We start from the raw sequence: 57,671 nt of genomic DNA, 5'->3' as shown, positions 1-57,671 counted from the left end.
AAGAATGCCCAAGCATCATTTATTGCTTGTTTAAAACGAGATCCTGTTTTATTAGCAAAAAAACCGTCTCCTTTAACATTAACTCCTTTATAGCTTTCTGCTAAATTCATTTTTGAAAATACTAAACCTGTTAAAATACTAAAAATTGCTAGTACTACAAAATAAACAACAGCTACTTTCCAGCCTAATAAAGCCCATAACATAAAAAGCATTAACGGATTCATCAATGGTGAAGCAATTAAGAAACTCATTGATGGACCAAAAGGTACTTTAGAATTTAGTAGTCCCGCAAGTATTGGAATGGTAGAACAAGAACAGAAAGGTGTAATAGCACCAAATACCATTCCTAGAATATAATTAATAGCTTGATTAGGTTTACTTAAAAATCTTTTTATTTTCTCTTCTGAAATAACTTGTTGTATTAGACTGACGATGAAACTCACGATTATGAATAGTAATAACAATTCAAAAAACAACATTAAAAACGTTTTTATAAATTCCATGATTGAATCTACCATTAGTATAATGCCTCCAAATTTAATTTATCAACATTTCTTGATTTATAAATCAAGAAAAATTGATTTAAACATTATAAAAAGAAGACACTTAAAGTATTTTACAACAAGTATCTTCATTTAAAACTACCTGTATTTGTTGTTCATTAATTCGATAATAATTCCATGTTCCATACTTTTTAGCAATAAGTATATTTGCATCGACTAATTTTTTTAAATGATAGGACAGTTTAGACTGTTTCACATCTAATAATTCTTCTAAATCACAAACGCATAAAGTCTTTGAGCCACTTTGACGAATTGACCGTAAGATTTTAAGCCTAATTTTATCAGCCAGTGCATTAAACATCTGTTCATAAAAGTCTAATCGTTCTTCTTCATTTACATTTGGATTAGCTTTGATTATTTCCATTTAATCACTTCCATTCTAACCATTAGGTAGTTACTTGAGTTTTTGAACTGCTTGTTTAAAGTTATTTGCTGTTATTTCTCCAAATGATTCAATATTGTCATTAAAGAAAGAACACTTCATATATGTTATAGCTTCATTTAAACACATGTCTTTTGAAGTCATAACTAATTTTTAATACGAAATAAAATAATCTACAGATAAATTGCCTGCATGATTTACTATCAAAATTTCTCCCTCCTCAATACACAAAATAATACATCAACTTTTTTTGATATATTAAAATTAACAATTTTTGATAATAATTTCAAATCTAAACGATTAAAAATTCTTGTCACAATAGAACTTATGTTCTATTATGCAGTTGAGGTGTTTTTATGCTAATCAATACTAATGTTCCAGATAAATATAAATATGAAACAGATTATAGAAAAATCCCAAGAGAATATTTGAATCCCAAAATCCCACAAGGACGTGGAAACATCAAATGGAGAGCTTTTGCTACTTTGCCTGAACAATTCGAAATATTAAATAAAATGATTCAAGACCAAAGCACAGTTGCAAGTCCATTATTATCTGACGATGCTTTAAGCCAACTAGATTATATAGTTAATCAAAAACTCGAGTTCAATGAAATTTGTACAGTAGAATATTGGCATAACGGTTATATAATAACTTATACTGGATTCATTTTAAAATTCAATGTATCAGAAAACGCCTTTACCTTTTTCAACACTTCCAACAATAAATATTATACTTTGTATAAGGAATATATTAGCAACATAATTTAAAATAATCTTAAAAATAATAACTAACTAAAATAAGAATGGGATAATCATAATATTTTATGTCCGACTTTTTTAATTTCAAAAACAATAGCATATATTGGACTTTTCAAAAGTTTTCATATATTTTATTATATAAAACGTTAACTTCGTCCTTTAATGATTTATTCTCTTTTTCTAATTTTTTTATTTTTCTTTTCAAGGATTCGATAATTGCACTTTTTCCATCATTTTTGACTTGAATTACATTTGTTTGAGTGTTTTGTTTACGTAATTCTTCAATTTTATTTCGAATTTCTTTATGATTATACAAAGTAGCTTTCGAAACATTTGCATATTTAGAAACAACATTAAAATTAATCTCTATATTTTCTTTTAGGAGTCTTTCTATTGTAGAGTTTACTTTTATTTCTGTGTTAGCTTTTTTTCTTCTATGTATTTCTTTCATCTGATTTTTTCTATCATAATTTTCCATAAATCCTCCTATTTTTTCATCCTGTTATTTCTACCAAAAATAAAGTTTCCATCTTTTATATTTTTTAATATGTCTTCATATTTTTCTAATAGATTGACATGCTTTTCTACATCTAGATTTGAAAATCCTATTGCTAAATCTTTACAAGGTTTCCCTGAATTACAAGTTAAACAGGGTGGCGCTTCCATATATGGACAATCACCTTTTAGTCTTGCATGACACGTACCATATGGATTGTCCATAGCATTTAATTTATGCTCTTGCCATAAAGAGTTCAACGCATTCTCAGATAGCTCACTACTATGTTTAATATTTTTTACTTTACCATCAATATCAAAGGAAAATGCGCCTTGATCTATAACTGATTCAAATGCTTTTTTTTAGTATCATCAAGAAGTTTCGCATATCTAAGTGTCATTTCAGGAGAGGCATGATCTAGTAATTCTTGAATAGTTAGAATATCAACTCTACCATTAAGTAATTTAACAGCATATGTATATCTAAATTGATGTGTTTTAAAGTGAAAAATTTCTCCCTTTTCGTCAACTATATTTTTAGTTTTAGCTAAATAATTTAAATGAGAACGAACTAAATGCTGAGTATATGGCATTCCTTTTCTCTTACCTTTGTATATAACAAATATATAATCATTAGGGTTATTGTCCTTAGTACTTTGTCTTTTAGAATTTGCAATTAAAACGGCTAATATATCGGCTAATTGCTCATCAATAGGTATTCTATGGCCTTTTACAAAAGTTTTTGCTATATCAGTAACTATAGAATATTTACCATTAATTTTAGTAAGGCAGTTATCTTTTAAAGTTAATACATCTGATATACGTAAACCCGTTTTAAATGCTATCCAAATGATAGGTATAATTTCTTCAGGTAAAGAATTTATATTTTCAAATAGTTGATCTAATACAAAATCTGGGATATAATCAATTTGATTTTTTTCGAGTTTTTCATGTTTAGGCAGATCTTGTGGCAAAAATAGAAATCTTACATCTTCTGTAGGTGCTATACTATATTTTTGCATAATTATATCATTCAAAAATCTTCTAACTAATTTAAGTTCTTCACGTACAAAATTCTTTACACTTCGTACGTTTTTACTTTTTGCATATTTAAAAATGAAATCAATATATTTCCATATGCTTTCTTTCTAGCTTATTTAAATCATTCCAATTAGGTTCTTGATTATGTATACTATTTAAAAACCTAGTCAAAACTCTTACATACATTCTGCCTGTAGCAAAATTCATATTTCCGGTCAATAACCGTTGTTTTAAATATTTTTTTACAGAAGTTCTTATATTAAGTGAAGCTATCTTTTTAAAATTTAGATAATTTCCTGTAAGTGTTTTATTATAAGTCAATCCATACATTTCTAAATTTCTTATATCCCATAAATCTTTATCCCACTCTTCTCTACTATCAATCATTTTTGAGAACAGTCTATATAATTTTTTTAAGCTTGAAGCTATAGGCGTTTTTGCTTCATAATTTCCAAAAACGATACTTTTCGATCTTTTTATAGTGGTTACATTTTGATTTTTTAACCATTTAATCCATTCAGTCTCTATACTATTAAATTCGTAATCTAATAATGAGTTTATATTTGGAAACTTTTCATTGAAGAAAGTAGCTAATTTATTAATATGTACTGCACCACCATTAAATAAAGAATTTAAAGACCAATATTCAGTAGTAATTAATTTCAGGCAGATATACTTGAATTCTAAATTTAAATACTCGTTTTGAAATCTAAAAAATATATTTTTTCTTTTACCATTATATCTATTCAAATCATCTTGAAATTGATTAAAAATCTTAAAATTAGAAATGTGCCATACATCATTTTTGTAGAAATAATCACTATAGATATCGGTATAAACAACATCCCCTCAAGATTTATACTCTTACTTTTCAAAAAGCAAAGTTCTTTTTTCAATTTGTTTTGCAAAAAATCATCTGTATTTTGGACGCTATTATTCATGTGAATCTCCTATTCAAATATTTGGAATAAATCTTTTACTTTTTCCCAATTTTCACGGATAATCTGATCATTATTATGAATATACAAATCCATAGTGGTTTGTATATTACTGTGTCCAAGTCGTTCTTGAACTTGTTTTATATTTTTACTTTTATTGTAAAAAATAGTAGCATGAGTGTGCCTTAACAAGTGAGGATGAACCATAATTCCAGTTTTCTTTCTTAAACGTTTAAATATTGAATTTACGTCATTATAATCTAAAGGTTCTCCAACATTTTTACCTTTAACTTTAATAAACAAAAATTCAGAATCAGTTGAAACTTCATATAAATAATCATCATATAAATCAATCAAAGATTGTGAAATGTATATTTTACGTTCTCCACTTTTTAATCTGGCTCCATTTTTATTTTTTCTATTTTTCAAAATAATTTAATGTCCATTAGTCAAATCATATTTAATATCATCTATGTAAAGTGACAACAATTCCCCAATACGCAATCCCGTTTCATATAATAATTGAATCATAAATTTATCCCTAATGTTATTTGACGCTTTTATTAACTCTTTTATTTCACTGGTACTCAATATTTTCCTTTTTTCTTTTGGCACTTTTACTTTTAGTGTATTTGTATATAATAAATCATTTATATTTACATGATCTAAAAATCTTTTATAAGAAGAACGATGACCTCTTTCTATTAAAATTGATTTAGCAACGTCAATTTTAGATTTTTTAGTTCTAAATAAATAATCATAAAAGTTAGTAACTACAGTGATAGTTAAATTAATAGTTTTAGCACTTTTTCCATATAATGATTTATCTTTAAATATAACTTTTTCATATTTATTTGGTGACTTTAACCACAAAACAAAATCAACTAAATCATCAAAAGTTACCTCTTTATGACCTTTATTTTTAAATTCGAGGTACACAAAATATCTTTTTAAACAATATGCATAAGTCTTTAAAGTATTCTCACTTTTATTAACACTCTCTAAATACTTTAAATAATAGGTAACATCTTCGACTGGATTTAAATTACTATCAATTATCATAAAGTTCTTTCCACTGTTAGAATACACATTTACTATTTTCATATTATACATATAATACGTAATAAAATTAGTTAAGATAACAATTTTTTCTGTTGAATATCTCGCAATATTTTTATACATATTATACAAATTAAACTCTAAAATTATTAATACATATAACCATTTGCTACCTTACCTGAACAATTTGAAACGATTCATCAATATATCATAGATCAAAATAAGGTTGATCGCCCTGTACTTTCTGATGATCAATTATCTGATTTGAATTTTCGTTTACATCAGTCCTTGCAGTTAAATCAGCCAGTAGTTGTACAGTATTATGATGACGGATACTTTAAATCTATCGAACTTAATATTGAACGTATTGATGCTATAACTTTTGAAGTTGAAGGCTATCCATCTCATTCTTCTGATAAATTCAAACTTTCTTTATTAGACATCGTGCGTATTTCCCCTACTTAATTTCTTTTCAAACTCAAGCAAATAAAAAAGCCACTGATGACAATTTCATCAGTGACGCTTTCATTAATTTAATCTTTAAATTAATTATTATTTTCGATATCTGAAACGATTTCTTTAGTTTTTCTTTCGATATCTTCAAAGTCTTTTTTGAAAATATAAGCAAATGCAACTACACCTACACCTACAACAACTATAGTGATAGCTACTAAACTAAATACAAATTTAAATAAACCTTTAATAAAGTTCCACATTAAAATTCACCTCTATATTTTATATGCATATCTACAATACATTATGATAGCATATTTATCGTTATCAATAAATACATACCCTTTTTACTATTTTTATAAGCTCTCTTTATAAAAATTTTTATGATAAGATATACCTATAAAAAAAGACGACTGATTTATTCATCAGCCGTCAGTGCAATATTATAATTATTTATGCCACCAATTATAAATTGCGCCTTTTATATAATCATATTTGCTACGCATGATATCACCCCAAAATAAATTATTTCTCAATGCTATCAGTAACTAATTACAATTTTATTATATATATAATTACATAAAATAACAATTAATGTAACATTAACATTATATTACAAAGTGTGAATTTTGATTAAGGAGTACTTTCATATGCAAAACGTTCAATCTGAAATTATGAGCTATAGAGGTTCACATTATGATTTAGGCGTACAAACCGCCAAATGGTTAAAACAAACTGACCTCTTGAAAAACAGAGAAAAAGAATGGAAAAAGCGAATTCCTAGATTTGATATAGATATTAACGAAACACATTCTATTTTTCAAACATATGCACCTAAAATTTGGGAAGAACTCATGGGTATGCAGGATGTATTAAAGTTACCAACACGTCAAATGATTTTAAACTTTGCACATTATCGTTTTACTGATTTAAAAGAGAGTGGTTGTACCGTATTTAACGGGGCGGATTATTTAGTAAGAAATTATGATTATCATCCTGCTACTTATGATGGCAGATATTTATTATACCAACCAAATGATGGCGGATTAGCACAAATTGGTCCAACATCAAGAGTAACTGGACGTATGGACGGTATGAATGAAGCTGGTTTAGTAATGGCATATAATTTTATGCATCGTAAAAAACCAGCAAATGGATTCGTTTGTTATATGGTAGGTAGATTAATATTAGAACTCTGTAAAAATGTCGACGAAGCGATTCAACTGTTAAAAGAGATACCACACCGTAGTTCTTTTAGTTATATTTTAATGGACCAATCTTTAAATCATGCCATCGTAGAAATTACACCACGAGATATCAATGTTAGATATGATACTATTTGTACAAATCATTTTGAATTACTAACGCATGAAAATAGAAATTATACTAAAGAATCTAAAGAACGATTAGCACGCGTCATTAATCAAACACATACACAACTTGATAAGCATCAAGCATTCAAATTATTTAATGATCCACAATACGACATATATAGCAAACTTTTCAACAGTTGGTCTGGTACCATTCATACATCGATGTACGAACCACAATCACTTACGGCATGGATGTCTTTAGGTGAGAATCAGATACCTTCAAGTATAGATTTTAATGCTTGGCTTAAAGTCGAAGAGCTCACGCAAAGAACATTTGAAGGCGTCATTGATACAGATTTAACTTTTGCCACACATTAAAAAAGTACAAAACGAGAACAATTAAACTTGTCTCGTTTTGTACTTTATCTTCCTTTATTTTATAACTATATCCCCATCAACTGTATAGAATTCAAGAATATTGTCACTCTTACCTACTTTACTTTCATGAAAGTGTTTATTCTCAATTAAAGCCTTTCCTTTACCTGGTTGTAATTTCAACAAAGTATTTTCTGGTTTATCTTTATAAGAATAATGAATATCACCTTTTTTAGTAGAAGCCTTGATATCGCTTCTTGGTGACATGCTATTAAAATAAATATCTCCTTCTCCTAATAGAAAAATAGAATCGCAAATATTACTATCATAAACATTTATAAACCCACTATTTAGATTTACATTATTATTTTTAAAAGTAGATTTTTTAATTAAAAATTGTGCGCTATTAGCCTTAATATCTGAATCATTAACATTTAGATTTTTTAATTTCACATAACAATTGGTACTCAGTAAATTTAAATGATTAGTAGTAATATTATCTACGTTCAAATGACCACCTTTAGATACATAAGAAAAAGCATTTAATTTTCCATTTGGCACTTCGATAACAATCTGATTGTCATCTTTTCTAAACGGATTTAAATTAATAGCGTAGCCTCTATCAACATTTTTCACTTCTGAAATTTTCAGTGTTTTATTCTTGTTAACTAAGTTTACTTTATTATCCCCATTATATTTCACTTTAAATTTAGAGCCTTTAACCACCTTAACATTAGTATATTCTGTGTTTATTGATATATTTTTAAAATTAGAGTTAGGATAGGATTTATTAATTTTCGTTTCTTCATAATTCTGTTTTTCAAAGGTGAACCAGCAAACTGTAGCACCTATAAAGAAAACAAGAAAAATGATAAGACCTGAAAACATTATCTTTCTCATCTTCGAACGCTTCCTTTAACTGTTTTAATATACCATCTCAAATATTTTAGAATGAGTCTATATATCGTTTCTAATACTTTAAATGTTATAACAATCAACATTAATCCGAGTCCTGTATATGCTATTGAAAAAAGAATATTACTTACTGAATCATGTATACCTTTATATAAAGACGATAAGACTAAAATTAAAGGTGCACAAATTAATAACACGGAAACAATAAACAAAATAACGAATATCATACATATGAAAAACACTGGAATTAATACTAAAAATACTGATAGCAAACCTAAACTTAATGAAGCCGTAACAGCTCGTAACGTATTATGAAATGTTGGTTTATATTCAGCATATTCAATCGCGCTATGCGCTTTGACCTGTTTAGCTATATCATTAGGCTCTTTTAACGCTTTAACTATTTCCGCTTCAGATTTACCTTTCAGTTCCTCTTCATAAAAGTAATGTTCATAATCATACATTTTTTTATCTTTTTCTTTACGAGGTAGTTCGTCTAATGAGACTTCTAATTCATTCAAAAATGTAATTTTATCCATAGTATTGTCACTCTTTCTATCTATTTTTTCAATTAGTTGCAATACTAATGTTCAACTATTTAGTTACTTACTAAAGAATTCAATCCGCTTCACGATATCATCTTTATATAAAATACTTAATTTCATATGATGTTCACGATCTCGATAAGTTATTGATTGATAGTTCTTACCTATTTTACTTTTTTGATAATTACTACCTAAATCATTAATAACTTCATCAATATGACTCCCAATTCTAACACCAAAATTTGTATGTATCTCTTTATCTTTAACAAGTACAATGCCTTTAACAACGTGTTTCTTTTTATGTACTTTAACTGTTAAATCATCATACTTTTTATGATTATAAAATGTGTAACGATCTACTTTAATATTTTTATTTACATTAAAATCCTTTTTATGAAATTGTTCATTTAAATGTATCCCATTTATTGATGCACTTGATAAATCAACGGTTTTTATATTTTTATAAAATGAAAGACCTATCAGAAGTAAAATGGCTAATATTAAGAATAGCGTACTAATTATCCATCGATTCTGTATGCGCAAAGATGTTCACCACTTTCAACTTATTATAATAAATATAGCATAAGGTGTATTTAGTTTCATCTCACGGTAGGTATTTGCTAAAATGAGAGAATTTTTAAAATATTTTAATTTATTTACATTATGAAAATTGGTATAATATATAAAATGATTAAAGGAGGTTTTTTCGATGACCAATTTAGAAACATATTTTAAAAACAGTCAAGACATCGGACCTTATATTGAGCAGATGCAAGACAATAAAGACAATCTCGTTTCAATTTATGATTCCTTTAAGTTACCTGAAGATGATGAAAGATTACAGAAATTAAAATCATCTAACTATTCTAAAGTATTGGTAATTACCGAAGACTGGTGTGGCGATGCCATGATGAATCTTCCAATACTTAAACATATTGCTGAAGCCCTAGAATTAGAAGTCAAAGTGTTCCATAGAGATGATGATACACATCTTATAGACCAATATTTAACAAATGGAAAATCACGTTCAATTCCTATTTTTGTATTTTTAAATGATAATTATGAACAAGAAACAGTTTGGGGTCCACGTGCTAAAGAAGTTCAATCATTTGTTACGAATTTATGTGAAGATACTTTACCAAGTAAAGATCACCCGGATTATGAAGATAAAGTTAAAGAAACACATTTAATTATTTCAAATCGATATAAAACAGATTCCACATTCTGGAAAGCAGTTTACAATTCAATTATTGATCAAATGCTTTATAAATAACACCTATATATAACGAAGCTATTTGAGTAAGATAGCTTCGTTTTCTTTTGAAATCTCCCGTTTTAACGCCTTATTCTCTCTTAAATTAAAATATTAAAAACCGGGACTATCAAGCCCCGGTAATCACTTATTCTAAATATCTCTTTTAGCTGCATATAATACATTAACAATAAATAGCACTACGATTGATGCTATAGAAATAAACCATTGCCAATGTGTAAATGAAACATCGGACTCAGTCATTTTTTGAGTTAAATATGTGAATGGAATGTATTTAAATGACTTATGAATGTCATCACCGATGTTTGGAATTAAACCTACTAGCGGTTGGATAAATGGCACAATTAATAATAAGAAAATGCCTAACGTAAATATAACAGCTGGTTTTTCAACTGCTAATGTAATTAAAAATAAAAATAATCCAAAGAATAGGAAAAAGATAAGATAGAACCAAATGTTAGTTAAAAAGTTATCTCCGTCAATACTTTTACCTTTAGTTGTAGATTCAATTACAATAATCACTATATATTGAACAAGTGTAAATAAAAATGAAATTAGAATCATTGAAATTGTTTTAGCAACAATATAGCCAATTCTACTACTCATTTTGTTCATATATAATTGAATTGTTCCTTGTGAGTAATCTCGAGTAATTGTTTTGATAATAAATAATAAACCTGCAAATAAGAATAACCAATTCGCCATGATAAATACCATTGTATAGTCCACTTTGTGTCCAGGACTATAATTTGCCATCATGACAGCTTGAAAGACAGTTAAACCAATGACAAGTATAAACGCAATGTACGTGAGCGGACTTTTAAAAATACTAATTAAATCATGTTTTACTAATTGTAAAGATCTCATTATTTATCACCTCTTTGATTAATATTAAAGTAAGTATCACGTAATGAACTTTTACGTGTTTCAATATATTTAGGATAAATATTGAGTTTTGCTAATGCTTCAAGTACATCTTTATAATTTTTTTGCGCTTTGATTATGATTTCTCCATTTTCTTTATTAGACTGTTGAACATGGAATTTTTCTGTTAACATTTCTAATGCATTTTGATAGTCTTCTGTATCGATTGAAATAATCGTACTATCTTTTGGTCCACCATCTTTCATATTGACATCTTGTACGAATGTACCATCTCTTAAGAATACAGCTCTATCACAAATGAGTTCAATGTCCTCTAATTTATGACTAGAAATCAATATTTTCATTTCTAACTGTTTAATCAATGATTGAATCGTCTTCAATACGTCAATCGAACCATCTGGATCCATACCATTTGTAGGTTCATCTAAAATAAGGTATTTTGGTTTATTCATTAATGAAACTGCTATAGCTAATTTTTGCTTCATACCCATTGAATATTTTTTCACTTTTTTCTTGATATAAGGTCTCATACCGAATGCATCAATGATGTGATCCGCATATTCTTTATCGAATCCTTTACCTAATACTTGTGCAAATAATTTTAAATTATATAAACCTGTTTTATTATCATATAGTTTAGGATGCTCAATTAAATAACCAACATTTTCATTATTAGGTAAATTAACTTTCCCCTCATAATTAATAATATTCCCATTCATTACTTTCATTAGTGTTGTTTTACCTACACCATTTTTACCGATTAATCCTACGATTTGACTGTTTCCAAAATCAAAATCAATATGATCTATAACAGTATTTTGGCCATATTTTTTTGTTATTTGTTCTAACTTCATTGTAGACCTCCTTTAAAGTGTATGTTTCTTAATTTTATTTAGTTGTAAAACGTAATTAATGATTAAAACTATAATACTTAATAGTACAAATCCATAATTTAAAAAATAAGAGTAAAATTGTGGAATTTGACTATGATTTAAAAATATATAATTAATTAAAATCAAGGTGACGGATAATAGAAATGGTAATGCGAACATAATCAAAATGATATAAGCAATATATGATACTCCCTCAGTTTTATACTCAGTACTTTTTCTAAAAGCTACTGGTATCGATAAGAAGTTCGCTACAATATAGGCATATGTAGTTGAGAAATATATTGCATTGGTTTGAATAGAATCTGATTCATAACCGTATAAAGTAATCACAATTGCACCAAATAAAGTAAAGAAGATACATGTTAAATAATTGGCGTTTAACATATCCTTCTTGGATACTGGTAAACTTCCAAAAAATAAGTTTGATCGATTCCCACCTAATCGTCGATGAAATCTAAACAAATGACCAGCATCGAGTATAGACATTATCATTAAAATTAATCCAAGCGGTATTGCCATAACAGAATTCATGAGCGGATTAGGTTTCATTATGAAGCTATATATTGGATAAAATACAATCAATGCTATATACAAAATAAGAGTCCAGTATCTTAATTTAATATTTCTAATTAATAATTGCTTCATTTTTTATCCTCACTTTCTAAAGTAAGGGGCTCATATGATTTACTCTTAAATTTTTCTAAATAAATCATTAATTCTTCTATACTCGGATTTTGAACTTCAATATCATTTCCGAATATTTCTTTAAATGTTTGTGCATGTCGTGTTAAAGCTGTATATCCAGTTTTCCTAGTTTCTCTGTAGATTAATAATTCTTCCAATTCTTCATCTAAATCATTATGATTACCTTTAATAATTTGAAATTTACTCATTAACGATTCAATTGAATCATTTAATATCATTTCACCGTCTCTGATATATACTAAATAATCAGCAATCTTTTCCAAATCTGAAATAATATGTGTAGAAATGAAAACTGTCTTATCTTCATCAATTAGTTCTTGTTGAATAATTTCTAATACTTCATTTCTTACAATTGGGTCCAAACCCGAAGTAGGCTCATCCAAAATAAATAACTCAGCATGATGGCTAAATGCAATAGCCAGTGACAATTTCATCTTCATACCATTAGAAAATTGATTGATTTTCTGATTATACGGTAAATCAAATCTTCTTAAATAATCATTAAACAAATCACTATCCCAATCTTGATAAAAAGGAGAAATGATATTTTCTAACTTTTTTATAGTCCATTTTTCATTAAAGTATGTTTCTGAATAAACAAAGCCTATTTTATTTTTTATCTTAATAGGATTCGTTAACATACTGTCACCTAAAATTGAAATGCTTCCACTATCGTATTGTAATAAATCCATAATTAATCGTATGACTGTCGTTTTCCCTGCACCATTAGCACCAATAAATCCTGTAACAAATCCTTGAGGCACATTGAATGATACGTCCTTCAATTTAAAGTTCCGTCTAGAATAATTAACATGGTTCAATTCTATAGCATTCATTATTCTTCCTCCTCATAAATTAAGGAAAGAATTTCTTGTAGTTCTTCTAAAGACATCCCAATTGTCTTTGCTTCTTTCGTCATTGATTTTGCTAAATTTTCAATCACAAAGAACTGCTTTTCCTTTAGAATTGAGTTATCCTGTTCTTTCACAAACGTTCCCTTGCCTCTAATCGTAGTAACAAAACCATCTTTTTCCAAATCTTCATATGCGCGTTTGGTTGTAATTAAACTAACTTGTAAGTCTTTTGCTAATTCACGCATAGATGGTAAATGTTCACCAGAAGAAACGTATCCTTTCAAAATGTTCTCTTTAATTTGTTGTTTGATTTGTTCATAAATGGGATATTCACTGGTGTTCTTCAAAATAATTTTCATTGATGTCCCCCTTTTTTCTGTATATAATCAATATACACACTATATACAAATTTGTAAAGTATATATATGATTCTCCTTTATACATATGGTTGGACGATAACAAATTATATATAAACAATATATACAGATTAAAAAAACAGCATGTAAACTACACACTGTTTCCAACAATTCATTTCTATATTGATTACTTTTTATGATTATTTTTACGTCGATCATTATTTCTACTTATAAATGCGCATATTATGAACATAATAGCAGCAAGCAGTAATTTTATTCCTGAAGATTCATTTCCTGTAGCTTGCAAATAATAACCTATAATGAATAATATGATTGCTAACACTACAAATATTTTAGTCATATGCTTCATTGAATTCACCTCATTATTTTAAATTATATCAAACTATCAGTTTTTACTAAAATTCATTCAAACGTTATATTGATTGCGATATATATATCGCGATGTTACTATATAATTGTATCCACAAATTATACTACACAACCCCAAGTCTGGTACCAGCAGGCTTGGGGTATTTTGTGTATGGTCATCTATTTATCTTTCCAATTAATTTCTAACCAAACTCGAAAGATAACAAGTAGGCCACCTGTTAATAAAGTTATAATTCCATCTTGCCACCACGTCATTATACTACACCTCCCAAATGCAAAGTGTCATAAATGTCGATGACCTATACTTATCTTAACATAAAACAGAACACATGTTCGTATATTTTGCTGAATAATTAATATTAATTAAATCTTTAATAACAATACTTTATCTTTGGACAATTTCAAGATACTATAAGGATAATGACTTTAATTTAAAAAAGAGAGGTTATTCAATATGAACCCATTAGCCCAAAATTTAAACGAACAACTAAAACAGTCAAATCCTGAAATCTTTTCTATGCTTTCAGATTTAGGGCAAAATATGTTTTATCCAAAAGGTATTCTTTCTCAATCTGCTGAAGCAAAGAGCACAAAGTATAATGCAACAATTGGTATGGCAACCAATGACAACGGTAAAATGTATGCCAATGCTCTAAATCAAATGTTTAATGAACTGTCACCAGATGAAATCTTCCCATATGCACCACCTCAAGGTATTGAAGAATTGCGTGATTTATGGCAAGAAAAAATGTTAAAAGATAATCCTGATTTAACTAAAGAGGTCATGACAAGACCCATTGTTACCAATGCACTTACGCATGGACTTTCACTTGTAGCCGACCTATTCATCAATTCAGGTGATACTATTTTATTACCAGAGCATAACTGGGGAAACTATAAATTAGTATTTAACACACGACACAATGCAAACATCGACACATATCCAATCTTTGATGAAAATGGTCACTATACTACGAAATCTTTAGTTAAATCTTTAGAAGCTTATAATAAAGATAAAGTCGTAATGATTCTTAATTATCCGAATAACCCTACTGGTTACACACCTAATAATGAAGAGGTACAAACCATTGTCAATGCAATTAAATCATTAGCAGAAAAAGGAACACAGGTGGTAGCTGTGATTGACGATGCGTACTATGGATTGTTTTACGAAGATGTCTATACTCAATCTTTATTCACTGCATTAACAAATATTCAATCTAAAAATGTACTTCCAGTGAGATTAGATGGTGCAACTAAAGAATTCTTTGCATGGGGATTCCGTGTAGGATTTATTACATTTGGTGTAGAAGACGCATCTACTAAAGATGTATTAGAAGCCAAAACTAAAGGATTAATACGTAGCAATATTTCAAGTGGCCCACTACCATCTCAAAGTGCTGTTAAACATGTACTTAAAAATAATGTTCAATTTAATAAAGAAATTGAACAAAATATAACGACATTACGAGAACGATATGAAGTAACAAAAACAGTCGTATATGCGGATCAATATCAATCTTATTGGCAAGCATATGATTTTAATTCTGGTTACTTTATGGCAATTAAAGTTAAAGATGTAAATCCTGAAACATTACGTCAACATTTAATTGAGAAATATTCAATTGGTGTCATCGCATTAAATGAAACTGATATTAGAATCGCATTTAGTTGTGTAGAAAAAGATGATATTCCACATGTATTTGATTCAATCGCAAAAGCAATTGATGATTTGAGATAATATAACAAAAAGGTTAGACCACAAATTGAGTTGGTCTAACCTTTTTTCATCTTATTCAATAAATATATCTAGATAAAAAACAATAAAATAAATCCTACAATTGCTAATGAAAATGGTCCATAAGCTTTTAAGTTATCTTTAATTTTTAATCCTATAAAACCATCTATTAATTGGACTAAAGCCATTAAAAATGTCATAGCAAATAAAAATAGATGATTTATAAAGAATAGTGTTGCGACGCACAATAATGCAATTGAAAAACTTCTAGCAAACGCATAAAGTGCATTCACTTGTTTAGTTTTAATGCATGCATCGACAGCATAAAATAAACTTACTAACGAACTAATACATGTAAATATTGCGATAACAAAATACATAATAACTCCTCAAATTCTCTATTTTATAGTCAACATGTTATTAATATAATTTATTATATACTCTTTTAAGCTATAAGTCTTTTCTTTTCAATTTTAATTTACAAAGTATGAATCCCAATAGCAGTAAAACAATACTAGTGTTTCCTTTTTCATTCGTTTGTTTCTTTCCTGTATTTGGTAATTCTATTTTGTCTTTTTGTATCTCTTTCTTAATTACATAATGTGTTTTTACATTTTCAATTTCACTTTCATTAAGTAATTTTTCTTGTTTATTATTATACAAATCATACACTGTTCCTTTAAATTTCGGAATTATAAAATGAATACTTTCACTTTCATCACTATTACTAAATGTACTACTTACTAACAATTCTTTATAATTTTGGACTATTTGATAATCAATGGTAACTATACCAGTTTCACTATCTATTTGAATCCCACTTATTTTGTGATTAAGGTTCCATTGATCATCAGCTTTTGTCGCAATAATTTCAATATTACTATTATGGGATGAACTTATAAATTGTATTCTCATTTTATCTGTTTTCCCATTTGGTTTAATAGAAATTGAACCTTTCTCTTTATCCCATATAATTATAGGTGGCATAGGTTTACTTTGTTTCACAGGAACATTAGCAACAATTTTTTCACTCGGATCACTGTTACCGAGGGTTTCACTTGCTACGACTTCACTGCCATTTTGAACACCTTGATAGCCCACTGTTAATGCGCCGTTTGCGGTGTCTATACTAATACCTACAGGCTTTTCATTTAACGCCCACTGATTGCCTATTTTTGTAGCTATGACAACTTTCGGATCGCCATTAGGATCTACATAATGGACTATCATCTTATCCGCATTACCTTGTGGTGTTACTGTTACACTAGCGTTCGCTTCATTTGATGTATTGACTGGCGCCATCGGTGTTGCTTCTTTTACAGGGACATTCGCTCTAGTTTCGGTACTTACATCACTATTACCGTGACTCTCATTTGCTGTGACTTCGCTACCATTTTGAACACCTTGATAGCCTACTGTCACTGCTCCACTTGTATTGTCTATACTGATGCCTGTTGGTGTTTCATTTAATGTCCATTGATTGCCTACTTTTGTGGCAATCACTTCTTTCGCATCTCCGTTTGGCGCGACATAGTGTACTGTCATCTTATCTGAACCACCTTGTGGTGTTACCGTTACACTCGCATTTGCTTCATCTGATATAATGACTGGCGCCATCGGCGTCGCTTCTTTCACAGGGACATTCACTCTAGACTCTGTACTTGCGTCACTATTTCCATGCGTTTCACTCGCACTGACTTCACTACCATTTTGAATACCATGGTAACTGACTGTCACTGCTCCACTTGTATTATCTATACTGATGCCTGTTGGTGTTTCATTTAATGTCCATTGCGTTCCAACTTTAGTTGCAATAACCTCTTTTGGATCTCCGTTTGGCGCGACATAGTGTATCGTCATCTTATCTGCATCACCTTGTGGTGTTACTGTTACGCTCGCATTTGTTTCATCTGATGTAATGATTGGCGCCGTTGGCGTCGCTTCTTTCACAGGGACATTCGCTCGTGATTCTAAACTTGTATCACTATTCCCATGTTTCTCACTTGCGCTGACTTCACTTCCATTTTGAACACCTTGGTAATTCACTGTCACCGCTCCATTTGTATTATCTATACTGATACCTACTGGTGTTTCATTTAATGTCCACTGATTGCCTACTTTTGTCGCAATTACTTCTTTCGCATCGCCATTCGGTGCTACATAGTGCACTGTCATTTTATCTACATCACCTTGCGGTGTTACTGTTACACTCGCATTTGTTTCATCTGATGTAATGATTGGCGCCGTTGGCGTTGCTTCTTTCACAGGGACATTTGCTCTCGCTTCTGCACTTGCATCACTATTACCGTGACTTTCATTTGCTGTGACTTCGCTACCATTTTGAACACCTTGATAGCCTACTGTCACTGCACCACTTGTATTGTCTATACTGATGCCTGTTGGTGTTTCATTTAATGTCCATTGCGTTCCAACTTTAGTTGCAATAACCTCTTTTGGATCTCCGTTTGGCGCGACATAGTGTACTGTCATCTTATCTGAACCACCTTGCGGTGTTACTGTTACACTTGCATTTGTTTCATCTGATGTAATGACTGGCGCCGTTGGCGTTGCTTCTTTCACAGGGACATTCGCTCTAGACTCTGTACTTGCGTCACTATTTCCATGCGTTTCACTTGCACTGACTTCGCTACCATTTTGAACACCTTGGTGATTGATTGTTACCGCACCATTTGTATTATCTATACTAATACCTGTTGGCGTTTCATTTAATGCCCATTGACCTCCTGTTTTTGTCGCAATCACTTCTTTTGGATCGCCATAGTGCACTATCATTTTATCTGCATCACCTTGCGGTGTTACTGTTACACTTGCATTTGCTTCATCTGATGTAATGGTTGGTGCCATCGGTGTCGCTTCTTTTACAGGGACATTCGCTCTCGACTCTGTACTTGCGTCACTATTTCCATGTGTCTCACTCGCACTGACTTCGCTACCATTTTGAACACCTTGATAGCCCACTGTCACCGCACCATTTGTATTATCTATACTAATACCTGTTGGCGTTTCATTTAATGCCCATTGACCTCCTGTTTTTGTCGCAATTACTTCTTTCGCATCTCCGTTTGGCGCGACATAGTGTACTGTCATCTTATCTGAATCACCTTGTGGTGTTACTGTTACACTCGCATTTGCTTCATCTGGTGTAATCACTGGCGCCGTTGGCGTTGTTTCTTTTACAGGGACATTCGCTCTCGCTTCTGCACTTGCATCACTATTACCGTGACTTTCATTTGCTGTGACTTCGCTACCATTTTGAACACCTTGATAGCCTACTGTCACTGCACCACTTGTATTGTCTATACTGATGCCTGTTGGTGTTTCATTTAATGTCCATTGCGTTCCAACTTTAGTTGCAATAACCTCTTTTGGATCTCCATTCGGTGCAACATAGTGTACTATCATTTTATCTGCATCACCTTGTGGTGTTACTGTTACACTCGCATTCGCTTCATCTGATGTAATGACTGGCGCCGTTGGCGTTGCTTCTTTTAATGGTACATTTACTCTAGCTTCTGCACTTGCATCACTATTACCGTGACTTTCATTAGCTGTGACTTCACTTCCATTTTGAATACCTTGGTATCCTACTGTCACCGCTCCACTTGTATTATCTATACTGATACCTATTGGTGTTTCATTTAATGTCCATTGATTGCCTGTTTTTGTCGCAATCACTTCTTTTGGATCGCCGTTTTGTGCAACATAGTGCACTATCATTTTATCTGCATCACCTTGTGGTGTTAACGTTACACTTGCATTTGCTTCATCTGATGTAATGACTGGCGCCGTTGGCGTCGCTTCTTTTACAGGGACATTCTCTCTAGCTTCTGCACTTGCATCACTATTACCGTGACTTTCATTTGCTGTGACTTCGCTACCATTTTGAACACCTTGGTATCCTACTGTCACTGCACCGCTTGTATTATCAATACTAATACCTGTTGGTGTTTCATTTAATGTCCACTGATTGCCTACTTTTGTGGCGATCACTTCTTTCGCATCTCCGTTCGGCGCGACATAATGTACTGTCATTTTATCTACATCACCTTGTGGTGTTAACGTTACACTTGCATTTGCTTCATCTGATGTAATGACTGGCGCCGTTGGCGTCGCTTCTTTTAATGGTACATTCGCTCGTGATTCTGCACTTGTATCACTATTACCATATTTCTCTGTAGCAATAACCTCGCTACCATTTTGAACAGCTTGATATCCTACTGTCACCACGCCACTTGTATTATCTATACTGATACCTTTAGGGCTTTCATTTAATGCCCATTGATCTCCTGTTTTTGTCGCAATTACTTCTTTCGCATCTCCGTTTGGTGCGACATAGTGTACTATCATCTTATCTGCATCACCTTGTGGTGTTACCGTTACACTCGCATTTGTTTCATTAGGCGTTATCGTTGGAGCTAATGGTGTATCTTGTTTTAAAGGAACATTTTTTCTTACTTCATCACTCGAGTCACTATTCCCGCTTGTATCATATGCGGAAACTTCACTCCCGTTTTGGACACCTTGATAATTGACTGTCACTGAACCGTTTGTATTATCTATACTAAAACCTGTCGGTGTTTCATTTAATGTCCATTGATCTCCTGCTTTTGTTGCGACAACTTCTTTTGGATCTCCATTTGGTCCAACATATTGCACTGTCATTTTATCAGTGTCTCCTTGTGGAGTAACTGTTAAGCTTGCATTTTCTTCATTAGTTGTCATTACAGGTATTGAAGGTGTAAGGCGCTTAAGTTTGGTTTTTTCATGTTCTATTTGAGTAGTAATTTGATTGATAAAATCTTGGTTTTTTCTATCTGCCATTGGCACATTATTATTGGCTTCATCTAAAATAGCTTTGGCTTCATTGATTGAATCCAAATATTGTTTCGTATCATTATATTTATTTCTTAAGTCTTCCTTATACATTAATATTGCAACTTGTTGTTGTTCTACTTTATCTATACCAGATTTTTGTCTATCATTTCCTCGGAATGACGCATCAGTTCTATAGGTTACATTTCCGTCTAAATCTACAATACTTGGTTTAACGGCAGGGAAATCAACAGTATACGTTATCGTCTTAGTAGTTCCAGCAGCTACTTTTCCAGCATTGAGTGTTAATAAACCCGTTGCCTCATTATAGTTCGTACTCGCATTTGTTGCAGAAACAAATTTTGTTCCTTGTGGTAACGTTACTCGATAAATGGTTTCATTTGAACTTGTGTGTCCTTTATTTTCAAGAATTACTGAAATTGTACCACGTGCATAATTAGAAGTTGATGAATCACTTGTAAAGTCGTAATTGATTTCAGTTACTCTAGATACAACATAAGCACCACTATTTACATTAACTCTACTAACAGAACCACCGTACATGTAATTTGGATTATCTCCAAAACCATAAGCACTATTTGTTTGGTTAGAGGTTAATGTGTACGAATTTGAAATTGGAATAAAGGATAACCTTACTCTATCAACATCACTTGGAACATTGACCATGAGATTCAGTTTTCCAGTTGGATATTTACCCATACCATTTATCTGTTTATCAAATAATACTCGATTACCGTCTGGTATTGTTATTTTAGCTTTTACACCTGGCCAAGCATTAATTGTTGCTAAAGCTGAAGATATAAAATCTACGACTAATTCTGAATTAGGTGCAACATCAATATCTTGATAAATACCGGCTACTCTAGGGTCAGGCACACGTCTGTCAAATCCATCTGTTGTTCTGGCTAATACGACGCCATAAGGTGCTGAACTATCACTCATAAATGTTGGATAATTTCTTACTTTAGTAGTCATTACTATAGGAAATTCTTTATCTGGATCTGTAGATAAACTCGTCCATCCAATGACATCTTTAACAACCGTTAGACTTGTTTTTTGATTTGGTAAATTTCCTCCAGAAACTTGATCAAAGTGTCCGTTAATCACACCGGTATTAGTTTCATTGTATTTTAAAGGGTCATTATTATTTTGATTTGGTACTGCCCTAAATGATGCACCTTCTGATTGTCGCACTACTTGAGAATGTTGATTATTACTTGATGGCTCTGTGTTTGTTGCAGGTATACCTTTATTACCATTTTGTTCTTTTGTAATTTGAACTTCATTGTTATTCTTTTTTCTTTTTAATTTAGCAGCACTGTTAATGAAATTTCTGTAATATCCGTCAATTTCTGCTTGAGTAGATTCTTTTTGTAAAAATTTTTCAGCATTAGTAATATCATAGTTAAATTCTTTTATTGATTCATCTGTCTTATCATTTAAATTTATTTTTTTATATTGTTGAATTAATTGTTTTAATTGCTCATTATTACCACTATTTGATTGTTCAGAAGTCACCTGCTTATTATCCATTACTGGCGTTGCTTCGTTGCTCGTATTATTTGGAGTTGTTTCGTTGTTTGTATTATTTGTAGTTGCGTTTAATATTTCAGTATTTTGGTTAAGCTTTTTCTCATCTTGCTTATCTTCAATCACTGTACTATTTGTATAGCTGTTATCTATTTCAGTAGGTTGATTGAATTCTGCTGCATTTGCCATGTTAGTATGTCCAAATATTAAATACAATGAAGCTACAGTAATACTAGTCACGCCATACCCTTTTAACTTTCTAATGGAAAAATAGTTTATTTTTTTATTTTCTTGGTTGTCTTTTCTAGGGTGTTTCAATTATGACTTCCTCCTTATTATTTAATTGTCAAAATGAATAATGCGTTAATTCAAATCAACATGTCGTTTCTGAATTAAAACATTTCTTTATAAAAATCACAATAAATAATATAACATTTGTGGATTGGTACCTCAACTATTTTATTCTATAAAATATTTTGATATTTTAATTGAATAAGTTGTCATTATTTATGATAAATAGCTTAAAAACGCATCAATTTCAATAAATAAAAAAACTTTCTAGCGAAATGGATCACTAGAAAGTTTTAATTATCTTTATGTCTAATTTATGAAGTTTTTTTCAATTGTCCAATGCGATGGCGTGAACTTACATCATACCAGGCATGCCGCCACCCATTCCAGCTTGTTCTGATTGATCTTTTTCTGGAATTGTTGCTACAACTGCCTCTGTTGTCAAGAACATTGCAGCTACACTTGCTGCATGTTGTAATGCTGAACGTGTTACTTTAGTAGGGTCTACAATACCTTCTTCAAGCATATTAACCCATTCATTTGTTGCAGCGTTGAATCCAACACCTGCATCTGCATTTTTAAGACGTTCTACAATAATAGAACCTTCCAATCCAGCATTTTCTGCAATTTGTCTAACTGGTGCTTGCAATGCTTTTAAGACAATATTAACGCCTGTTTCAACATCGCCAGTTGCATCAATATCACTTACTTTTTTATAAATATTTACTAACGCTGTTCCACCACCAGCAACGATACCTTCTTCAACAGCTGCTCTAGTTGAGTTTAAAGCATCTTCAATACGTAATTTACGTTCTTTTAATTCAGTTTCACTAGCAGCACCTACTTTGATTACTGCAACACCTCCGGCTAATTTAGCAAGACGTTCTTGTAGTTTTTCTCTATCGAAGTCAGAATCAGTTTCTTCAATTTGTGCTTTGATTTGGCTAACTCGTGCATCGATATTATTTTCATCACCGTCTCCATCAACAACTGTCGTATTATCTTTAGTAACTTCAACCTTATTAGCACTACCTAACATATCAATTGAAGCATCTTTTAATTCTAATCCTAAATCATCTGTAATGACTTGTGCACCTGTTAAGATTGCTAAGTCTTCTAACATTGCTTTGCGACGATCACCAAATCCTGGTGCTTTAACTGCTACTGCTGTAAATGTACCTCTCATACGGTTTAATACAATATTAGTTAATGCATCGCCTTCCACTTCATCCGCTACAATTAAAATTGGACGATTAGATTGAACCACTTGTTCTAATAAAGGTAAAATATCTTGGAAAGAAGAAATTTTCTTATCGGTAACTAAAATGTATGGTCGTTCTAATTCTGCAATCATTTTATCTGAGTCAGTAACCATATATGGTGATTGGTATCCTCTATCAAATTGCATACCTTCTACAACTTCTAATTCAGTATTGAAACCATTAGATTCTTCTATAGTAATAACACCATCGTTGCCCACTTTTTCCATAGCTTCTGAAATATATTTACCAATTTCTTCATCTGCTGCAGAAATAGCACCTACTTGAGCAATTTCATTTTTATTTTCTACTTTTTGAGAAATTTCATGTAAAGCTTCAACTGCTACTTGAACTGCTTTATCAATACCTTGTCTTAAACCTACAGGGTTTGCACCGCTAGTCACATTTTTAAGTCCTTCTTGAATCATTGCTTGTGCTAGTACTGTTGCAGTGGTAGTACCATCACCAGCAATTTCATTTGTTTTGTTAGCTACTTCTTGAACTAATTTGGCACCCATATTTTCATATGGATCTTCTAACTCAATTTCTTTTGCAATTGTGACCCCATCATTTGTAATTAATGGCGCTGTATATTCTTTATCTAATACAACATTGCGTCCTTTTGGTCCAATTGTCACTTTCAAGGCATTTGCCAATTTATCTACACCACGTAACATTGCTTGACGTGCGTCTTCTGAGAATTTTAAATCTTTAGCCATTATGTCTAACCTCCAGTATTGTCAATCTTCTTACTTTTTTATAATACGTTTATTTTATGCTTCAATAATTGCTAAAATGTCGTCTTCATTTAATACGATGTATGTTTCATCGCCACGTTTAACTTCTGTTCCTGCATATTGTTGGAATACAATTGTATCCCCTTCTTTTACTTCAGGAGCAACTCTAGAACCATCATCTAATAAGCGCCCTTTTCCGACTGCTTTAACGATGCCTTCATTTGATTTTTCTTTAGCACTATCTGTTAATACGATACCACTTTTAGTTGTTTGTTCTTGTTCTTTTCTTTCAATAATCACACGATTTCCTAATGGTTTAAGCATGATTGTTCCTCCTTGTTGAGTACGGATTTTAGCACTTAAACTTTTAGAGTGCTAAACTACTTTTATAATAATCAAATTTGGTCAATATTTCAAGCAGGACGTCTTTGAATTTATTTTGTACATAATGATTTTTTACGATAAAATAAACTATAAACAGAAAATCGGAGGTCCAATATGAAAAGATTTTGGGTGTCATTATTAACAGTATTAATTTATGCCTTAGCTCAATTTTTACCAGGCATGTTATTACGAAGTGGATTAATCCAACCAGAAAAAGGTATGGAAACAACTCAATTTATGATATATACACAAGTATCATTATTTATAGTCGCAGCTATATTAATCATATTAATTAACTTATATATTAAAAATCCTACTCGTCTCGAAGCAGGTGTTAAAGAATCCAAACGCTACATCATCAGTTGGGCATTACTTGGATTTTGTATCGTCATGGTATATCAAGTTGTTGTGAGTTTAATTTACACACTTGTTTTAGGACAACAACAACAAAGTTCTAATACTGAGCGATTAATGGCTATTGCTAAACAAATGCCAGTCTTTATTATATTAATTTCAGTTGTTGGTCCAATTTTAGAAGAGTTTGTATTTAGAAAGGTGTTATTTGGTGAATTATACAACGCCATCAAAGGTAATCGTATCGTTGCCTTTTTAATAGCTTCTATTGTAAGTTCACTTCTTTTTGCATTAGCACATAATGACATTAAATTTTTACCTATGTATTTCGGTATGGGAATGTTATTCTCATTAGCTTATACATATACAAATAGAATCGCTATACCAATCGGCATTCACATGTTACAAAACGGTACTGTTGTCATTATGCAAGTCTTCGGTGGTGAAGCACTTAAAAAAGTACAAGAACAAGCCAACTTTATCATCCATCTTATATTGAATTAAATATAAATTAATAGAGCCAGTCACATTTTCAGTGATTGGCTCTATTTTTTAATATCATTTTATTGTGCACCTTCATCTTGCTTTCGTCGTTTTAACAGATATGCAATGATTACACCAATGAAAATGGCAATAATACTTGTACCTAACGTCATTAATAATCGATTTGTTTTCTGCTCTTTTTGATAACTTTCTTTCTGTTGATTTGATGTACTTATTTTATCATCGCTATGATTTTCAAAAGAACTTTTATCACTCGATTCTTTATCTTCAGGTTTCTTTAAATCAGGCATTGATCCTATATCGCCTGTTATTAAAGCTAGAACTTGATCATCTAAGTTTTTATAGTACTTCTTTGAATCCAATGGGTTAAAATACTGAAATCTAAAATAATTAGATGATTGTTGTAATGAATTTAAATATTGATTTCCACTAAACGTTTCTTTTCTAAAAATATTGTAAATATCCCTATCTGAAATAACACCATTAGAATTATCAAGTTGATGAATTTGATTAATCACAAATGGGTTATATTTGTATGAACCTTCTGCTAAAGAATTAAACCTTCTTATTAGCGACTGCTGATTTGATGTACGCTCAAAGCCTTTTTGATTGTTGAAAATTGATTCCGGTCTTTGCCACATAAAACGATTACTATCATAATTAGATGTATTAGATTGTGACTGATCGTATGAATTTGATTTCCGCACTGGTCCTAAAACTTGATTTTGAGAGTCGTATCGAGGCATTAATTGCACAGAATTATTATTAGAATTCTGATATTGGCTATTGCTCACGTTATTATTATTTGCATTTTGCCAATGATTGGGTCTTTGATTATTTGATTGACCATGATGAGTCGAACCTGTTCCATTGGCTTGATGATTTGAATTATTTTCACCGGGGTATTGTGAGTTTCCATCTTGAGATGACTGCTGACCTTGATTTATAGGTGGTTGCTGATTGCTTGGTTTTTGATGTTGATGATGAGTTTGTCCTGAACCTGGTTGCGTGCTTGGTTTATCATTGTTTTGATTAGAATCTGGTTTGTCTTGATTGTTAGATCCATTGGGTTTGTCTTGACCATTTTGGTTAGACCCTGGTTTATCTGGATTGGTTTGTCCATTTTGATTGGAATTTGAACCATCATCTTTATCATTTGGCTTGTCATCTGGCTTAGTACTTGGATTATCTTGATTTGAGTTTGAATCTTGATTACTATCTGATCCATCATTTTGGTCATCATTTGGTTTATCTTGATTATTATCAGTCTGATCCTGATTATCTTGATTCCCAGGCTTATCATTATTATCAGAAGTACCATTGTTTGAATCAGTGTTATCATTTGAATTTGAACCATCATTTTGTCCCGAATTTGGGGTGTCCTCTTTACTACCATCAGATGTATTACTACTATTATCAGGATTAGTTTGATCTTGGTCAGATTGATTTGAGTCACTTTGATTAGAATCAGAAGATTGAGATGTATCCTTTTTATCATCAGTTGATGGTTCAGCATTATTTTTATCATTGTTGTTCTGATTTGAATCATTTGTTTGAGTTGTATCTGATTGAGGTGGCTTATTTGAATTTTCAGCCGCAAAAACCGACGGACTTAGAAATGATGTGCTTAATATTAATGCAAATCCAGGTAACATTAATTTATGTTTTAACTTTTTCTGCATCAAAAGTCACCTCCTATTATTATTTCTTTACTAAATCAAGTATATATAAAGTAACCAAATAATGCATTGATATATGTTTATTGATAAAAAATATTAATATTTTTGAAATTTTCCAGTAATTATTAGTTTACTTTATCGAGTATAATATTTATACTAAAGATACAAATAGTTATTAACTATAACAAAGGAGATTGAATATGGGTTTATTTAATAAAAAGAACAATGACGTTTCATTTAACGATGCTATGGAGCAAAGACGTACAATATACAATTTAGAAAGTACTATTTCAATTGAAGATTCAGAGTTAGAAGAGTTAATTGCACATGCAGTTAAACATGTACCTTCAGCATTCAATTCTCAATCTACTCGTATCGTTTTATTATTAAATGATAAAAATGAAAAATTCTGGGAAAACACAAAAGCTATTTTAAAAGAAACAATGGGTCCAGATCGTGATTTTGAACCTACACGTCAAAAAATTGATAACTTCAAACATTCATATGGAACTATTCTCTACTATGAAGATCAAGATGTTATTACAGGATTACAAGAAAAAATGCCAAACTTCTATGACAATTTTGAAATTTGGTCTAATCAAACAAATGCAATGCATCAATATGCCATTTGGACTGCATTAGCTACTAAAGGTATTGGCGCTTCATTACAACATTATAATCCAATCGTTGACGAAGCAACTGCAAATGAATTTGGCATTCCAAAAACATGGAAATTAGTAGCTCAAATGCCTTTTGGTAATGTTCGTGAGCAAGCTGGTGAAAAAGATATTAAACCAGTTGAACCTCGTTTCCTTATTAAAAAATAATTGATTGAATTTAACACTGAGTGGGCGTAAATTTCTTACAGAAATTACCCCACTTTTTTGCTATCTAGATATAATTTTAGTATCTTATAATTAATCAATTAAGAGGAGTGATATATATGAAAGTTCAACTATTTCAAATATATATCGAATATGGTCAATCTGAGAAAAATATGGCAAAAATTGAACAATGGTTTGAAGATAAATTAGAAAACGACACAGACGTTGTAGTAATCCCTGAAATGTGGAACAACGGCTATGCATTAGAGAAATTAAATGATCTAGCGGATGTTAACTTAAAAATTAGTTTGCCATTTATTACAAATCTAGCACAAAGGTATCAAGTTGATATTGTTGCTGGCTCTGTATCAAATAAAGTTGATCAATCTATTTATAATACAGCATTTACAGTATTATCTAATGGTAATTGTATAAATGAATATAATAAAATCCATTTAGTTCCAATGTTAAGAGAACCCGATTTCATGTCACCAGGTGTGAATGTTCCTGAACCCTTTGCTTTATCTGATGGCACTTTGGCTACTCAAATTATATGCTATGATCTTAGATTTCCAGAATTACTGCGATACCCCGCTCGTAGTGGTGCAAAAGTAGCATTTTATGTTGCACAGTGGCCAACAGTAAGATTAAATCATTGGCTCGCTTTATTAAAAGCACGCGCAATTGAAAATGACATGTTCATTATTGGTACAAATAGTTGTGGCAATGATGGTCAAACAGATTATGCTGGGCATTCAATTGTCATCAATCCTAATGGCGAAATTATTGGAAGTTTAGATAGCGAAGAGGATTCTTTAAGTGTAAATATAGATATTAATGAAGCTATAGAACAACGACAATCAATTCCAGTGTTTGATAATCTTAAACTTGATTTATATAAATAGAAATTGAATCTTTCCCACTCGATGCAATTTAATTGAGTGGGTTTTGTTGTATATAAGAATAAGCCGTGAGCTTGGGAGGGGCTCACGGCTTTTGATAACTTATTATTAAGGGAATGTTTTTACAGTTATTTTTTCAATCTATTTTTTGGGGATGTTATTAATTATGAAAAAATTTTAGTGAATTTATCTCTTTTTATAATGATAAATTGAATGTTGTTTTACGATAGCTTACATGTTAGAAAAATACCTAGTTAAAGGTAGCTAAGAATAATACGTAACACTGAGTCCAAGGAAAACTACAGTCATATTAGTAAATGTTTGGTCACCTACTAATGTTGTAAGTTATTAAGTTGAGATGGCTTAATAACTCACCTATTATACGAAGAAAACAAAGTTACAATGAATTTCTACTATTATTTAGTGAATTTTTTTACTGTATCTAAAATCCATTTTACAAAATCACCAATTGTTGAAATGATATCTGCAGTCATTGAAATCACTCCTTCCATTTGAATTATTGTAAATCCTAAATACTCATCTTAACTAACTTGAAAAAATTATTTTTGGAATTTTTTCACAGTGTTAATGATTAATTTTACTAAATCACCGATTGTTGAAATGATATCTGCTGCCATTGAAATCACTCCTTCCTTCTAGTAATGGAACTAGAATTACTTTGACAAATAATTCTAATAAGTAGATTAAGCAAATTTTCAACTCTATTTCCATCACATCTCTGTGATATGAGTCTATTAAAACATGGTTATACCTCTTTGACTTAAAAAATTCCTAACTCGCAATATTTTATACTAAACTGTAAGCCTTTTTATGATAAAATACTTTTTAGAAAGTACATTATACAGTTAAGTATTTATTTTTGACAGTTAGGCATAAAACACAAAATAAGTTGCACAAAATTGTATAATGATACTTAAGGAGAGTAGTGAACAAGTGAAAATAATAGATACAAAAATTGATCAATTTGCCAACTACTTACAACGTAGAAATAACTTGGATCGCATACAATTTCTAAAAGTTCGTTTAGGTATGCAAGTTGTAGTAAGTAACATAGCGAAATTTATAGTAACATATGGGTTAGCGATAATATTTCATATTTTCTGGTATACGTTAACTATGCATTTAGCATATATGATTTTAAGGTTTTACGCGCATGGCGCACATGCTAAATCATCTTTACTATGTCATATTCAAAACATCATTATTTTTCTATTGATGCCATGGCTTATCGTATATTTATCAATTGGTAAATTTGAAATGCTTATCTTTGCATTAATTGGTTACTTAATAGTAATTATCTATGCACCTGCTGCAACAAAGAAACAACCTATACCTAAACGCTTAGTGAAAAAGAAAAGAATACTCTCCATTGCAGTTTACATGTTATTAGTCATAATATCGTTTATAATTAAAGAACCATATTCACAATTAATTCTATTTGGAATTATTGTTGAATCAATTACATTATTACCTATCTTTTTCCCTAAGGAGGATTAACATTATGGAATTTTTAGTCAATTTATTTTTTAAATTTTTCACTTCAATCATGGAATTCGTTGGTTTTGTAGCTGGAGCAAATCCATGTGCAATGTTTTATGATGAACCAGAGGTCCCTTCTGAACTAACTAAGTTATATGAATAATATACTTTTAGAAAGTGTGTAAGATATGGATGTTCTGAATTTCTTACCTTTTGCAGCAGTACAATCTGTACTGCTGTTTTGGATAGTAAAAATAATATTAGACATTAAATATAATTTTAAGGATTATTTAATTGTTTTATTAACTGTTATACCTTCTATTTTGATGTACAACTATATCGGTAACAGCTCACTTTTATTTTTAGTAGCAGTTGTTTTTTTATTTTACTATAGAAAGATAAAATTATACTCAATTATGGTTGTATTAATCAGTAATCTTGTTTTATATTTGACTAACTTTTTAACAGTTAGTCTTTATTTGACTATTAATAAATATATATATTCTAAAATATTACTATTAACAATTCATTTGAGTACATTTTGTTTGATTGCACTTTTGCTAGCATTTTTATTAAGAATTTTAATAAAAAAACTTAGAGAATCCTATCTTTCATTAAATAAAACCTATATCACTCTTATATGTGTGGTATTATCTATTTCATTTATGTTCTTTTACATAATTTCTCAAACAGATATGAGTGCACCAAATAGTTTGAGATTATATGCTATTATTTTTGTTGGTTTAATTATCTTTTTAAGTATTATTGTTTTCATTCTTTCAATGTTCACTTTACGTGAAATGCGTTATAAACGTAATCTTCAAGAGATTGAAACGTATTACGAATATACTTTAAAAATTGAATCTATTAATAATGAAATGCGTAAGTTTCGACATGACTATGTCAATATTCTATCAACGATGTCTGAATTTATTCGTGAAGACGATATGCCAGGCTTACGTCAGTACTTCAACGAACAAATTGTACCGATGAAAGATAACTTAGAAACACGTTCACTTAAACTTAACGGTATTGAGAAGCTCAAGGTGCGTGAAATCAAAGGGCTTATTACGACGAAGATTCTTCAAGCTCAAGAAAAAGAAATCGCGATTAGTATTGAAGTCCCTGATGTGATTGAACGCATTGATATGAATACGATAGAACTAAGTCGTATTATTGGTATTACGTTGGATAATGCGATTGAGGCATCAGAATCATTAGAAGATGCCCTTATTCGTATCGCCTTTTTCAAAGAGGATGAATCTGTAACGCTTATTATCATGAATAAATGTAAAGATAGTATTCCTCGTGTTCATGAACTGTTTGAAGAAGGATTTTCTACAAAAGGTGATAATCGAGGTTTAGGGTTATCTACACTTAAAGAAATCACTGATAATAATGATAATGTATTATTAGATACAGTCATTGAAAATGGCTTTTTTGTTCAAAAAATTGAAATTATCGATAAAGAATCATAAGGATGTGAAATCATGAAAATATTCATTTGCGAAGATGATCCAAAACAACGAGAAAATATGGCGTCCATTATTAAAAATTACATTATGATTGAAGAGAAGCCTATGGAGCTTGCTCTCGCAACTGATGATCCTTATGAAGTGCTTGAGCAATCCAAAAATATGAATGACATCGGTTGTTATTTCTTAGATATACAACTTGAAGCAGATATAAATGGTATTAAATTAGGTAGTGAAATTCGAAAACATGATTCTGTAGGTAATATCATTTTTGTAACAAGCCATAGTGAATTAACGTATCTCACTTTCGTTTATAAAGTCGCTGCAATGGATTTTATATTCAAAGATGATCCTGCAGAACTGAAAACACGTATTATCGATTGTTTAGAAACAGCTCACACAAGACTCAAATTATTATCCAAAGAAAGTAATGTAGAAACAATTGAGTTGAAACGTGGTAGTAATTCAGTTTATGTACAATATGACGATATCATGTTTTTTGAATCATCTAGTAAATCACATCGTTTAATTGCACATTTAGATAATAGACAAATCGAATTTTATGGTAACCTTAAAGAATTAAGTCAATTAGATGACCGTTTCTTTAGATGTCATAATAGCTTTGTGATTAATCGGAGAAATATTGAATCCATTGATTCTAAAGAGCGTATTGTCTATTTTAAAAATAAAGAACACTGTTATGCATCTGTTCGTAATGTCAAAAAGATATAATTCCATTATTAATATAAATAAACAACCATCCGTTAGTCTTAAACGGATGGTTGTTCTATTATGCATGATCAATTTCATCTAAAGTAGGAATACTGTCAATGGCACCATATTTTGTCGTTACTTTTGCTGCTACAAGATTACTGAAATGTAAGATTGCTTCACCTTGTTGTTTAAACAATCGCTCTATAGACATATCTTGATGAGTTAATATTTGACTTATCACGGCTCCTATAAAGGCGTCTCCAGCACCAGTCGTATCGATGGCTTTGACTTTAAAGCCTTCATGATGTTTTACTGTCCCATCTTTTAAATAAATTGAGGCACCTTTAGCACCTTGCGTATAAATTACCGCTTCAACATGACCTACAAATAGCGATGCAATCGCTTTAGATTCATCATGCTCTCCCGTAATAAATTCAAGCTCTTCATCTGAAACTTTTATAACATGTGCTTTAGGTATAAATGTCAGTATAGCGTTACGACAATCCTCTTCATTATCCCATAAAGGCAATCGGACATTAGGATCAAAAACAATAGTTCCTTGTTGCTGTTCAAATTTCTCAACCATTGCTAAATGTGCTTGTTTCATTGGGCTATCTACTAAATCAACAGAGCAAAAATGTAAAATATCACCCTTACCCATGTCTATATCTTCAATATTTTGAGCTTCATATAACATATCTGCAGATGGTTTTCGATAAAATGAAAAATCTCTTTGCCCATCTGCCTTTAAACTTACAAAAGCAAGTGCTGTATTCGCCTCATTTGTTCTTTTAATATAACCAGTACCAACACCAATATTTTGTAGTGTTTCAACGATAATATCTCCAAATGCATCATTGCCAAGTTGCGTAATCATTTCAGCTTGTGCACCTAACTTTTGTACTGTACAAGCAACGTTACAAGGTGCACCACCTACTTGACGTGAAAATTGTTCCACGTCTTTAAGTGCAGTATCAGTTACTGTTGGCATAAAATCGATTAGCGCTTCACCAATTGCGAATAAACGTCTCATGAAAGATCACCTTTCAAATTATATTTCGTAAATTGTAAATAAACTTGTCCTGATTCAGTAGAAGTTTTAATACCGGTTGCTTCTTCCGCAGGGAATATTCTTGAAGTTAATACACGTTCACCATCATTACAGAAAATTTCTATACTTGATGTATCTACAAATATGCGTAACTGAGTTAGTGTTGAATCCAATTTTGTACTACGTGTAGTACCTTCCACATTACCTGGTAACAAACCACTATCAGTTCGATCAAGCGTCACTTTATTGTCACGCTTATTATAAGAAATCATTGTCGATTGATATCTTGATGTTCTTAACTCAAAATAAACTTCAGAAGCATCATTTTCTAAAATATCAATGATTAATTCATACTGTTTACCCTCATAAGGATGTAACTTCGTTGTAAATTTATTAGCGTAACCTAAAGCAGTTTCTTTGTTATATCTTAATTTTTCTAGACTTTGAATAGGTCTTTGTTTCAACTTACCATTTTCAACAGTTAATACTCTTGGAATAGTTAAACAATGTGCCCAACCTTCTTCATCTGTAGGATATGTTGTTTCTGGTAATCCCATCCAACCAATTAAGATACGTTGACCATTTTTATCGAGAAATGTTTGTGGAGCATAAAAATCAAAACCTCTGTCTAATTCTAAAAATGATTGATGATCAAACTCTAAAGTATCTAGATTTAAATCACCCATGATATAGCCAGATTGATAAATATTACGATATTTATCTTCCTCACTATCAATGCCTTGTGGACAGAACATAATGATATCATGGCCATCCAGTTCAAAATAGTCAGGACACTCCCACATATAACCAAATTGGTTTAATGATGTTTTAATTTCTCCTTGGAAATGCCAATTCACAATATCTTTCGAACTATATAATAATAATCTACCAAATTCATCCATAGTTTGGGCACCCAAAATCGCATAATATTGGTCCTCAATTTGAAATACTTTTGGATCTCTAAAATGACTTGTATAGCCTTCAGGTTGTTGGCTAATAACAGGTTTAGGAAACTTCTCTACTGAACCGTCAGCTTTCATTCTAGCTATCATTTGTGATGAATGTCTTTGCCAATTATGATCACGGTGATTTCCAGTGTACATATAATATAAATGACCTTGAAATTCAAAAGCACTTCCACTATAAACACCATGACTATCAAATTTAGTATCTGGACTTAGTATGACTCCTTGAGGTTCGAAGTGAACCAAGTCGTCACTCGTATAATTAAACCAATATTTCAAACCATGTACTGCGCCTAATGGGAACCATTGATGTGAGACATAATACTTTCCATTAAAATAAATTAAACCATTGGGATCATTTAATAAACCCGTTTCTGGTTGAATATGGAAAGTTTGTCTATACGGAGATAATTGTACTTGTTGTTTTAAATTTAATAATTTATCGCTATCAACCTCTTCTATTCGTTGATAACGTTCTTCTTTAGTCCATTCAGTCATTCATATCCCCCTATTTTATAATAATCGTTTAAGTAAATGGGGTTAAGTTTATAAATAATAAAGAACCCTTGATACATATACTTATGTTTAAGCATGATGTTTGCACCTAAGATCGAAACTTTATGCTATATCAAACACGTTCATGTAAATGTATGTCTTTATACTTGTTCTCCCCAACTTGCATTGTCTATAGAATTTGTTTTCTAAATTCTATAGACATGGGTCACTTGACCTAGTAAGTATGATGTTTATATTTTATCATTTATACTGGTATCGGTTCCATATAAATTGAATATATTCTTTATAATTTCACTGGTATCACGATGGATTCTTCAATAGATTCTCCCTTAATCAATTGTCTAACTTCAAGCATCGCACGTTGTCCCGCTTCATAATAATTAAACTGTATTGTTCGAATAATTGGAGAAACAATTTGTGTCATAGGATCTCCACCAAATCCATGAATTATTGTTGGTTTTAATAATTGATCTGAATTAAAACGATATTTATGAATTGCCAACGCAATGGCATCAGTCGCACCAATAATGACGTCAGCATCATTAATCTTTGTTAACGTTTGCTTAATATCTTTTAATGCTTCTTCATATTTAAATGAGGTTTCAAATATATCTGGTTTAATTTGATATTTTGATAAGCCATCGATTAAACCACTTTTCCTATGTACACCTACCGCAATATCTTTCTCAGTAACACTAAAAAATACAACACGTCGCGGTTGTCTTTGACCTACCCACTCACCCACTTTTAATCCTGCTTGATAATCATCATGCGTGATGCTATGTAAACCAGGATATGCTTGTCCAACAATAATGACAGGTACATTAGCTTTATCAATCACTTCCAAATGTTTATCAGTAATATCAGTTGCCATTAAAATAATTGCATCTACTTTACTACGAGATAACGTTTCAATGGCTTCAATTTCTGCTTCCATATGTAATCCAGTATAGTTAAGTAACAGTTGATAGTTATGTTGTTGACATTGATTTACGATACCCTTCACTGTTTCATCAACAGCATAAGAGTTCATCCTTGGAATGATAGCACCTATAATACGTGTTTGAGTTGCTCTTAAACTTTGCGCGAATTGATTCGGTTGGTAGTCATGTTCATTAATGATCCTACTTAGTTTCAAACGTGTCTTTGGACTGACAGATCCATTATTTAAATACCTAGAAACCGTACTCTTTGATACTCCTGCTAATTTTGCGATATCCGATATATTTTTCATAAAAGTTACTCACCCATCATATTTTGGAAAACTTATATCTATTCTATCATAAATGTAATCGCTTAAAATACTAATTTCTAGTTGAATAAATAGAAAAAGAGCACCCATGATGGATGCTCTATCTATATTTATCATTATTTTACGCCTTTTGTACAGTAATTGTCCAAGACGCATCACCAAGTTGTTCATAATTAGTAACAGGGTAACCATTTTCTGCCGCCCAATTAGGGATTGCCTCAGTCGCCTGTGTACAATCAAAATCAATTTTTAATTCATCACCAGAATCTAATTCAGTCATTTTCTTTTGAGCTTCTATTAAAGGGAAAGGACAAACCATCCCAACTGTGCCTAATTCATATACCATAATAACTCCTCCTTAAGTCGTTTGTGTTTGTTGTTTAACTGTTGTTTGTTGTTTTTTAGTCGATTGTTGTAGTTGTTTCATTGGCTTAATAAAAATAAAGTAACTCATAAACCATACACCTAGAATCATTGAACCTAGACCAATCCAGCCTTGCCAACTCATTGTCGCCGTTTCAACTAAGCCATTACCGATTGAACAACCACCTGCAACAGAGGCTCCAAAGCCCATTAAAATGCCACCAATTGCACTATTTCTAATTGTTTTCTTATCTGGTAAACGCCATTTAAATTCTTTTGATCCTTTAGCAGCAATGTAAGAACCTAGGAATATACCTATAACTAAAAATGCGCCCCAATCAATGAGTTGTGTATTTCCAGTAATTAAGAAATTAACAATATTTGCTGAAGGTGTCGTAATTCCTAATCCATAATCTCTACCAGTAGAACTACTCATTGGCCAAGCTAATAAAGCGATTAAACCAACTGCAATAGCCGCTACAAACGGATGATATCTTCTTTCAAATAAATAATGTCTTACGCCTGAATACTTCTGTTTTAATTTAGGGACTGCTACTTTAGGCTTTTTAAGTGTTTTTGTCACTAATATTAAAGTAATTAACGTTATTAGTATTACTAAAATCCAATTGGGAATATGCAATGTATCTGCCATACTTGCATTGACATTTGTAGGTTGATTAATTACTTTTAGGACTGGTGACAAAACACCTGTCTTAGTAATTGCACTTGTTAATGCATATAAAATGAGTGCAACCCAACTACCTATTAAACCTTCTCCTGCTCTATAATATGTTCCAGTAGCACAACCACCTGCTAATACAATACCTATGCCAAAGACAAAAGAACCAATGATTGTACCAACAATTGGAAATGTGTGTGCTGGAACATTTACTATACCTAAACTTGTTAATATTAATAAACCAATACTTTGAACTGTAATAGCAACAAGCAATGCATAGAACATTTTATTACTTTTTTGAACATACATATCTCTAAAACCGCCTGCTAAGCAAAAGCGTGTTCGTTGCATTACAAATCCTAATAGTACGCCGACGATCAAACCGCTTATAATCATCCAAACCACGTTATCACCCTTTTCCGATATAAATACTAAGTTATTTTACAGGATAAAGTGTTATATTTCAAGTTCACTATCATAATATGTTTCTTAATTCTACACATTTATCAATGAAATGCTTTATTTAAAATAAAAAAAGAGTACATCTCGATAAGATGTACTCTTGCTCATCACTTTTTTAATGTGCTTGTATTTCATCGATATAATGAACTAATGCTTGCAATTCATTTGCTTTAAAATGACTAAATTTATACCAAGTTTGGTTATAGTAAATCAATAATTTATGTCCCAGTAACCCCTTACGTATTTGGTAACGAATAATTTTTTTAACATCAATTTCTAAATTTAGAGGATTATGATTTGTATAATAGGACTTGAACACTAATGTATGACCGTTCAATACCAATTGTCCTGGAATGTATATTAATGTAGGTAAATGTGCTTTATACATACACCCTATTTGAATCAATACTTTATCATTCATAAAAAGTCCCTCCAAATGATCAATATGCTATTTCATTGATTCATCATAATTTCTCATAAAGAAAAGTAAGGACTGTAATTCAATACCTAAATCAATATGATGTACTTGTACATCAGTTGGCGTACTCACTCTCGCTGGTGTAAAATTCATAATACCTTTAATACCAGATTCAACCAGCTCATCTGTAACACTTTGGGCAACCTGTTCAGGTGTTGTAAGAATGACTACATCAATATCTTGATTTGATAACGTATGTTTTAAAGTCTTGCTATCTTTTACAACAACACGGCCTACTCGTTCGCCGATGACATCTTGATTTACATCAAATGCTTCTGTAATGGTCATTTCATCGTGAATTGAGAAGTTATATGTTAATAATGCTCGACCTAAGTTACCCACACCAACAATTGCAATTTTAATATCATTGCTACCACTAATTTCAGCTTTGAAAAATTCAATTAAACTATCTATATTATAGCCATATCCTTTTTTACCTAATTCGCCAAAATATGAAAAATCTCTACGAATCGTAGCTGAATCTATTTGTAATGCTTCGCTAATAGCTTTAGAATTAACACGGTCAATACCTTTAGATTTTAGATTACTCACAAATCTATAATATAACGGTAAACGTTTTAAAGTTGCTCGAGGAATTTTAACGTTACTTGCCATTTTATTTGTCTCCCTTCGACGCTAAACGGTTTTAATTTTATGTATATATGTTTGCAACAATAAAAATCCAAATAATTGTTCACAATGAATACTTGCTAATTATACATTAATAAAATTTAAAAATAAATATCCTAGTTTCAAGACACAGCTTAATACTGTAAAATAAATATTAATATGATAAACAAAAAATTTAAACATATCAAACTATATGTATAGTTTATAATGATATCGCATATTTAGAAAGGTGAAGTCGGATGATACTTTTACAACTTAATGACATCTCTAAATCGTTCGATGGTGAAGATATCTTTACTAACGTTGATTTTGAAGTGAAAACTGGTGAACGAATAGGCGTTGTTGGACGAAATGGTGCCGGTAAATCAACACTTATGAAAATCATTGCTGGCGTTGAAGATTATGATAGTGGTCACATTTCAAAGATTAAAAATCTTAAGATGGGCTATTTAACACAACAAATGACGTTGGACTCTAACGCCACTGTGTTCGAGGAAATGTCAAAACCATTTGAACATATTAAAAATATGGAACTATTAATCAAACGTGAAACAGATTGGTTAGCTGCCCATGCAAATGAGTATGATACACCTACTTATCAATCACATATGGAAAAATATGAATCTTTATCAAATCAATTTGAGCAATTAGAAGGTTATCAATATGACAGTAAAATTAAAACAGTTCTTCATGGATTGAATTTTAATGAAGATGACTTTAATAAGCCTATTAATGACTTTAGTGGTGGTCAAAAAACACGATTATCACTTGCACAAATGTTGTTAAATGAACCAAATCTATTATTACTTGATGAACCTACCAACCATCTCGATTTAGAAACTACAAAATGGTTAGAAGATTATTTGCGTTACTTTAAAGGGGCAATTGTCATTATAAGTCATGATAGATATTTCTTAGACAAAATCGTTACACAAGTTTATGACGTCGCTTTAGGTAGTGTTAAACGATATATTGGTAATTATGAACAATTTATTCAACAGCGAGATAAATATTATGAAAAACGTATGCAAGAATATGAAAAACAACAAGAAGAAATTAAACGGTTAGAAACATTTGTAGAAAAAAATATCACAAGAGCTTCTACAAGTGGAATGGCAAAGAGCCGTCGTAAAACATTAGAAAAAATTCAGCGTATTGATAAACCAATGATTGATGCAAGAAGTGCTAACATTCAATTTGGATTTGATAGAAATACCGGAAATGACGTCATGCATATCAAACAATTAGAAATTGGTTATGATGATACACCTATTACTAAACCTATTAATTTGGAAGTATCCAAAGGTGATCACATCGCTATTATTGGGCCAAATGGTGTCGGTAAAACCACTTTAATTAAAACCATTGCTCAAAGACAACGTCCACTCGGTGGCGAAGTCACATTTGGTGCTAATTTACAAATAGGTTACTATGACCAAAAACAAGCTGAATTCAAATCAAATAAAACCATTTTAGATTATGTTTGGGACCAGTATCCAAATATGAACGAAAAAGATATTCGAGCAGTATTAGGCCGTTTTTTATTCGTACAAGACGACGTCAAAAAAATTATCAATGATTTATCTGGTGGCGAAAAGGCAAGATTACAATTAGCCTTGTTAATGTTGCAACGTGATAATGTACTTATTTTAGATGAACCTACCAATCACCTCGATATAGATTCGAAAGAAATGTTAGAACAAGCTTTAGAACATTTTGCAGGTACTATTATCTTTGTATCCCATGATAGATACTTCATCAATCAATTAGCCAATAAAGTATTTGACCTAGATCATGATGGTGGAAAAATGTATCTTGGTGATTATCAATATTATATTGAAAAAACAGAAGAAGCTGCAGCCTTAAAAGCTAAAGCAGAGAGTGAAATTGAGTCTGCAAATCACTCAAATACTAAACAGACTACAGCGTCATCATATGAAAACCAAAAGCAGCGTCGTCGCGAACAACGCAAAATAGAACGTGAAATCGAGCAACGTGAAGCCATCATCGAATCATGTGAAGCAAAGATCGAAGACATTGATCATCAACTTACACAACCCGACGTTTATAGCGATCCTGTAAAATCCAATGAACTAGCTGAATTAAAATCGAATACCGAACAAGAATTAGAACAAGCAATGCTTGAATGGGAAGAATTACAAGAAAAATTATAAATAACTATTATTTTTCCAGACACTAGAAAGTAGATTTTCTACTTTTTAGTGTCTTTTTTCTGATTTTTAATTGATTATTATTAACATTCATTTTCGCCTATCTGATAGCTATCCACAGAGTTATCCTAGTTATCCACAGGTAATATGTAACTAAATTTTAGAGTTATTCAGATAAAAATTTGCTATATCCACAAATTTTAACACCACTTATCCACAAGTTGTGCACTTATTGTTGATAAGTACGCATGTTCCCTATTGACATATCTTCTGACTTCTCATTTTTATCATTGATTGTTTCAAATTAAATGATATGAAATAATTAAAAAAACAATACATTAAGGAGTTTTTAAATGAATGACCCACAGTTGTTTTTATTATTTGTTTTAGGCGTTATTATATTAACCACAGTCGTTAGTATCATTACTTCTATCATTAATAGACGACAGTTCATTAATAAAATTAACGGCTTATGGTCTAATCAAGAAAAGTTAGAAAAATTTATCAGGCCAAATGCGAAATATGATTATCAATTTCAAACCTATTTTGATAACTATGATGATCGTCAACTTATTGATAACAAGACATGGTCTGACTTAAATATGGATGCATTATTTCAAAGTATGAATTTCAATTTCACAGCACTTGGGGAGATGCGTTTATATGCAACATTACGTAGAATGTTTAAAGTGAACAATAAAATATTACTCAATCGTTTTAAAGAAGATACTTCTTTTAGGAATCAGGTTTCATTACGGTTAGGTCTAGTTGGTAAAAGTGTCTATCCACATTTTCCCGATCAACTCACACCTATTAAATGTCAAAAAATATTCATGCTTGCCCCCTTATTACCAATAATCGCTTTAATTTATACGTGCTTTGATGCGTCAAATGGTATTCTGTTATTCATCATGGCATGCGTGATTAATATCATTTTATCGGTCAGTTTAAAACGAACATATGAACAAGATTTAAAAACCATTTTTTATACTGCTAATATTTTAAAACAGTGTAAAAATCTTACTGATATAGAGGGAACACCGCAAATAGACGTTAATTTCAATCACTTTAAAACTGCAAGATATTTAAGTGGCATATTAGCTAAAGTCGAAAGCGTTGACTTTGCATCAGCCTTTGTTTTATTAATTAAAACTATATTTATGTTAGATTATCTTATTTTTCACACAATTCAACATAGTTACTATAAATATTTAGATGAAGTATTAAAATGCTACGATTATATTGGCCAATTAGATAATCATTATGCAATTGCCTTATACCAAGAGACATTAGAAGCATACTGCGAACCTGAAATAATTCAAAATAGTAATACTCTACAGCAATTATGTGAGTTTAATCAACTTGTACATCCATTAATTAACCATGCTGTTCCAAATGATTTAAATCTCAATCGAAATATTTTATTAACCGGTTCGAATGCATCTGGTAAATCAACCTTCATGAAGACTGTTACGCTTAATCTTATTTTGGCTCAAACAATTAACACTGCAACAGCCACTCAATTTAAATATGTACCTGGATTAGTCTACACGTCTATGGCTAATGCAGATGATGTCTTATCAGGAGATAGCTATTTTATGGCTGAATTGAAATCCATTCGCCGTTTATTCAATATTTCAACGGATAATCAAGTATACTGTTTCATTGATGAAATCTTTAAAGGAACCAATACTACAGAACGTATTGCCGCTTCTGAATCAGTATTAACTTATTTATCTCACTTGCCAAATTACTATGTATTAGCTGCAACACATGATATTGAATTATCAAATTTATTAAATATATCTTATACAAATTATCACTTTAATGAATCAATTAAAGATGATTCCATTGCGTTTGACTTTAAAATCAAACCAGGTAAAGCAAATACAAGAAATGCAATCGAATTGCTAAGATTGACACAATTCCCTACTGATATTTATGAACGTGCCAAACAACAAGTTAAGTATATATAATAAAAAGTCAGTAGTGTGAGATTCTATTTAATCTCGCATTACTGACTTTATAATTATGATAAAGATTCAATTGAAAAATCTTCAATATCGATATTATTTTGTCCATTCATTGCCATATCTCCACGAATGCCTGCTAAATACAAGAAATGACCTGCTGCACCAATCATCGCTGCATTGTCAGTACATAATTTTGGTGTAGGAATGGTTAATTGGATTTGATTATTTTCACACTGTTTAGAAATACTTTCTCTTAGTCCACGATTACTTGCTACACCACCAGCAACAATTAATCGCTTAACGTTATACGCTTTGCAAGCATGTATCGCTTTAGTTGTTAACACTTCAACAACACTATTTTGGAAGCTAGTTGCCACATTTTCTGGCACAATGTCTTGCCCTTTTTGACGTTGATTATGCAATTGATTAATAACTGCACTTTTTAGTCCACTAAAACTGAAATCATAACTTTCTTTTTCTAACCAAACTCTAGGAAATTGATACGTATCTTCACCTATAGCTGCTAATTGATCTATTTGAGGTCCACCTGGATATGGCAAGTCAATTGTACGTGCTACTTTATCATATGCTTCACCTACAGCATCATCTCTTGTTTCACCTATCACTTCAAAATGGAGATGGTCTTTCATATAAACTAATTCTGTATGACCACCTGAAACGATTAATGCCATTAATGGAAATGTTAACGGTGTTTCTAAATGATTCGCATAGATATGTCCTGCAATATGGTGAACGGGTATTAATGGTATATCATATGCAAATGCAAGTGCTTTCGCTGCATTAATACCTATGAGTAACGCACCTATAAGTCCAGGTCCTTGCGTTACAGCGATAGCATTAATATCGTTCATAGTCACATTTGCAGTTTGTAAAGCAGTGTCTATAGTAGTTGTGATTCCTTCGACATGATGACGACTAGCAATTTCAGGTACAACACCACCAAAGCGCTTATGACTTTCAATTTGGCTTAACACTGTATTGGACAATATTTCCGTACCATTTTTAATAATACTTACACTTGTTTCATCACAACTTGTCTCTATTGCTAAAATTAATGTCTGTTGATTATTCACGTAAATTCACCCACATGACTAATGCATCCTGCCCTTCTCCATAATAATTTTTTCGTTTTCCACCATATTGAAAACCTAAATTTTGATAAACATGTTGAGCCACTGTATTATCCACTCTAACTTCTAAACTCATCACTTCACATCGATGTCTCGCATAATTCATGACATATTTTAATAATAATTGTCCTAAACCATATCCTCTAAATTGCTCTGCAATCGCAACTGTGGTTATTTGTGCTTGATCAATGACAACCCATAATCCTAAATATCCAATAATCGTATGGTTAAATTCTATGACGAAATAATTAGCAAACTCATTCTTTTCAATTTCATGATAAAATGCATCGATTGACCATGAACTATCATTAAAACTAGATCTTTCAATGTCAAAGACTGCTGGAACATCATCTTTACTCATTTTTCTAATATTTAATTGTTCTTCTGTTGGTCTATCCAATTTCTTTCCGCCTCAGTTATTTTATGATATTTAGGAACAAAACTATGGATTTCAGTTGGCTGGCTAATTAAATTTTTCATGACTGATGCTTGTGGTAATTGATTAATGCCCTTAGCATCTAGCAAATGTTCTAATTTAACCGTATCTTCACCTATAAATACATGTGGTTGATCAAGTTCATGTAATTTCAGTTTCAAGTCGTTAATTGAAATATATTGATCGTCTAATACAGTTTCTAATATTCCATTTTTTCTTTGGTAAATTCCTGCATAAACCGCTTCACGTCGGGCGTCAAAAATGGGTACTAAAAGTTTGTTTTTTTCGCTAACAGTTGCTGCCAAAGCTTTTAATGAAGAAACGCCATACAATTTACAATTTAATGCATAGGCAAGTGTTTTAGCAGTCGTCACACCAATTCTTAATCCAGTATATGAACCTGGGCCTTCAGCAACTACGATGCCATCGAGATCATTTTTTGAGATACTACTTTCTTTAAATAAACGTTCAATCTCAGGCATTAATTGTACTGAATGATTCGTCTTTGAATTATTGGTTATTTCAGCTAAAACATCATTGCCATCTGTTAATGCGACAGATAAAGGCTGATTGGACGTATCTATCAATAATAATTTCATTGTTCTAACGCCTCCTTCATTGCTTCATAATGTTCGCCTTTAGCTTCTATCGTAATGTATCGACTCATTTCATCAATAACTTCAATATTTATTGTCAGTGATTCATCAGGTAGTAAATCCTCAATAAATTGGCTCCATTCAATCACTGTTAAGCCATTATCTTCAAAGTACTCATCAAATCCTAAATCTTCTTCTGAATCTTCTAGTCTATAGCAATCCATATGATGTAACTTTAAATGTGTACCTTTGTAAGATTTAATAATATTAAATGTTGGTGAATTGATTGTTCTCTTAACACCTAAAGCTTCACCTATAAATTGCGTGAATGTTGTTTTACCTGCACCTAAATCTCCATTCAGTAAAACTAAATCCCCAGCTTGGACTAATGCCACTAATCTAGCCGCAAATTGTTTCATCTCGTTTTTATCTTTAATACTAATCATAGGTCATTCTCCTATTTACTTTTTAACTACACAATAAATATATTAACTTAATAAGTGTAACAAATTTTGTCTTATATTTCTTCGTAAATATTTTCAACAAAATAGATTTGTAATTGTTAGAAAATTCTAAATTATTATTGACATCATTTTCACCTTATAGTAAATTAGGTTTATAAATTTTAAAACAATTCAAACTATTTAGAATAAATAACCATTCAACGAAGGGAGTATAAATAAAATGAGACATTATACAACACAACATTCAACGACAACTTCAAATATTATTATTTTATTATACTCTCAAGGGCTCGAACTTTAGTAATTTTTTCATTTACTAAATGTTTAAGTCCTATTTGTAATTGAATGGGACTTATTGAACGTCCCAATAACCATTGGGACGTTTTTTATTTTCTTATAGTAAAAAATACGGGGGAATTTATTATGCGAAGCGACATGATCAAAAAAGGAGATCAACAAGCTCCAGCAAGAAGTCTTTTACATGCTACGGGCGCACTTCAAAATCCAACAGATATGAACAAACCTTTCGTAGCTATTTGTAATTCATATATTGATATTGTTCCTGGACATGTTCATTTAAGAGAATTAGCTGATATAGCAAAAGAAGCGATTCGTGAGGCAGGTGCCATTTCATTTGAGTTTAATACAATTGGTGTAGATGACGGTATTGCGATGGGTCATATTGGAATGAGATATTCTTTACCTTCTAGAGAAATTATTGCTGATGCTGCAGAAACTGTAATTAATGCCCACTGGTTTGACGGTGTATTTTATATTCCAAACTGCGACAAGATTACACCAGGCATGTTACTAGCAGCTGTTAGAACTAATGTACCTGCAATTTTTTGTTCAGGTGGTCCGATGAAAGCTGGATTATCTGCTCAAGGTAAAGCTTTAACATTATCTTCTATGTTTGAAGCCGTTGGTGCTTTTAAAGAAGGTTCTATTTCTAAAGAAGAATTCTTAGATATGGAACAAAATGCCTGCCCTACTTGTGGTTCATGTGCAGGTATGTTCACTGCCAATTCAATGAACTGTCTCATGGAAGTACTTGGTTTAGCATTACCATACAATGGTACAGCATTAGCAGTTAGTGACCAACGTCGTGAAATGATTCGTCAAGCTGCCTTTAGATTAGTAGAAAATATCAAAAATGATATTAAACCTAGAGATATTGTTACCAAAGAAGCGATTGATGATGCCTTTACACTGGATATGGCTATGGGAGGTTCTACAAATACAGTATTACACACATTAGCAATTGCTAACGAAGCTGGTATTGAATATGATTTGGAACGTATTAATGAAGTCGCTAAAAAAACACCTTACTTATCTAAAATTGCTCCAAGTTCTTCATACTCAATGCATGATGTTCACGAAGCAGGTGGCGTTCCAGCAATTATCAATGAATTAATGAAAAAAGAAGGTACCTTACATCCAGATAGAATCACAGTCACTGGAAAAACTTTACGAGAAAATAATGAAGGTAAAGAAATTAAAAACTTTGATGTTATCCATTCGCTTGAGAAGCCATATGATAAAGAAGGTGGTTTATCTATCTTATTTGGTAACCTGGCTCCTAAAGGTGCAGTTATCAAAGTTGGTGGTGTAGATCCTTCAATTAAAACATTCACTGGTAAAGCGATTTGCTTTAATTCACATGATGAAGCAGTTGAAGCCATTGATAATCATACAGTACGAGAAGGACATGTGGTCGTTATCAGATATGAAGGACCTAAAGGCGGCCCAGGTATGCCTGAAATGTTAGCCCCTACTTCTTCTATTGTCGGTAGAGGATTAGGTAAAGATGTAGCATTAATTACAGATGGTCGTTTTTCAGGTGCAACACGAGGCATTGCAGTAGGACATATTTCTCCTGAAGCAGCATCTGGTGGGCCAATCGGACTTATTCGAGACGGTGATGAAATCACCATCGATTTAACAAATCGTACACTTAATGTTGATTAACCTGAAGAGGAATTATATCGTCGTAGAGAACAATTAGAACCATTTAAAGCAAAGGTTAAGACTGGTTATCTTGCACGTTATACATCATTTGTCACAAGTGCCAATACTGGTGGCATCATGCAAGTACCTGAGAATCTTATCTAAATAATAGGAGTTGATTTTAATGACTAAACTTAGTGATATGTCAGAACATAATACAGCAACGTCGAACCAACCTGTAGATACCATGAAAGTTGCTGAATCTAGCAAACCTGAATATATGAAGAGTCAGACTATAAATGAGATGCGTCCTGGTTCTGAAATATTAGTTGAAGCACTTCAAAATGAAAATGTCGATTTTATCTTTGGTTATCCAGGTGGTGCCGTATTACCTCTATATGACACATTTTATGATGGTAAAATTAAACATATTTTAGCAAGACATGAGCAAGGTGCAACACACGCTGCTGAAGGATATGCACGAATTTCTGGTAAAACTGGTGTGGTTGTTGTAACAAGTGGTCCTGGAGCTACAAATGCTATTACAGGTATTACTGACGCTCATAGTGATTCATTACCATTAGTAGTCTTTACAGGACAAGTAGCGACACCAGGTATCGGTAAAGATGCTTTCCAAGAAGCAGATTTATTATCAATGACCGCTCCTATTACTAAACAAAATTATCAAGTAAAAAAAGTTGAAGATATTCCTAGAATCGTTCACGAAGCTTTCCACGTAGCTAATTCTGGTAGAAAAGGTCCGGTAGTCGTAGATTTCCCTAAGGATATGGGCGTATTATCTACCAATGTGGGTCTATCTGACCATATCGATTTACCAGGTTATCAAGTTAATACTGTAGCTAAATCAAATGATATTAACACGTTAGTTAAATATTTAAATCATTCTAAAAAGCCTTTAATTTTAGCAGGTGCTGGTGTCAATCATTCAAAATCTAATAAATTACTGACTCAATTTGTTACTCAACATCAAATTCCAACTGTCACAACACTGTTAGGGCTCGGGGCTATTCCATACGAACATCCCCTATTCTTAGGTATGGGAGGTATGCATGGTTCATACGCAAGTAATATGGCATTGACCGAGTGTGATTTATTAATTAACTTAGGTAGTCATTTTGATGATCGACTCGCCAGTAAACCAGATGATTTTGCACCTAATGCTAAAGTGGGTCATGTAGATATTGATCCATCAGAAATCAATAAAATCATAGCCACTGATTTAGGTATCGTTGCAGATTGTAAAAATGTATTAGAACAACTTAAAGCTTCTCAAATTAATGTTCCATCACACGATGAATGGTTACAATACTGTCAATCAAACAAATCCAATCACCCATTTAAATATGAAAAAGATGATAAAGACATCTTTTGTAAGCCACAAGAGGCTATTGAATATATTGGTAAAATCACAAATGGTGATGCTATTGTCACAACAGATGTGGGTCAACATCAAATGTGGGCAGCTCAATTCTATCCATTCAAAAGTCACAGTCAATGGGTTACTAGTGGAGGTCTTGGTACGATGGGATTCGGTATTCCATCTGCGATTGGTGCACAACTCGCTTCACCAGATAAAACAGTTGTTTGTTTTGTCGGAGATGGCGGATTCCAAATGACGAATCAAGAGATGGCACTTTTACCAGAATATGGCTTAAACATTAAAATTGTCCTCATTAATAACGGTACATTAGGCATGGTTAAACAGTGGCAAGATAAGTTCTTTAATCAACGTTTTTCACATTCAGTATTTAATGATCAACCCGATTTCATAAAAATGGCTGAAGCATATGGCGTCAAAGGATTCTTAATTGATCAACCAAATCAACTTAAATCTAAACTTGATGAAGCATTTAATTACGAAGGACCTGCCCTTATTGAAGTTCGTATCTCTCCAATTGAGCCAGTTAATCCAATGATTCCTAGTGGCAAAGCTAATAACGAGATGGAGGGATATTAATGAAAAGACATTTAAAATTTGAAGTTATGAATCAAGTAAGTACTCTAAATAGAATTACAAGTGCATTCGTCAGATTGCAATATAATATTGAAGAATTACATGTCAAAAAACGTGACGATAATCCTAATATTTCAGATATGGAACTTATTGTTAATATTGAAGATGAAGACGTATTAAATATTTTATTAAATAAATTACAACAACAAATAAACGTTTTAAATGTAGAACAATACTCTGCTTAATATAAATTATGATTAAAACATCGATGCGCTAGTGTTCTATAAAAGCATATTAACCGAACAGCTATCATCCTATGTTTATCACACACTTTAATTTTCGGAATATTACTAATTTTTAATTATTTTGGAGGAATGTATTATGACAACAGTTTATTATGATGAATCAGTAAAAACAGACGCTTTAGAAGGTAAAAAAATTGCTGTGATTGGATATGGTTCACAAGGCCATGCTCACGCACAAAACTTAAAAGATAACGGATATGATGTTGTTATCGGTATCCGTCCAGGACGCTCTTTTGATAAAGCTAAGGAAAATGGTTTCGATGTATATCCTGTGGCAGAAGCAACGAAACAAGCTGACGTTATCATGGTTTTAATTCCAGATGAAATCCAAGGTGATGTATATAAAAATGAAATTGAACCTAATTTAGAAGCTGGTAACGCACTTGCATTTGCTCATGGTTTCAATATTCACTTTGGTGTTATTCAACCCCCTGCAGATGTCGATGTTTTCTTAGTTGCACCAAAAGGACCAGGTCACTTAGTTAGACGTACATTTGAAGAAGGTAGTGCAGTGCCATCTTTATTTGGTGTTCAACAAGATGCTACAGGTCATGCAAGAGATATTGCATTAAGTTATGCAAAAGGTATCGGATCTACAAGAGCTGGTGTAATTGAAACAACATTTAAAGAAGAAACAGAAACGGATTTATTTGGTGAACAAGCTGTACTATGTGGCGGTATCCATAAATTAATTCAAAGTGGATTTGAAACATTAGTTGAAGCTGGTTACCAACCAGAATTAGCCTATTTTGAAGTATTACATGAAATGAAATTAATCGTTGATTTAATGTATGAAGGCGGTATGGATAATGTCCGTTATTCAATTTCTAATACTGCAGAGTATGGTGACTATGTATCTGGACGTCGTATCATCACTCCAGATGTCAAAGACAATATGAAAGCTGTATTAACAGATATTCAAAACGGTAAATTTGCTAATAGTTTTGTTGAAGATAATAAAAATGGATTTAAAGAATTCTATAAAATGCGTGAAGAACAAGCTGGTCATCCAATTGAAAAAGTGGGCCGTAAATTACGTGATATGATGCCATTTATTAAATCAAAAAGCATTGAAAAGTAATAGTAATGGATTAAGGAGTTGATTAAAATGAGTAGCCATATTCAAATATTTGATACCACTCTTAGAGATGGTGAACAAACACCAGGCGTGAATTTTACATTCGATGAACGTTTAAAAATAGCACAACAACTTGAAAGATGGGGTGTAGATGTTATCGAAGCTGGCTTCCCTGCTTCTAGTACAGGGAGTTTCAAATCAGTGGAAGCTATTTCTAAAGCCTTAACAACAACTGCTGTTTGTGGTTTAGCTAGATGTATTAAGTCTGATATAGATGCAGTTTACGAAGCAACAAAGCATGCAGCTAAGCCTCTAGTACATGTTTTTATTGCGACATCCCCTATTCATCTAGAACATAAATTGAAAATGACTCAAGAAGAAGTTTTAGATTCTATAAAAGAACATGTTACTTATGCTAAACAATTGTTTGATATCGTTCAATTCTCACCTGAAGATGCAACACGTACAGATATGGACTTTTTAATAAAAAGTGTACAAACAGCTGTTGATGCTGGTGCAACTATTATTAATATTCCTGACACTGTAGGCTTTAGTTACCCAAATGAATATGGACAAATTTTTAAAACTTTAACTGAATCCGTGCAATCTGATAATGAAATTATATATAGTTCACATTGTCACGATGACCTAGGAATGGCGGTTGCAAATAGTCTAGCTGCTATTGAAGGTGGTGCGAGACGAATAGAAGGTACTGTTAACGGTATAGGCGAGCGAGCAGGTAATGCAGCACTAGAAGAAGTCGCTTTGGCACTGTATGTTCGTAAAGATCATTATGGCATAGAGTCACAAATTGATTTAAAAGAAACTAAGAAGACTTCTGACTTAATTTCTCGCTATGCAGGTATTCGTGTACCAAGAAATAAAGCGATCGTAGGACAAAATGCATTCAGTCATGAATCTGGTATACATCAAGATGGTATCCTTAAACACCGTGAAACATATGAAATTATTACACCTCAATTAGTTGGTGTTAGTACTACTGAATTACCTTTAGGAAAACTTTCAGGTAAACATGCCTTTGCTGAAAAATTAAAAGCACTGGGCTATGACATTTCTCCTGATGATCAAATTAATTTATTTAAACAATTTAAATCTATTGCTGATAAGAAAAAATCAGTCTCTGATCGCGATATCCATGCTTTAATTCAAGGCTCAGAACATGAACAAAGTGCGATTTATCAACTAGAAGCATTACAACTTCAATTCGTTTCTAATGGTCTTCAAAGTGCAGTCGTTGTGATTAAAGATAAAGATGGCAATATTTATCAAGACTCAAGTATTGGTACAGGATCCATTGTTGCAATTTATAATGCTGTTGACCGTATCTTTAAACGTGAAACAGAATTAATCGATTATCGTATTGATTCTGTTACGGAAGGTACAGATGCTCAAGCAGAAGTACATGTTAATCTTGTTATCGATAATAAAGAAGTTAATGGTATTGGTATTGATCACGATATTTTAAAAGCTTCTTGTAAAGCTTATATTGAAGCACATGCAAAATACGTTGCAGAAGCTAAAGAGAAAGAAGGTATCCAATCATGACCTATAACATCGTTGTTTTACCTGGAGATGGCATAGGCTCAGAAATACTAAATGGGAGTTTAGAAGTTTTAGAAAAAATCAGTGAGAAATATCATTTTGAGTATCAAGTAGATACACATCATTTTGGAGGAGCTGCCATAGATGCCTATGGCACGCCTCTAACTGATGAAACATTAAAGGCTTGTCAAAATGCTGATGCGATATTGCTAGGTGCTATTGGAGGTCCGAAATGGACAGATCCTAAAGTACGTCCAGAACAAGGTTTATTAAAATTAAGAAAATCACTTAATTTATATGCTAATATTCGCCCTACTATAGTGACTGATGGTACAAGTCATCTTTCACCTCTTAAACAAGATAGAGTTGAAGGTACAGATTTAGTCATAGTTAGAGAATTAACAGGAGGTTTGTATTTTGGTGAACCACGTGAGTTAACTGATCATCATGCATTAGATTCTTTGACTTACACGCGTGCTGAAATTGAACAAATTGTTAGAGTCGCATTTGAAATAGCACAACAACGACATAAAAAGTTAACGTCTGTCGATAAAGAAAATGTACTTGCTTCAAGTAAACTTTGGAGAAAAACGGTTGAGGAAGTCAGTCATGACTATCCAGATGTAGAAGTAGAATATTTACTCGTTGATGCCTGCAGTATGCATTTGATAACACGTCCAACACAATTCGACGTCATCGTCACTGAAAATTTATTTGGAGACATCTTAAGTGATGAAGCTTCTGTCATTCCAGGTTCTTTAGGATTATCTCCATCAGCTAGCTTTGGCAAAGATGGAACAAGATTATATGAACCTATTCATGGCTCAGCACCTGATATTGCGGGCCAAGATAAAGCCAATCCTTTTGGAATGATATTATCATTAGCAATGTGTTTACGTGAAAGTTTCAAAGAAATTGAGGCAGCTAATGAATTAGAGAACAATGTTTATCAACTCATTAGAGATGGAAAATGTACAGCTGATTTAGGCGGAACGTATACTACATCACAAATTATTAAATTTTTAAAAGAATTTTATACTTAAGGGAGGCGTCATCTTATGGGACAAACACTATTTGACAAAGTATGGGATAAACATGTCTTACATGGAAATGTAGGTGACCCTCAATTATTATATATAGATTTACATTTGATACATGAAGTAACATCACCGCAAGCGTTTGAAGGATTGAGAATTCAAAATAGACGCTTACGTCGTCCCGATTTAACATTTGCTACATTAGATCATAATGTCCCAACAATAGATATATTTAATATCAAAGATGAAATAGCAAATAAGCAAATTACAACGTTACAAAAGAATGCAAAAGACTTCGGTATACACATATTTGATATGGGATCAGATGAACAAGGTATCGTGCATATGGTTGGTCCTGAGACTGGATTAACACAACCAGGAAAGACCATAGTATGTGGCGATTCTCATACTGCTACACATGGGGCATTTGGTGCCATTGCTTTTGGTATCGGAACTAGTGAAGTAGAACATGTCTTTGCTACACAAACACTTTGGCAAACTAAACCCAAAAATTTGAAGATAGATATCAATGGAAACTTACCTAAAGGTGTTTATGCCAAAGATATTATTCTTTATCTTATTAACCAATTCGGTGTAGACTTTGGTACTGGTTATGCTTTAGAGTTCACTGGTGAAACAATCAAAAAGCTTTCAATGGAAGCTAGAATGACCATATGTAATATGGCTATTGAAGCAGGTGCTAAATATGGAATCATGCAACCAGATGAAACTACATTTGAATATGTAAAAGATAGACCATATGCTAACAATTTCGACCAATCCATATCTGAATGGAAACAACTATATTCTGATGAGGATGCTATTTTTGACAAAGTCATTGAAGTAGATGTTTCTGATTTGGAACCTCAAGTCACTTGGGGTACTAATCCAGAAATGGGCGTTAATTTTAATACTCCCTTCCCTACAATTAAAGATTCTAATGACGAACGTGCTTATCAATATATGGGACTCGAACCAGGACAAAAAGCTGAAGATATCGACTTAGGATATGTCTTTTTAGGATCATGTACTAATGCTAGAATTACTGACTTAATCGAAGCTAGTCATATTGTGAAGGGCAATCATGTACATCCTAATATTACAGCTATTGTTGTACCAGGATCTCGAACAGTTAAAAAAGAAGCAGAATCTATGGGACTCGATAAAATATTTAAAGAAGCGGGCTTTGAATGGCGAGAACCAGGTTGTTCAATGTGTCTGGGTATGAATCCAGACCAAGTACCTGAAGGCGTCCATTGTGCATCTACAAGCAATCGTAACTTTGAGGGCAGACAAGGTAAGGGAGCAAGAACTCATCTCGTTTCCCCTGCTATGGCCGCTGCAGCAGCAATTAATGGGCGATTTTTTGATGTTAGAAAGGTGGTCGTATAGATGGATATCAAACCAATCACAACATATACAGGGAAAATTGTCCCTCTCTTTTACGATAATATTGATACAGATCAAATTATACCTAAAGTTCATTTAAAACGTATTTCAAAAACTGGTTTTGGTCCATTTGCGTTTGATGAATGGCGCTATTTACCAGATGGAAGCGATAATCCAGACTTCAATCCAAACAAACCCGAATATCAAGGAGCTAGTATTTTAATCACTGGCGATAATTTCGGTTGCGGTTCAAGTAGAGAACACGCTGCTTGGGCATTGAAAGACTATGGTTTTAGTATCATCATTGCTGGAAGTTATAGCGATATCTTTTATATGAATTGTACTAAGAATGCGATGCTCCCTATCGTATTAGATAAACCTTCACGTGAACATCTTGCAACATTCAACGAAATCACAATTGATTTACCAAATCAAACTGTATCATCACCAGAACAAACCTTCCACTTTGATATTGATGAAACTTGGAAGAATAAACTAATCAATGGTCTTGATGATATTGATATTACTTTACAATATGAAGATTTAATTGAAAAATATGAAAAAGCACATTAAGGTGGGAATATTATGACAGTAAAAACAACAGTTTCAACCAAAGATATTGACGAAGCTTATTTACGTCTTAAGAATATAGTTAAAGAAACGCCTTTACAATTAGATCACTATTTATCTCAAAAGTATGATTGTAAGGTATATTTAAAAAGAGAGGACTTGCAATGGGTACGTTCCTTTAAATTACGTGGTGCTTATAATGCTATTTCAGTCCTTTCTGATGATATTCAAAGTAAAGGGATTACATGTGCTAGTGCTGGAAACCATGCTCAAGGTGTCGCCTACACAGCTAAAAAACTTAATCTAAAAGCTGTCATTTTTATGCCCGTCACTACGCCTTTACAAAAAATTAATCAAGTTCAATTCTTTGGAAATGGCAATGTTGAAATTAAATTAACTGGTGACACATTTGACCATTGTTTAGCAGAAGCGCTTGAATATACTAAACAAAATAATATGACATTTATTGATCCATTTAATAATGTTTATACTATTGCAGGTCAAGGTACTTTAGCTAAAGAAATGATTACACAATCTCGCGAGGAAAATATCAATTTTGATTATTTATTTGCAGCTATTGGCGGTGGTGGTTTAATTTCAGGTATTAGTACTTATTTTCATGATTATTCTCCACAAACTAAAATCATTGGAGTAGAACCTGCTGGAGCTAGTAGTATGTATGAATCTGTAGTAGTTAATAACAAAATTGTAACATTAGAAAACATTGATAAATTTGTTGACGGTGCATCAGTCGCTAGAGTCGGTGATATTACATTTGAAATTGCTAAATCTTACGTACATGACTATGTACAAGTGGATGAAGGTGCAGTTTGTTCAACAATTCTAGATATGTACTCTAAACAAGCAATTATTGCCGAACCTGCTGGAGCATTAAGTGTAGCAGCATTAGAAGACTATCGTGAATCAATCAAAGGAAAAACAGTAGTTTGTATCGTAAGTGGTGGTAATAATGATATTAACCGTATGAAAGAAATTGAAGAACGTTCATTATTATACGAAGAAATGAAGCATTATTTCATTCTTAATTTTCCACAAAGACCTGGTGCACTTAGAGAATTCGTTAATGATGTACTAGGACCACAAGATGATATTACTAAATTTGAATATCTAAAAAAATCATCTCAAAATACTGGTACTGTTATTATAGGCATTCAACTAAAAGATCACACAGATTTACAACAATTAAAAGAAAATGTAAATCAATTTGATTCTTCAAACATTTACATTAATGAAAATAAAATGCTATATTCATTATTAATTTAAAACGGACGAAGCTATGTAAACGTGCATGGCTTCGTTTTAGTTTATACTTTGAACTATTAGCTCGACTAAGCTCGTTGCACTCATTCTTCAATTCATCGTCTAAACGCATTTACTCTGCGTTGACTTTCTTTTTTGGGCATAAAAAAAGAGACTTTACGGTCTAAATTATATTTGCGCGGCATGCGCTATTGATCTTAATAGCTCATGCTATTAAGTAAGTAAAACATGTGATTTTCAATCACTGTTTTGCTTTAGAACGTTAGTCTGCTACCTTCGGCGCTAAGGAGCTTTTTCAACTTGAGAGAAATACGCTTATACTTCTTCATTTTCATCTCTCCCTTACTCACTTAGCTCGACTAAGCTCGTTGCACTCATTCTTCAATTCATCATCTAAA

At 31.8% G+C, this 57,671-nt stretch carries 53 protein-coding genes and 4 pseudogenes (1 of these 57 running past the window's edge); 23 read left to right on the top strand and 34 right to left on the bottom strand.

Translation table 11 applies throughout. The features are described 5' to 3' along the window. On the bottom strand, positions 1–518 hold the 5' portion of the coding sequence (locus AC2D8K_RS05875) for a permease (protein WP_107536298.1). It extends 367 nt beyond the left edge of the window; the window shows 518 of its 885 coding nt (coding positions 1–518); its start codon is at positions 516–518; its stop codon lies beyond the left edge, outside the window. A gap of 88 nt (positions 519–606) precedes the next feature. Continuing rightward, complete coding sequence (locus AC2D8K_RS05870) at positions 607–927, bottom strand: ArsR/SmtB family transcription factor (RefSeq protein ID WP_002452250.1); 321 nt, start codon at positions 925–927, stop codon at positions 607–609. A gap of 374 nt (positions 928–1,301) precedes the next feature. Here AC2D8K_RS05870 and AC2D8K_RS05865 point away from each other — a divergent pair, with 374 nt between their 5' ends. Continuing rightward, positions 1,302–1,715, top strand: coding sequence for a YolD-like family protein (locus tag AC2D8K_RS05865; RefSeq protein WP_002452248.1), 414 nt, complete (start codon positions 1,302–1,304; stop codon positions 1,713–1,715). A 103-nt stretch (positions 1,716–1,818) separates the two neighbouring features. Here the strand turns inward: AC2D8K_RS05865 and AC2D8K_RS05860 are convergent, their stop codons facing one another. From AC2D8K_RS05860 to AC2D8K_RS05850, 3 genes and pseudogenes are all read right to left on the bottom strand, one after another. Then, positions 1,819–2,184: a DUF6262 family protein gene (locus tag AC2D8K_RS05860; RefSeq protein ID WP_002452247.1), complete on the bottom strand. Its 366-nt coding sequence runs from the start codon at positions 2,182–2,184 to the stop codon at positions 1,819–1,821. 8 nt (positions 2,185–2,192) lie between these two features. Beyond that, positions 2,193–4,183 (bottom strand): annotated as a pseudogene (locus AC2D8K_RS05855) (tyrosine-type recombinase/integrase). 9 nt (positions 4,184–4,192) lie between these two features. Then, positions 4,193–5,284: pseudogene (locus AC2D8K_RS05850) on the bottom strand (tyrosine-type recombinase/integrase). Positions 5,285–5,401: 117 nt separating this feature from the next. Here AC2D8K_RS05850 and AC2D8K_RS05845 point away from each other — a divergent pair. Beyond that, positions 5,402–5,704: pseudogene (locus AC2D8K_RS05845) on the top strand (YolD-like family protein); the annotation flags it as partial. Between the two features lie 80 nt (positions 5,705–5,784). Here AC2D8K_RS05845 and AC2D8K_RS05840 read toward each other — a convergent pair. Beyond that, positions 5,785–5,955, bottom strand: a complete 171-nt coding sequence (locus tag AC2D8K_RS05840; protein WP_002452240.1) for a hypothetical protein — start codon at positions 5,953–5,955, stop codon at positions 5,785–5,787. 387 nt (positions 5,956–6,342) lie between these two features. Here AC2D8K_RS05840 and AC2D8K_RS05835 point away from each other — a divergent pair, with 387 nt between their 5' ends. Beyond that, positions 6,343–7,383: a C45 family autoproteolytic acyltransferase/hydrolase gene (locus AC2D8K_RS05835; protein ID WP_002452239.1), complete on the top strand. Its 1,041-nt coding sequence runs from the start codon at positions 6,343–6,345 to the stop codon at positions 7,381–7,383. A 54-nt stretch (positions 7,384–7,437) separates the two neighbouring features. Here AC2D8K_RS05835 and AC2D8K_RS05830 read toward each other — a convergent pair whose 3' ends face one another. The 3 genes from AC2D8K_RS05830 to AC2D8K_RS05820 all read right to left on the bottom strand — a co-directional run bounded on the left by AC2D8K_RS05830 (position 7,438) and on the right by AC2D8K_RS05820 (position 9,383). After that, positions 7,438–8,280, bottom strand: coding sequence for a DUF4097 family beta strand repeat-containing protein (locus tag AC2D8K_RS05830; protein WP_037552621.1), 843 nt, complete (start codon positions 8,278–8,280; stop codon positions 7,438–7,440). Continuing rightward, a complete protein-coding gene (locus tag AC2D8K_RS05825; RefSeq protein ID WP_002452237.1) occupies positions 8,277–8,834 on the bottom strand; it encodes an HAAS signaling domain-containing protein in 558 nt (185 codons plus the stop codon). The genes AC2D8K_RS05830 and AC2D8K_RS05825 overlap by 4 nt, the downstream gene beginning before the upstream one ends. Positions 8,835–8,897: 63 nt before the next feature. Next, positions 8,898–9,383 (bottom strand): hypothetical protein, encoded by a 486-nt coding sequence (locus tag AC2D8K_RS05820; protein WP_002452236.1) that lies wholly within the window; start codon positions 9,381–9,383, stop codon positions 8,898–8,900. A gap of 166 nt (positions 9,384–9,549) precedes the next feature. Between AC2D8K_RS05820 and AC2D8K_RS05815 the strand changes: the two genes are divergently transcribed. After that, complete coding sequence (locus AC2D8K_RS05815; RefSeq protein ID WP_002452235.1) at positions 9,550–10,113, top strand: thioredoxin family protein; 564 nt, start codon at positions 9,550–9,552, stop codon at positions 10,111–10,113. Positions 10,114–10,245: 132 nt separating this feature from the next. On the opposite strand, the gene pmtD is transcribed toward AC2D8K_RS05815, so the two are convergent. The 7 genes from pmtD to AC2D8K_RS05780 form a co-directional block, all read right to left on the bottom strand. Then, complete coding sequence (pmtD, locus tag AC2D8K_RS05810) at positions 10,246–10,980, bottom strand: phenol-soluble modulin export ABC transporter permease subunit PmtD (protein ID WP_002452234.1); 735 nt, start codon at positions 10,978–10,980, stop codon at positions 10,246–10,248. Beyond that, a complete protein-coding gene (pmtC, locus tag AC2D8K_RS05805; protein ID WP_484698204.1) occupies positions 10,980–11,852 on the bottom strand; it encodes a phenol-soluble modulin export ABC transporter ATP-binding protein PmtC in 873 nt (290 codons plus the stop codon). The genes pmtD and pmtC overlap by 1 nt, the downstream gene beginning before the upstream one ends. 12 nt (positions 11,853–11,864) lie before the next feature. Further along, positions 11,865–12,536: a phenol-soluble modulin export ABC transporter permease subunit PmtB gene (gene pmtB / locus AC2D8K_RS05800; RefSeq protein WP_002452232.1), complete on the bottom strand. Its 672-nt coding sequence runs from the start codon at positions 12,534–12,536 to the stop codon at positions 11,865–11,867. Then, positions 12,533–13,432: a phenol-soluble modulin export ABC transporter ATP-binding protein PmtA gene (gene pmtA, locus AC2D8K_RS05795; protein ID WP_002452231.1), complete on the bottom strand. Its 900-nt coding sequence runs from the start codon at positions 13,430–13,432 to the stop codon at positions 12,533–12,535. The genes pmtB and pmtA overlap by 4 nt, the downstream gene beginning before the upstream one ends. Beyond that, on the bottom strand, positions 13,432–13,809 hold the full coding sequence (pmtR, locus tag AC2D8K_RS05790) for a PSM export ABC transporter transcriptional regulator PmtR (protein ID WP_002452230.1): 378 nt from the start codon (positions 13,807–13,809) through the stop codon (positions 13,432–13,434). The genes pmtA and pmtR overlap by 1 nt, the downstream gene beginning before the upstream one ends. Before the next feature lie 184 nt (positions 13,810–13,993). Then, the gene (locus AC2D8K_RS05785) at positions 13,994–14,176 is read right to left on the bottom strand and encodes an SE1626 family protein (RefSeq protein ID WP_002452229.1); all 183 of its coding nucleotides are present in this window, start codon (positions 14,174–14,176) and stop codon (positions 13,994–13,996) included. A gap of 179 nt (positions 14,177–14,355) precedes the next feature. Beyond that, positions 14,356–14,451, bottom strand: coding sequence for a Trp-rich small protein (locus tag AC2D8K_RS05780; RefSeq protein ID WP_100066986.1), 96 nt, complete (start codon positions 14,449–14,451; stop codon positions 14,356–14,358). Positions 14,452–14,650: 199 nt separating this feature from the next. Here AC2D8K_RS05780 and AC2D8K_RS05775 point away from each other — a divergent pair, with 199 nt between their 5' ends. Further along, entirely contained in the window at positions 14,651–15,937 is a 1,287-nt protein-coding gene (locus AC2D8K_RS05775) for an aminotransferase class I/II-fold pyridoxal phosphate-dependent enzyme (RefSeq protein ID WP_484698201.1), read from the top strand. Between the two features lie 68 nt (positions 15,938–16,005). Here AC2D8K_RS05775 and AC2D8K_RS05770 read toward each other — a convergent pair whose 3' ends face one another. The 4 genes from AC2D8K_RS05770 to groES form a co-directional block, all read right to left on the bottom strand. Next, complete coding sequence (locus AC2D8K_RS05770; RefSeq protein ID WP_002452227.1) at positions 16,006–16,314, bottom strand: hypothetical protein; 309 nt, start codon at positions 16,312–16,314, stop codon at positions 16,006–16,008. A 70-nt stretch (positions 16,315–16,384) separates the two neighbouring features. Then, entirely contained in the window at positions 16,385–22,636 is a 6,252-nt protein-coding gene (locus AC2D8K_RS05765; protein WP_484698199.1) for a SasC/FmtB family protein, read from the bottom strand. Positions 22,637–22,964: 328 nt separating this feature from the next. Beyond that, positions 22,965–24,587: a chaperonin GroEL gene (gene groL / locus AC2D8K_RS05760; protein ID WP_484698197.1), complete on the bottom strand. Its 1,623-nt coding sequence runs from the start codon at positions 24,585–24,587 to the stop codon at positions 22,965–22,967. A gap of 54 nt (positions 24,588–24,641) precedes the next feature. Then, positions 24,642–24,929, bottom strand: a complete 288-nt coding sequence (gene groES, locus AC2D8K_RS05755) for a co-chaperone GroES (RefSeq protein WP_002451577.1) — start codon at positions 24,927–24,929, stop codon at positions 24,642–24,644. 174 nt (positions 24,930–25,103) lie between these two features. Here groES and mroQ point away from each other — a divergent pair, with 174 nt between their 5' ends. After that, the gene (gene mroQ / locus AC2D8K_RS05750) at positions 25,104–25,847 is read left to right on the top strand and encodes an intramembrane glutamic endopeptidase MroQ (protein WP_002451576.1); all 744 of its coding nucleotides are present in this window, start codon (positions 25,104–25,106) and stop codon (positions 25,845–25,847) included. A 59-nt stretch (positions 25,848–25,906) separates the two neighbouring features. Here mroQ and AC2D8K_RS05745 read toward each other — a convergent pair whose 3' ends face one another. Next, positions 25,907–27,529: an SdrH family protein gene (locus AC2D8K_RS05745; protein ID WP_484698195.1), complete on the bottom strand. Its 1,623-nt coding sequence runs from the start codon at positions 27,527–27,529 to the stop codon at positions 25,907–25,909. A gap of 197 nt (positions 27,530–27,726) precedes the next feature. Here AC2D8K_RS05745 and AC2D8K_RS05740 point away from each other — a divergent pair, with 197 nt between their 5' ends. Together AC2D8K_RS05740 and AC2D8K_RS05735 are read left to right on the top strand one after the other, a co-directional pair. Continuing rightward, positions 27,727–28,353, top strand: a complete 627-nt coding sequence (locus tag AC2D8K_RS05740) for a nitroreductase family protein (protein WP_002451574.1) — start codon at positions 27,727–27,729, stop codon at positions 28,351–28,353. Positions 28,354–28,469: 116 nt separating this feature from the next. Further along, a complete protein-coding gene (locus tag AC2D8K_RS05735; protein WP_002451573.1) occupies positions 28,470–29,255 on the top strand; it encodes a carbon-nitrogen family hydrolase in 786 nt (261 codons plus the stop codon). Between the two features lie 413 nt (positions 29,256–29,668). On the opposite strand, the gene AC2D8K_RS05730 is transcribed toward AC2D8K_RS05735, so the two are convergent. Together AC2D8K_RS05730 and AC2D8K_RS05725 are read right to left on the bottom strand one after the other, a co-directional pair. Then, positions 29,669–29,746 carry a delta-lysin family phenol-soluble modulin gene (locus AC2D8K_RS05730; protein ID WP_015364841.1) on the bottom strand — a complete coding sequence of 26 codons (78 nt, stop codon included), beginning with the start codon at positions 29,744–29,746 and terminating at the stop codon, positions 29,669–29,671. Positions 29,747–29,812: 66 nt separating this feature from the next. Continuing rightward, on the bottom strand, positions 29,813–29,890 hold the full coding sequence (locus tag AC2D8K_RS05725; RefSeq protein WP_015364840.1) for a delta-lysin family phenol-soluble modulin: 78 nt from the start codon (positions 29,888–29,890) through the stop codon (positions 29,813–29,815). Between the two features lie 316 nt (positions 29,891–30,206). Here AC2D8K_RS05725 and AC2D8K_RS05720 point away from each other — a divergent pair, with 316 nt between their 5' ends. The 4 genes from AC2D8K_RS05720 to agrA are packed head-to-tail and all read left to right on the top strand — an operon-like array spanning position 30,207 to position 32,959. Beyond that, positions 30,207–30,770: an accessory gene regulator AgrB gene (locus AC2D8K_RS05720; protein ID WP_002451572.1), complete on the top strand. Its 564-nt coding sequence runs from the start codon at positions 30,207–30,209 to the stop codon at positions 30,768–30,770. Positions 30,771–30,774: 4 nt separating this feature from the next. Then, positions 30,775–30,915 (top strand): cyclic lactone autoinducer peptide AgrD, encoded by a 141-nt coding sequence (agrD, locus tag AC2D8K_RS05715; protein ID WP_002451571.1) that lies wholly within the window; start codon positions 30,775–30,777, stop codon positions 30,913–30,915. A 25-nt stretch (positions 30,916–30,940) separates the two neighbouring features. Then, a complete protein-coding gene (gene agrC / locus AC2D8K_RS05710; protein WP_049425306.1) occupies positions 30,941–32,230 on the top strand; it encodes a quorum-sensing sensor histidine kinase AgrC in 1,290 nt (429 codons plus the stop codon). 12 nt (positions 32,231–32,242) lie between these two features. Continuing rightward, positions 32,243–32,959 (top strand): quorum-sensing response regulator AgrA, encoded by a 717-nt coding sequence (gene agrA / locus AC2D8K_RS05705; protein ID WP_002452008.1) that lies wholly within the window; start codon positions 32,243–32,245, stop codon positions 32,957–32,959. 58 nt (positions 32,960–33,017) lie between these two features. Here agrA and AC2D8K_RS05700 read toward each other — a convergent pair whose 3' ends face one another. The 7 genes from AC2D8K_RS05700 to AC2D8K_RS05670 form a co-directional block, all read right to left on the bottom strand. Further along, positions 33,018–33,974, bottom strand: a complete 957-nt coding sequence (locus AC2D8K_RS05700; protein WP_002452009.1) for a carbohydrate kinase family protein — start codon at positions 33,972–33,974, stop codon at positions 33,018–33,020. Further along, on the bottom strand, positions 33,971–35,455 hold the full coding sequence (locus AC2D8K_RS05695) for a sucrose-6-phosphate hydrolase (protein ID WP_002452010.1): 1,485 nt from the start codon (positions 35,453–35,455) through the stop codon (positions 33,971–33,973). Before AC2D8K_RS05695 ends, AC2D8K_RS05700 begins: the two co-directional genes overlap by 4 nt. Before the next feature lie 301 nt (positions 35,456–35,756). Next, positions 35,757–36,707 (bottom strand): LacI family DNA-binding transcriptional regulator, encoded by a 951-nt coding sequence (locus AC2D8K_RS05690; protein ID WP_075777908.1) that lies wholly within the window; start codon positions 36,705–36,707, stop codon positions 35,757–35,759. A 139-nt stretch (positions 36,708–36,846) separates the two neighbouring features. Continuing rightward, the gene (locus AC2D8K_RS05685; RefSeq protein ID WP_002452012.1) at positions 36,847–37,071 is read right to left on the bottom strand and encodes a sulfurtransferase TusA family protein; all 225 of its coding nucleotides are present in this window, start codon (positions 37,069–37,071) and stop codon (positions 36,847–36,849) included. Between the two features lie 12 nt (positions 37,072–37,083). Continuing rightward, positions 37,084–38,172 carry a YeeE/YedE family protein gene (locus AC2D8K_RS05680; protein ID WP_002452013.1) on the bottom strand — a complete coding sequence of 363 codons (1,089 nt, stop codon included), beginning with the start codon at positions 38,170–38,172 and terminating at the stop codon, positions 37,084–37,086. A gap of 172 nt (positions 38,173–38,344) precedes the next feature. Then, a complete protein-coding gene (locus AC2D8K_RS05675; protein WP_002452014.1) occupies positions 38,345–38,650 on the bottom strand; it encodes a hypothetical protein in 306 nt (101 codons plus the stop codon). A 27-nt stretch (positions 38,651–38,677) separates the two neighbouring features. After that, positions 38,678–39,322, bottom strand: a complete 645-nt coding sequence (locus AC2D8K_RS05670; protein ID WP_002452015.1) for a redox-sensing transcriptional repressor Rex — start codon at positions 39,320–39,322, stop codon at positions 38,678–38,680. Between the two features lie 254 nt (positions 39,323–39,576). Here AC2D8K_RS05670 and AC2D8K_RS05665 point away from each other — a divergent pair, with 254 nt between their 5' ends. Next, positions 39,577–41,511 carry an ABC-F family ATP-binding cassette domain-containing protein gene (locus AC2D8K_RS05665; RefSeq protein ID WP_484698188.1) on the top strand — a complete coding sequence of 645 codons (1,935 nt, stop codon included), beginning with the start codon at positions 39,577–39,579 and terminating at the stop codon, positions 41,509–41,511. A 350-nt stretch (positions 41,512–41,861) separates the two neighbouring features. Next, the gene (locus AC2D8K_RS05660) at positions 41,862–43,484 is read left to right on the top strand and encodes a MutS-related protein (protein ID WP_002452017.1); all 1,623 of its coding nucleotides are present in this window, start codon (positions 41,862–41,864) and stop codon (positions 43,482–43,484) included. 53 nt (positions 43,485–43,537) lie between these two features. Here AC2D8K_RS05660 and tsaD read toward each other — a convergent pair whose 3' ends face one another. The 4 genes from tsaD to tsaE are packed head-to-tail and all read right to left on the bottom strand — an operon-like array spanning position 43,538 to position 46,110. Beyond that, positions 43,538–44,575: a tRNA (adenosine(37)-N6)-threonylcarbamoyltransferase complex transferase subunit TsaD gene (gene tsaD / locus AC2D8K_RS05655; RefSeq protein ID WP_002452018.1), complete on the bottom strand. Its 1,038-nt coding sequence runs from the start codon at positions 44,573–44,575 to the stop codon at positions 43,538–43,540. Beyond that, positions 44,568–45,032 carry a ribosomal protein S18-alanine N-acetyltransferase gene (rimI, locus tag AC2D8K_RS05650; RefSeq protein ID WP_002452019.1) on the bottom strand — a complete coding sequence of 155 codons (465 nt, stop codon included), beginning with the start codon at positions 45,030–45,032 and terminating at the stop codon, positions 44,568–44,570. The genes tsaD and rimI overlap by 8 nt, the downstream gene beginning before the upstream one ends. Continuing rightward, the gene (gene tsaB, locus AC2D8K_RS05645; protein WP_002452020.1) at positions 45,005–45,667 is read right to left on the bottom strand and encodes a tRNA (adenosine(37)-N6)-threonylcarbamoyltransferase complex dimerization subunit type 1 TsaB; all 663 of its coding nucleotides are present in this window, start codon (positions 45,665–45,667) and stop codon (positions 45,005–45,007) included. Before tsaB ends, rimI begins: the two co-directional genes overlap by 28 nt. Then, positions 45,664–46,110, bottom strand: coding sequence for a tRNA (adenosine(37)-N6)-threonylcarbamoyltransferase complex ATPase subunit type 1 TsaE (gene tsaE / locus AC2D8K_RS05640; protein ID WP_002452021.1), 447 nt, complete (start codon positions 46,108–46,110; stop codon positions 45,664–45,666). Before tsaE ends, tsaB begins: the two co-directional genes overlap by 4 nt. 441 nt (positions 46,111–46,551) lie before the next feature. Here tsaE and ilvD point away from each other — a divergent pair. The 9 genes and pseudogenes from ilvD (at position 46,552) to ilvA (ending at position 57,276) form a co-directional block, all read left to right on the top strand. Continuing rightward, positions 46,552–48,240, top strand: a pseudogene (ilvD, locus tag AC2D8K_RS05635) (dihydroxy-acid dehydratase). Between the two features lie 82 nt (positions 48,241–48,322). Continuing rightward, positions 48,323–50,053, top strand: coding sequence for a biosynthetic-type acetolactate synthase large subunit (gene ilvB, locus AC2D8K_RS05630; protein ID WP_438816643.1), 1,731 nt, complete (start codon positions 48,323–48,325; stop codon positions 50,051–50,053). Beyond that, entirely contained in the window at positions 50,053–50,295 is a 243-nt protein-coding gene (locus tag AC2D8K_RS05625; RefSeq protein ID WP_002452024.1) for an ACT domain-containing protein, read from the top strand. The genes ilvB and AC2D8K_RS05625 overlap by 1 nt, the downstream gene beginning before the upstream one ends. A 136-nt stretch (positions 50,296–50,431) precedes the next feature. Next, positions 50,432–51,436, top strand: a complete 1,005-nt coding sequence (gene ilvC / locus AC2D8K_RS05620) for a ketol-acid reductoisomerase (protein WP_002452025.1) — start codon at positions 50,432–50,434, stop codon at positions 51,434–51,436. Positions 51,437–51,463: 27 nt separating this feature from the next. Then, the gene (locus AC2D8K_RS05615) at positions 51,464–52,999 is read left to right on the top strand and encodes a 2-isopropylmalate synthase (RefSeq protein WP_075777900.1); all 1,536 of its coding nucleotides are present in this window, start codon (positions 51,464–51,466) and stop codon (positions 52,997–52,999) included. After that, positions 52,996–54,039 (top strand): 3-isopropylmalate dehydrogenase, encoded by a 1,044-nt coding sequence (leuB, locus tag AC2D8K_RS05610; protein WP_002452027.1) that lies wholly within the window; start codon positions 52,996–52,998, stop codon positions 54,037–54,039. The genes AC2D8K_RS05615 and leuB overlap by 4 nt, the downstream gene beginning before the upstream one ends. A gap of 15 nt (positions 54,040–54,054) precedes the next feature. Beyond that, positions 54,055–55,425: a 3-isopropylmalate dehydratase large subunit gene (gene leuC, locus AC2D8K_RS05605; RefSeq protein WP_002452028.1), complete on the top strand. Its 1,371-nt coding sequence runs from the start codon at positions 54,055–54,057 to the stop codon at positions 55,423–55,425. After that, a complete protein-coding gene (gene leuD, locus AC2D8K_RS05600) occupies positions 55,426–55,995 on the top strand; it encodes a 3-isopropylmalate dehydratase small subunit (RefSeq protein ID WP_002452029.1) in 570 nt (189 codons plus the stop codon). A gap of 12 nt (positions 55,996–56,007) precedes the next feature. Further along, on the top strand, positions 56,008–57,276 hold the full coding sequence (ilvA, locus tag AC2D8K_RS05595; RefSeq protein ID WP_002452030.1) for a threonine ammonia-lyase IlvA: 1,269 nt from the start codon (positions 56,008–56,010) through the stop codon (positions 57,274–57,276). Positions 57,277–57,671 lie beyond the last annotated feature (395 nt).

Source organism: Staphylococcus sp. 510, assembly GCF_057219715.1.
Note: the sequence above shows the minus strand (reverse complement) of the source record. Positions and strands in the feature narration are given on the sequence as shown.

Bases quoted from the DNA above. Each gene is read 5' to 3' on its own strand.
- AC2D8K_RS05870 (WP_002452250.1), bottom strand. From the start codon at position 927: ATGGAAATAATCAAAGCTAATCCAAATGTAAATGAAGAAGAACGATTA.
- AC2D8K_RS05865 (WP_002452248.1), top strand. From the start codon at position 1,302: ATGCTAATCAATACTAATGTTCCAGATAAATATAAATATGAAACAGAT.
- AC2D8K_RS05860 (WP_002452247.1), bottom strand. From the start codon at position 2,184: ATGGAAAATTATGATAGAAAAAATCAGATGAAAGAAATACATAGAAGA.
- AC2D8K_RS05840 (WP_002452240.1), bottom strand. From the start codon at position 5,955: ATGTGGAACTTTATTAAAGGTTTATTTAAATTTGTATTTAGTTTAGTA.
- AC2D8K_RS05835 (WP_002452239.1), top strand. From the start codon at position 6,343: ATGCAAAACGTTCAATCTGAAATTATGAGCTATAGAGGTTCACATTAT.
- AC2D8K_RS05830 (WP_037552621.1), bottom strand. From the start codon at position 8,280: ATGAGAAAGATAATGTTTTCAGGTCTTATCATTTTTCTTGTTTTCTTT.
- AC2D8K_RS05825 (WP_002452237.1), bottom strand. From the start codon at position 8,834: ATGGATAAAATTACATTTTTGAATGAATTAGAAGTCTCATTAGACGAA.
- AC2D8K_RS05815 (WP_002452235.1), top strand. From the start codon at position 9,550: ATGACCAATTTAGAAACATATTTTAAAAACAGTCAAGACATCGGACCT.
- pmtD (WP_002452234.1), bottom strand. From the start codon at position 10,980: ATGAGATCTTTACAATTAGTAAAACATGATTTAATTAGTATTTTTAAA.
- pmtC (WP_484698204.1), bottom strand. From the start codon at position 11,852: ATGAAGTTAGAACAAATAACAAAAAAATATGGCCAAAATACTGTTATA.
- pmtB (WP_002452232.1), bottom strand. From the start codon at position 12,536: ATGAAGCAATTATTAATTAGAAATATTAAATTAAGATACTGGACTCTT.
- pmtA (WP_002452231.1), bottom strand. From the start codon at position 13,432: ATGAATGCTATAGAATTGAACCATGTTAATTATTCTAGACGGAACTTT.
- pmtR (WP_002452230.1), bottom strand. From the start codon at position 13,809: ATGAAAATTATTTTGAAGAACACCAGTGAATATCCCATTTATGAACAA.
- AC2D8K_RS05785 (WP_002452229.1), bottom strand. From the start codon at position 14,176: ATGAAGCATATGACTAAAATATTTGTAGTGTTAGCAATCATATTATTC.
- AC2D8K_RS05780 (WP_100066986.1), bottom strand. From the start codon at position 14,451: ATGACGTGGTGGCAAGATGGAATTATAACTTTATTAACAGGTGGCCTA.
- AC2D8K_RS05775 (WP_484698201.1), top strand. From the start codon at position 14,651: ATGAACCCATTAGCCCAAAATTTAAACGAACAACTAAAACAGTCAAAT.
- AC2D8K_RS05770 (WP_002452227.1), bottom strand. From the start codon at position 16,314: ATGTATTTTGTTATCGCAATATTTACATGTATTAGTTCGTTAGTAAGT.
- groL (WP_484698197.1), bottom strand. From the start codon at position 24,587: ATGGCTAAAGATTTAAAATTCTCAGAAGACGCACGTCAAGCAATGTTA.
- groES (WP_002451577.1), bottom strand. From the start codon at position 24,929: ATGCTTAAACCATTAGGAAATCGTGTGATTATTGAAAGAAAAGAACAA.
- mroQ (WP_002451576.1), top strand. From the start codon at position 25,104: ATGAAAAGATTTTGGGTGTCATTATTAACAGTATTAATTTATGCCTTA.
- AC2D8K_RS05745 (WP_484698195.1), bottom strand. From the start codon at position 27,529: ATGCAGAAAAAGTTAAAACATAAATTAATGTTACCTGGATTTGCATTA.
- AC2D8K_RS05740 (WP_002451574.1), top strand. From the start codon at position 27,727: ATGGGTTTATTTAATAAAAAGAACAATGACGTTTCATTTAACGATGCT.
- AC2D8K_RS05735 (WP_002451573.1), top strand. From the start codon at position 28,470: ATGAAAGTTCAACTATTTCAAATATATATCGAATATGGTCAATCTGAG.
- AC2D8K_RS05730 (WP_015364841.1), bottom strand. From the start codon at position 29,746: ATGACTGCAGATATCATTTCAACAATTGGTGATTTTGTAAAATGGATT.
- AC2D8K_RS05725 (WP_015364840.1), bottom strand. From the start codon at position 29,890: ATGGCAGCAGATATCATTTCAACAATCGGTGATTTAGTAAAATTAATC.
- agrD (WP_002451571.1), top strand. From the start codon at position 30,775: ATGGAATTTTTAGTCAATTTATTTTTTAAATTTTTCACTTCAATCATG.
- agrC (WP_049425306.1), top strand. From the start codon at position 30,941: ATGGATGTTCTGAATTTCTTACCTTTTGCAGCAGTACAATCTGTACTG.
- agrA (WP_002452008.1), top strand. From the start codon at position 32,243: ATGAAAATATTCATTTGCGAAGATGATCCAAAACAACGAGAAAATATG.
- AC2D8K_RS05700 (WP_002452009.1), bottom strand. From the start codon at position 33,974: ATGAGACGTTTATTCGCAATTGGTGAAGCGCTAATCGATTTTATGCCA.
- AC2D8K_RS05695 (WP_002452010.1), bottom strand. From the start codon at position 35,455: ATGACTGAATGGACTAAAGAAGAACGTTATCAACGAATAGAAGAGGTT.
- AC2D8K_RS05690 (WP_075777908.1), bottom strand. From the start codon at position 36,707: ATGAAAAATATATCGGATATCGCAAAATTAGCAGGAGTATCAAAGAGT.
- AC2D8K_RS05685 (WP_002452012.1), bottom strand. From the start codon at position 37,071: ATGGTATATGAATTAGGCACAGTTGGGATGGTTTGTCCTTTCCCTTTA.
- AC2D8K_RS05675 (WP_002452014.1), bottom strand. From the start codon at position 38,650: ATGAATGATAAAGTATTGATTCAAATAGGGTGTATGTATAAAGCACAT.
- AC2D8K_RS05670 (WP_002452015.1), bottom strand. From the start codon at position 39,322: ATGGCAAGTAACGTTAAAATTCCTCGAGCAACTTTAAAACGTTTACCG.
- AC2D8K_RS05665 (WP_484698188.1), top strand. From the start codon at position 39,577: ATGATACTTTTACAACTTAATGACATCTCTAAATCGTTCGATGGTGAA.
- AC2D8K_RS05660 (WP_002452017.1), top strand. From the start codon at position 41,862: ATGAATGACCCACAGTTGTTTTTATTATTTGTTTTAGGCGTTATTATA.
- tsaB (WP_002452020.1), bottom strand. From the start codon at position 45,667: ATGAAATTATTATTGATAGATACGTCCAATCAGCCTTTATCTGTCGCA.
- tsaE (WP_002452021.1), bottom strand. From the start codon at position 46,110: ATGATTAGTATTAAAGATAAAAACGAGATGAAACAATTTGCGGCTAGA.
- ilvB (WP_438816643.1), top strand. From the start codon at position 48,323: ATGAAAGTTGCTGAATCTAGCAAACCTGAATATATGAAGAGTCAGACT.
- AC2D8K_RS05625 (WP_002452024.1), top strand. From the start codon at position 50,053: ATGAAAAGACATTTAAAATTTGAAGTTATGAATCAAGTAAGTACTCTA.
- ilvC (WP_002452025.1), top strand. From the start codon at position 50,432: ATGACAACAGTTTATTATGATGAATCAGTAAAAACAGACGCTTTAGAA.
- AC2D8K_RS05615 (WP_075777900.1), top strand. From the start codon at position 51,464: ATGAGTAGCCATATTCAAATATTTGATACCACTCTTAGAGATGGTGAA.
- leuB (WP_002452027.1), top strand. From the start codon at position 52,996: ATGACCTATAACATCGTTGTTTTACCTGGAGATGGCATAGGCTCAGAA.
- leuC (WP_002452028.1), top strand. From the start codon at position 54,055: ATGGGACAAACACTATTTGACAAAGTATGGGATAAACATGTCTTACAT.
- leuD (WP_002452029.1), top strand. From the start codon at position 55,426: ATGGATATCAAACCAATCACAACATATACAGGGAAAATTGTCCCTCTC.
- ilvA (WP_002452030.1), top strand. From the start codon at position 56,008: ATGACAGTAAAAACAACAGTTTCAACCAAAGATATTGACGAAGCTTAT.